This is a genomic window from Rhodococcus sp. WWJCD1, from assembly GCF_002258735.1.
Taxonomy (GTDB): Bacteria; Actinomycetota; Actinomycetes; order Mycobacteriales; family Mycobacteriaceae; genus Rhodococcoides.
This window is the reverse complement of the sequence record NZ_NOXY01000015.1, coordinates 1-57,671: the sequence shown is the minus strand read 5'-3', so window position 1 is coordinate 57,671 and position 57,671 is coordinate 1. Positions and strand designations below refer to the sequence as shown.

General features: G+C 64.3%; 48 protein-coding genes (1 of these 48 running past the window's edge). 19 read left to right on the top strand and 29 right to left on the bottom strand.

Annotated features, from left to right (window positions below; translation table 11 throughout):
- From CH286_RS10690 to styD, 3 genes are all read right to left on the bottom strand, one after another.
- Window positions 1–1,581: the 5' portion of a primary-amine oxidase gene (locus CH286_RS10690; protein ID WP_094609205.1), read on the bottom strand. The gene continues 366 nt to the left of window position 1, outside the view; only the first 1,581 of its 1,947 coding nucleotides appear in the window; its start codon is at window positions 1,579–1,581; its stop codon lies off the left edge, out of view.
- A gap of 87 nt (window positions 1,582–1,668) precedes the next feature.
- Window positions 1,669–2,238, bottom strand: a complete 570-nt coding sequence (locus tag CH286_RS10685; RefSeq protein ID WP_094609256.1) for a TetR/AcrR family transcriptional regulator — start codon at window positions 2,236–2,238, stop codon at window positions 1,669–1,671.
- 239 nt (window positions 2,239–2,477) lie between these two features.
- The gene (gene styD / locus CH286_RS10680) at window positions 2,478–3,962 is read right to left on the bottom strand and encodes a phenylacetaldehyde dehydrogenase StyD (protein ID WP_094609204.1); all 1,485 of its coding nucleotides are present in this window, start codon (window positions 3,960–3,962) and stop codon (window positions 2,478–2,480) included.
- Window positions 3,963–4,255: 293 nt separating this feature from the next.
- Here styD and CH286_RS10675 point away from each other — a divergent pair, with 293 nt between their 5' ends.
- The 4 genes from CH286_RS10675 to CH286_RS10660 all read left to right on the top strand — a co-directional run bounded on the left by CH286_RS10675 (window position 4,256) and on the right by CH286_RS10660 (window position 8,132).
- A complete protein-coding gene (locus CH286_RS10675; RefSeq protein WP_094609203.1) occupies window positions 4,256–5,305 on the top strand; it encodes a carbon-nitrogen hydrolase family protein in 1,050 nt (349 codons plus the stop codon).
- Window positions 5,298–6,299, top strand: coding sequence for a phenylacetaldoxime dehydratase family protein (locus tag CH286_RS10670; protein ID WP_094609202.1), 1,002 nt, complete (start codon window positions 5,298–5,300; stop codon window positions 6,297–6,299). Before CH286_RS10675 ends, CH286_RS10670 begins: the two co-directional genes overlap by 8 nt.
- Window positions 6,300–6,319: 20 nt before the next feature.
- Complete coding sequence (locus tag CH286_RS10665; protein ID WP_032379873.1) at window positions 6,320–7,270, top strand: helix-turn-helix domain-containing protein; 951 nt, start codon at window positions 6,320–6,322, stop codon at window positions 7,268–7,270.
- A gap of 130 nt (window positions 7,271–7,400) precedes the next feature.
- Window positions 7,401–8,132 (top strand): SDR family oxidoreductase, encoded by a 732-nt coding sequence (locus CH286_RS10660; protein ID WP_032404437.1) that lies wholly within the window; start codon window positions 7,401–7,403, stop codon window positions 8,130–8,132.
- Window positions 8,133–8,146: 14 nt separating this feature from the next.
- Here CH286_RS10660 and CH286_RS10655 read toward each other — a convergent pair whose 3' ends face one another.
- The gene (locus CH286_RS10655; RefSeq protein WP_094609201.1) at window positions 8,147–9,124 is read right to left on the bottom strand and encodes an alpha/beta hydrolase; all 978 of its coding nucleotides are present in this window, start codon (window positions 9,122–9,124) and stop codon (window positions 8,147–8,149) included.
- A gap of 242 nt (window positions 9,125–9,366) precedes the next feature.
- Here CH286_RS10655 and CH286_RS10650 point away from each other — a divergent pair, with 242 nt between their 5' ends.
- Together CH286_RS10650 and CH286_RS10645 are read left to right on the top strand one after the other, a co-directional pair.
- Window positions 9,367–9,819 (top strand): MarR family winged helix-turn-helix transcriptional regulator, encoded by a 453-nt coding sequence (locus tag CH286_RS10650; protein WP_094609200.1) that lies wholly within the window; start codon window positions 9,367–9,369, stop codon window positions 9,817–9,819.
- A complete protein-coding gene (locus CH286_RS10645; protein ID WP_032404434.1) occupies window positions 9,816–10,196 on the top strand; it encodes a DUF5313 family protein in 381 nt (126 codons plus the stop codon). Before CH286_RS10650 ends, CH286_RS10645 begins: the two co-directional genes overlap by 4 nt.
- On the opposite strand, the gene CH286_RS10640 is transcribed toward CH286_RS10645, so the two are convergent.
- A complete protein-coding gene (locus CH286_RS10640; protein WP_037154864.1) occupies window positions 10,190–12,571 on the bottom strand; it encodes an ATP-binding protein in 2,382 nt (793 codons plus the stop codon). The genes CH286_RS10645 and CH286_RS10640 overlap by 7 nt on opposite strands.
- 123 nt (window positions 12,572–12,694) lie before the next feature.
- Between CH286_RS10640 and glgX the strand changes: the two genes are divergently transcribed.
- Window positions 12,695–14,737, top strand: coding sequence for a glycogen debranching protein GlgX (gene glgX / locus CH286_RS10635; RefSeq protein ID WP_094609199.1), 2,043 nt, complete (start codon window positions 12,695–12,697; stop codon window positions 14,735–14,737).
- Here glgX and CH286_RS10630 read toward each other — a convergent pair.
- A complete protein-coding gene (locus CH286_RS10630) occupies window positions 14,668–16,134 on the bottom strand; it encodes an FAD-dependent oxidoreductase (RefSeq protein WP_094609255.1) in 1,467 nt (488 codons plus the stop codon). The two genes, glgX and CH286_RS10630, sit on opposite strands and share 70 nt — an antisense overlap.
- 121 nt (window positions 16,135–16,255) lie before the next feature.
- Between CH286_RS10630 and CH286_RS10625 the strand changes: the two genes are divergently transcribed.
- Window positions 16,256–16,819, top strand: a complete 564-nt coding sequence (locus tag CH286_RS10625; RefSeq protein ID WP_094609198.1) for a TetR/AcrR family transcriptional regulator — start codon at window positions 16,256–16,258, stop codon at window positions 16,817–16,819.
- A gap of 2 nt (window positions 16,820–16,821) precedes the next feature.
- Here CH286_RS10625 and CH286_RS10620 read toward each other — a convergent pair whose 3' ends face one another.
- The 3 genes from CH286_RS10620 to CH286_RS10610 are packed head-to-tail and all read right to left on the bottom strand — an operon-like array spanning window position 16,822 to window position 20,893.
- The gene (locus tag CH286_RS10620; RefSeq protein WP_094609197.1) at window positions 16,822–18,528 is read right to left on the bottom strand and encodes a glycerol-3-phosphate dehydrogenase/oxidase; all 1,707 of its coding nucleotides are present in this window, start codon (window positions 18,526–18,528) and stop codon (window positions 16,822–16,824) included.
- Entirely contained in the window at window positions 18,525–20,042 is a 1,518-nt protein-coding gene (gene glpK, locus CH286_RS10615; RefSeq protein WP_032379866.1) for a glycerol kinase GlpK, read from the bottom strand. Before glpK ends, CH286_RS10620 begins: the two co-directional genes overlap by 4 nt.
- Window positions 20,039–20,893 carry an MIP/aquaporin family protein gene (locus CH286_RS10610; protein ID WP_032379865.1) on the bottom strand — a complete coding sequence of 285 codons (855 nt, stop codon included), beginning with the start codon at window positions 20,891–20,893 and terminating at the stop codon, window positions 20,039–20,041. The genes glpK and CH286_RS10610 overlap by 4 nt, the downstream gene beginning before the upstream one ends.
- Before the next feature lie 122 nt (window positions 20,894–21,015).
- Between CH286_RS10610 and CH286_RS10605 the strand changes: the two genes are divergently transcribed.
- Window positions 21,016–22,002 (top strand): sugar-binding transcriptional regulator, encoded by a 987-nt coding sequence (locus CH286_RS10605; RefSeq protein ID WP_094609254.1) that lies wholly within the window; start codon window positions 21,016–21,018, stop codon window positions 22,000–22,002.
- On the opposite strand, the gene CH286_RS10600 is transcribed toward CH286_RS10605, so the two are convergent.
- From CH286_RS10600 to CH286_RS10575, 6 genes are all read right to left on the bottom strand, one after another.
- Entirely contained in the window at window positions 21,962–23,530 is a 1,569-nt protein-coding gene (locus CH286_RS10600) for a flavin-containing monooxygenase (protein WP_094609196.1), read from the bottom strand. The two genes, CH286_RS10605 and CH286_RS10600, sit on opposite strands and share 41 nt — an antisense overlap.
- Window positions 23,506–24,387: a methyltransferase family protein gene (locus CH286_RS10595; RefSeq protein WP_094609195.1), complete on the bottom strand. Its 882-nt coding sequence runs from the start codon at window positions 24,385–24,387 to the stop codon at window positions 23,506–23,508. The genes CH286_RS10600 and CH286_RS10595 overlap by 25 nt, the downstream gene beginning before the upstream one ends.
- On the bottom strand, window positions 24,378–25,388 hold the full coding sequence (locus tag CH286_RS10590; protein WP_094609194.1) for a fatty acid desaturase family protein: 1,011 nt from the start codon (window positions 25,386–25,388) through the stop codon (window positions 24,378–24,380). The genes CH286_RS10595 and CH286_RS10590 overlap by 10 nt, the downstream gene beginning before the upstream one ends.
- Window positions 25,385–26,677 (bottom strand): hypothetical protein, encoded by a 1,293-nt coding sequence (locus CH286_RS10585; protein ID WP_094609193.1) that lies wholly within the window; start codon window positions 26,675–26,677, stop codon window positions 25,385–25,387. The genes CH286_RS10590 and CH286_RS10585 overlap by 4 nt, the downstream gene beginning before the upstream one ends.
- Window positions 26,674–27,690 (bottom strand): polyprenyl synthetase family protein, encoded by a 1,017-nt coding sequence (locus CH286_RS10580; RefSeq protein WP_094609253.1) that lies wholly within the window; start codon window positions 27,688–27,690, stop codon window positions 26,674–26,676. The genes CH286_RS10585 and CH286_RS10580 overlap by 4 nt, the downstream gene beginning before the upstream one ends.
- Window positions 27,691–27,916: 226 nt before the next feature.
- Complete coding sequence (locus CH286_RS10575) at window positions 27,917–28,819, bottom strand: LysR family transcriptional regulator (RefSeq protein WP_176458211.1); 903 nt, start codon at window positions 28,817–28,819, stop codon at window positions 27,917–27,919.
- A gap of 85 nt (window positions 28,820–28,904) precedes the next feature.
- Between CH286_RS10575 and CH286_RS10570 the strand changes: the two genes are divergently transcribed.
- From CH286_RS10570 to CH286_RS10560, 3 genes are all read left to right on the top strand, one after another.
- The gene (locus tag CH286_RS10570) at window positions 28,905–29,795 is read left to right on the top strand and encodes a LysR family transcriptional regulator (RefSeq protein ID WP_032404428.1); all 891 of its coding nucleotides are present in this window, start codon (window positions 28,905–28,907) and stop codon (window positions 29,793–29,795) included.
- Between the two features lie 121 nt (window positions 29,796–29,916).
- The gene (locus CH286_RS10565) at window positions 29,917–31,248 is read left to right on the top strand and encodes an MCE family protein (protein WP_094609252.1); all 1,332 of its coding nucleotides are present in this window, start codon (window positions 29,917–29,919) and stop codon (window positions 31,246–31,248) included.
- Between the two features lie 66 nt (window positions 31,249–31,314).
- Window positions 31,315–31,671: an STAS domain-containing protein gene (locus CH286_RS10560; protein WP_094609191.1), complete on the top strand. Its 357-nt coding sequence runs from the start codon at window positions 31,315–31,317 to the stop codon at window positions 31,669–31,671.
- Here CH286_RS10560 and CH286_RS10555 read toward each other — a convergent pair.
- Together CH286_RS10555 and CH286_RS10550 are read right to left on the bottom strand one after the other, a co-directional pair.
- Window positions 31,648–32,724, bottom strand: a complete 1,077-nt coding sequence (locus CH286_RS10555) for a PP2C family protein-serine/threonine phosphatase (RefSeq protein WP_255182634.1) — start codon at window positions 32,722–32,724, stop codon at window positions 31,648–31,650. The two genes, CH286_RS10560 and CH286_RS10555, sit on opposite strands and share 24 nt — an antisense overlap.
- Before the next feature lie 68 nt (window positions 32,725–32,792).
- Window positions 32,793–33,593: an alpha/beta fold hydrolase gene (locus tag CH286_RS10550; RefSeq protein ID WP_037154883.1), complete on the bottom strand. Its 801-nt coding sequence runs from the start codon at window positions 33,591–33,593 to the stop codon at window positions 32,793–32,795.
- Window positions 33,594–33,680: 87 nt separating this feature from the next.
- Here CH286_RS10550 and CH286_RS10545 point away from each other — a divergent pair, with 87 nt between their 5' ends.
- Window positions 33,681–34,733 (top strand): NAD(P)H-binding protein, encoded by a 1,053-nt coding sequence (locus CH286_RS10545; RefSeq protein ID WP_094609189.1) that lies wholly within the window; start codon window positions 33,681–33,683, stop codon window positions 34,731–34,733.
- Here the strand turns inward: CH286_RS10545 and CH286_RS10540 are convergent.
- The 9 genes from CH286_RS10540 to CH286_RS10500 form a co-directional block, all read right to left on the bottom strand.
- Complete coding sequence (locus CH286_RS10540; RefSeq protein ID WP_094609251.1) at window positions 34,730–36,214, bottom strand: amidase; 1,485 nt, start codon at window positions 36,212–36,214, stop codon at window positions 34,730–34,732. The two genes, CH286_RS10545 and CH286_RS10540, sit on opposite strands and share 4 nt — an antisense overlap.
- Window positions 36,215–36,257: 43 nt before the next feature.
- Entirely contained in the window at window positions 36,258–37,460 is a 1,203-nt protein-coding gene (locus CH286_RS10535; protein WP_094609188.1) for an MFS transporter, read from the bottom strand.
- A gap of 139 nt (window positions 37,461–37,599) precedes the next feature.
- Window positions 37,600–39,063 carry a benzaldehyde dehydrogenase gene (locus CH286_RS10530; protein ID WP_094609187.1) on the bottom strand — a complete coding sequence of 488 codons (1,464 nt, stop codon included), beginning with the start codon at window positions 39,061–39,063 and terminating at the stop codon, window positions 37,600–37,602.
- A 51-nt stretch (window positions 39,064–39,114) separates the two neighbouring features.
- Window positions 39,115–40,623, bottom strand: coding sequence for a GMC family oxidoreductase (locus CH286_RS10525; RefSeq protein WP_094609186.1), 1,509 nt, complete (start codon window positions 40,621–40,623; stop codon window positions 39,115–39,117).
- A 159-nt stretch (window positions 40,624–40,782) separates the two neighbouring features.
- Window positions 40,783–41,712: a helix-turn-helix domain-containing protein gene (locus CH286_RS10520; RefSeq protein ID WP_037154895.1), complete on the bottom strand. Its 930-nt coding sequence runs from the start codon at window positions 41,710–41,712 to the stop codon at window positions 40,783–40,785.
- 1 nt (window position 41,713) lies between these two features.
- A complete protein-coding gene (catC, locus tag CH286_RS10515; protein WP_037154910.1) occupies window positions 41,714–41,998 on the bottom strand; it encodes a muconolactone Delta-isomerase in 285 nt (94 codons plus the stop codon).
- Window positions 41,999–42,003: 5 nt separating this feature from the next.
- Window positions 42,004–42,870: a catechol 1,2-dioxygenase gene (gene catA, locus CH286_RS10510; RefSeq protein ID WP_052058768.1), complete on the bottom strand. Its 867-nt coding sequence runs from the start codon at window positions 42,868–42,870 to the stop codon at window positions 42,004–42,006.
- Window positions 42,871–42,910: 40 nt separating this feature from the next.
- Window positions 42,911–44,014: a mandelate racemase/muconate lactonizing enzyme family protein gene (locus tag CH286_RS10505; RefSeq protein WP_037154912.1), complete on the bottom strand. Its 1,104-nt coding sequence runs from the start codon at window positions 44,012–44,014 to the stop codon at window positions 42,911–42,913.
- Window positions 44,011–44,940 carry a LysR family transcriptional regulator gene (locus tag CH286_RS10500; protein WP_037154915.1) on the bottom strand — a complete coding sequence of 310 codons (930 nt, stop codon included), beginning with the start codon at window positions 44,938–44,940 and terminating at the stop codon, window positions 44,011–44,013. The genes CH286_RS10505 and CH286_RS10500 overlap by 4 nt, the downstream gene beginning before the upstream one ends.
- Window positions 44,941–45,147: 207 nt before the next feature.
- Between CH286_RS10500 and benA the strand changes: the two genes are divergently transcribed.
- From benA to CH286_RS10470, 6 genes are all read left to right on the top strand, one after another.
- Window positions 45,148–46,533 carry a benzoate 1,2-dioxygenase large subunit gene (gene benA, locus CH286_RS10495; RefSeq protein WP_094609185.1) on the top strand — a complete coding sequence of 462 codons (1,386 nt, stop codon included), beginning with the start codon at window positions 45,148–45,150 and terminating at the stop codon, window positions 46,531–46,533.
- 1 nt (window position 46,534) lies between these two features.
- Window positions 46,535–47,074: a benzoate 1,2-dioxygenase small subunit gene (benB, locus tag CH286_RS10490; RefSeq protein ID WP_037154920.1), complete on the top strand. Its 540-nt coding sequence runs from the start codon at window positions 46,535–46,537 to the stop codon at window positions 47,072–47,074.
- A gap of 31 nt (window positions 47,075–47,105) precedes the next feature.
- On the top strand, window positions 47,106–49,829 hold the full coding sequence (gene benC, locus CH286_RS10485; protein WP_094609184.1) for a benzoate 1,2-dioxygenase electron transfer component BenC: 2,724 nt from the start codon (window positions 47,106–47,108) through the stop codon (window positions 49,827–49,829).
- A gap of 60 nt (window positions 49,830–49,889) precedes the next feature.
- Window positions 49,890–52,592 (top strand): LuxR family transcriptional regulator, encoded by a 2,703-nt coding sequence (locus tag CH286_RS10480; protein ID WP_094609250.1) that lies wholly within the window; start codon window positions 49,890–49,892, stop codon window positions 52,590–52,592.
- Between the two features lie 152 nt (window positions 52,593–52,744).
- Window positions 52,745–54,109 carry an MFS transporter gene (locus CH286_RS10475; protein ID WP_094609183.1) on the top strand — a complete coding sequence of 455 codons (1,365 nt, stop codon included), beginning with the start codon at window positions 52,745–52,747 and terminating at the stop codon, window positions 54,107–54,109.
- A complete protein-coding gene (locus tag CH286_RS10470) occupies window positions 54,106–55,353 on the top strand; it encodes a benzoate/H(+) symporter BenE family transporter (RefSeq protein WP_094609182.1) in 1,248 nt (415 codons plus the stop codon). The genes CH286_RS10475 and CH286_RS10470 overlap by 4 nt, the downstream gene beginning before the upstream one ends.
- A gap of 12 nt (window positions 55,354–55,365) precedes the next feature.
- On the opposite strand, the gene CH286_RS10465 is transcribed toward CH286_RS10470, so the two are convergent.
- The 3 genes from CH286_RS10465 to CH286_RS10455 form a co-directional block, all read right to left on the bottom strand.
- Window positions 55,366–56,541: a 4-hydroxybenzoate 3-monooxygenase gene (locus CH286_RS10465; RefSeq protein ID WP_094609181.1), complete on the bottom strand. Its 1,176-nt coding sequence runs from the start codon at window positions 56,539–56,541 to the stop codon at window positions 55,366–55,368.
- 64 nt (window positions 56,542–56,605) lie between these two features.
- Entirely contained in the window at window positions 56,606–57,358 is a 753-nt protein-coding gene (locus tag CH286_RS10460) for an IclR family transcriptional regulator (RefSeq protein ID WP_094609249.1), read from the bottom strand.
- A gap of 36 nt (window positions 57,359–57,394) precedes the next feature.
- The coding region (locus CH286_RS10455; protein WP_303396147.1) for a citrate/2-methylcitrate synthase at window positions 57,395–57,671 on the bottom strand (277 nt) is incomplete at its 5' end.

The window sequence follows — 57,671 nt, the reverse complement described above, 5'->3', positions numbered from 1 at the left end:
GGCCAGCAGCAGCGGCTGCCCCTCGGGGTGCAGCGTGTATCCGACGGGCTTTCCGAGCCGGCTCAGCGAGGTGGGATTGGTGACGTGCCAGACGCGGCCGACCGTGCCGTCGGCGACGCGTTGGGCCTCGGATTCGGTCGCAAGCAGTGTGTGTTGCAGGGCAAAGGCGTTGCCGTGCAGGTTGTCCGGCCCCATCGACACCCGGCGGGTCTCGACCTCCTCGACGGAGTTGCCGATGCCGTCGACCATCATGTCGAGTCGCGCGCTGAACAGGTGCTGGTGACACGGCGCTCCGAGTCCAGGGGCGATCTCTGTTGCGTAGGGGTAGTCACCACCGGGATGCCCGGAGGTGAAGACGATTCCGGTTGCCTTGACCTCGAATTCGATGGTGCCGTCGAGGTACAGGTACCAGAAGAAGCCGTAGTCGTAGTTGCCGATGGTGGTGAAGAAGGAGATCACGAGTCGGCGCTGGCGGCGGGTCTCGTGCGAACCCGACCACAGATCGGTGTGCTTCCACAGCACCCCGAAGTCCTCCTCGTGCATGCACACGGCATTGGTCAGCGTCTTCGGATTGCCGAATTCGTCCGCGATCACAGCATCGAAATACGTGATGTCCCCGACGCAGTCGCAGCCGAGTTCGAGGGAGTTCGCATACCGTCCCACCAGGTACTCCCCGGTGTCGAAGTAATTCTGCCACGACCGCACCGGCGATGGATCACCATAGGGCACAACCATTTCGGCAATCGATGCGCGATGGATGATCGGGCGAACGGTACCACCGTCCTCGAAGCCGATCTGGTGCAATACCAAACCTTCGCGGACGTCGAACCCGACGCGGAACGACCACTTCTCCCAGTCGACGCGATTGCCGCGAACCGTAAAACTCGGCCCCTCGGGTTGGGTGATCTCGATCGGCTTCTGAGTCGTGCGGAGCGGACCGGTGACGGACAGATCATCGAAGTTTCCCGATTCCTCGGGGATGGGGACCGCGCCGAGATCGACGACCTTGTCGACCGTCCGGTTCATCACGTCGACGAACGCGACCAACCCGTCGATCGGATGCGCCCACGCGTGATCCGCGGGGTGGTCCTGGCGAAAGGCCAAGCCGCGCAGTATGCGTCGGCCATGCTCCCCCGGGTAGTCGAACACCCCGGCAGACAGGGGTGCCACTCGCACATCGGCTACGTCCAGTCCGCGGGCGGCCAGCGCAGCGAGCCAGGCGGGATCGGTGGACAGCACGCTCTCGACGAGCTCGAATTCCTCGTCGAGTACCGGCATCTGACCGTCGCGGATCGCGTCGAGCCGGGTGGAGCCGATCACCTGACGGTCGTCGAGGGAGACGAGAAGGTCGACGGCATCGGGTGTCGAGATGTCGTGCAGCAGCACTCGATAGGTGCGTCGGGTAGTCGGTTCGGTGACGTACAGCTCGGACTTGTCCGGTTCGTCGAGTCCGACGTAGACGAACCGGGTTGCGGCCGTGACGAATCCGGCGGCATCGACGATGTCTCGAACCTGTGCGATCTCGTCTTCGGTGGGCAACGACAAGGCGTGGTCGATTGCGTGGGGCGTAAGGGTTGGCATGGGTGTTCCTCGAGGTCGGATGTTGGTTCTACAGATGTTGAATAACGAAGGCATGCGGCAAGGCGCGAGTCCCCGCACACAGGGTGGTTACAGCTGAGCTATGAACCGATCGAGCATCTGGAACTGCCGATCGGCGGTGGTGTCATCAGGGGTGAGCACGCCGAGAATCTGCATACCCATCATCATGTTGAGCAACGTTTCGACGGCGAGATCGACATCGAAGTCGCCGGCATCGCCTTCCGCGCGAGCCTGCTCGAGAAACTCTGCCATCCGCGTCCGCCACGACACCAGGGACCGACGGTTGGTCTCGTCCATGTGCTCGTCGTACATCGCGCGCTGCCACAGCGAGACTGCAATTCTCGCCTCGAGCAGAGTCTCATCGGTCGTCGGCATCACTTCTCGGCAGAAGATGCGAAGGGCATCGAATCCCGTTGCGTCGCCGAGGGCTTCGTCGATACGGCGGTTGGTCGCCTCGAAGACGTGCTCGAATGCGGTTCGGAGAATCTCGTCCTTGCCCGCAAAGTAGTGGCTCAGCGCGCCGTTCGTGTATCCCGCCTCGGTCGCGATATCCCGCATGTTCGCGGCATCGATCCCCTTGGCAGCGATCAAACGCCAGGTTGCCGCGGTGATCGCGCGGCGGCGTTCGTCGTGATCCACGAGCTTCGGCACAGCCCTACGGTAGCGGCTCCCCGCGCGGACCTAGGGTTCGGGCATCGTCATCATCGCCTTCCGATCCGTTCGGACTTTGTTCTACGTCCGTTGAACTAAATCTTGCGACCTGCTCGTTACGAATCGAGTTTCCTTCGGTAAACACCGCGTTACCCCAGGTGAGCGGAACCTCGACCCCTGCTACGAAGTTCCGTTCACCTGCGTCAGCTCTCCTCACCTGCGTAGCTCTAGAGAACTATCGTGACGACTTTCTCCTCGGTGTTGGCCTCGATACCGGCCCACCCGAGTTCGCGGCCCGTGCCACTGGACTTCATGCCGCCCCACGGGAGCGCGGGATCGATTGCTGCCCAACCGTTCACCCACACGGCGCCGGAACGAACCTGCGCGGCCAGGGTGTGCGCCCTCGACACGTCGCGGGTCCAGATCGAGGCGGCCAACCCGTACACGGTGTCGTTGGCGATGGCGATCGCCTCGTCGGCCGTATCGAAGGGAATCACCGTGCCGACGGGTCCGAAGATCTCCTCCTGGGCGATCTTCATGCCATTGTCGGCATCGGCGAAGATCGTCGGCTCCACGAAATAACCTGCCCCGTCGGGTCGACTGCCACCGGCCGCCACTCGAGCTCCGCCGTCGCGTCCGGCCTGGATGTACCCCAGAACCGTGTCTCGCTGCGTGGCGTTGACCAGCGCCCCCATCGTCGTCGACGGATCGAACGGATCGCCCAGAACCTGAGCCGATGCCGCGGCGGCCAGGCCGTCGACCACCTGCGAGTACAGCGAGCGATGAACCAGCACTCGGGTTCCGGCAGCACACACCTGGCCCTGGTTGAAGAACAGTCCCATCGCGGTTCCGTTGATCGCCGCCTCGAGATCCGCGTCCTCGAGGATGATCTGCGGCGACTTACCGCCGAGCTCGAGTGTGGTCCGCTTGAACGTGTCGGCGGCTTTCTTGGCAATGAGCTTGCCGACCCGCGGGCTACCGGTGAAGCTGATCTTGTCGACGTCCGGATGGCCGACCAGCGCGTCGCCCGTCACTTCACCCAGTCCCGGAACAACATTGACCACTCCGACAGGTACGCCCGCCTCGTCGATCAGACGAGCCAGATGCAGGATGGACAGCGGTGCATCCTCCGGCGGCTTGATCACCACGGTGTTTCCCGCCGCCAGCGCAGGCGCGAGCTTCCACCCGGCGATCATCAACGGGGTGTTCCACGGGACGATCATGCCGATCACGCCGACGGGCTCGCGAACGGTGTAGGAGTGCGTCGGCTGCCCGAAGTAGCCTGCAGTGGGGATGGAACTTCCGGTGATCTTGTCGGCCCAGCCGGCAAAATGCCGGAAAGTGGCTGCAGCATTGGGAATGTCGAGCATGGCCGGCTGACCCACCGGCTTTCCGACATCGAGAGCCTCGAGCCGCGCCAGCAGATCCCCGTCCCGCTCGATGAGGTCGGCGATCCGGTTGAGCAACTTCCCCCGAGTCGCACCGGGGGTTGCTCCCCACTCGCCACCCAGTTGTGCGCGGGCCGCACGCACCGCGGCATCGACGTCCGACGCGGTGGCCGCAGCAACCTCGGATAGAGGCTGCTCCGTGGTGGGGTTGATATCGGTGAAGGTGCCTCCGTCGGATGCACCGCGCCACTGCCCTGCGATGTAGAGCTCGGTGGCGGTGCCGGTCGGCAACGACGGTGCGGCCGATTCCTGTACTGCGGTCATATGTCAAAGCTCCTTCTCGGGTGCCGATCGCGGCACCTGTGGCGTGTCCGTTCCCAGATTGCGCCCGCGGCGGCACGAAGGTCTTGTGTGATCGCGCACACATTGTGCGGTAGATGCGCACCGCCGATCGACCTCCGCGCGTGACGATCGCGTGTCGAGACACCGGGACCCGGTTACCACCGTGTTTCGCCGCCCGGGCATGCGACGGAGAGTCAATTTTTCCGACACGACGAGGCCATCGAACGGTCTTTCAGCAGGCAAAACTGGGGCACTCCCCAACGAAAGGCCCTTCCATGAACCACCATCAGTTCCGCGCCGCAGCAGTCCAAGCCGCGCCGATCTTTCTCGATCTCGACGCCTCGATCGACAAGGCGATCGGCCTGATCGAGGACGCAGCTCGCGCCGGAGCCGAGCTCGTCGCGTTTCCCGAGACCTACCTGCCCGGCTACCCCTGGTACATCTGGCTCGACGCACCGGCATGGGGATTCCAGTTCACGCAGCGCTATTTCGACAACTCACTCGAGTACGGGACACCGCAGGCAGCTCGAATTGCGCAGGCCGCCAAGGACAACCACATCATGGTCGTGATGGGTCTGAGCGAGCGGTACAAGGCCAGCCTCTACATCGCCCAGTGGGTCATCGACGCGGAAGGCAAGACCGTCGCGATGCGTCGCAAGCTCAAGCCGACTCACGTCGAGCGCACCGTCTACGGCGAGGGCGACGGATCCGATCTGTCGGTGTACGAGACCGACCTCGGACGCGTCGGCGCACTGTGCTGCTGGGAGCACCTGCAGCCGCTGTCGAAGTACGCGATGTACGCCCAGAACGAGCAGGTTCACATCGGAGCGTGGCCCAGCTTCTCGCTGTACACCGGGGCGGCCTATGCCCTCGGGCCCGAGGTCAACACGGCCGCCAGCCGCATCTACGCCGTCGAAGGCGGCTGTTTCGTCATCAGCCCGTGCGCGACGGTCTCGCCCGAGATGATCGACATCATGTGCACCGACGACGCCAAGCGCGCGATGCTCACCGCAGGCGGCGGTCATGCCCGCATCTTCGCTCCCGACGGCCAATTGATGCACGACCCGCTTGCACACGATGAGGAGGGCATCGTCTACGCCGACATCGACACCAGTCTGATCTCGATCGCCAAGGCCGCCGCCGACCCGGCCGGCCACTATTCGCGTCCGGATGTGACGAGACTGTGGCTCGACAAGACTCCCGGCGACCGCGTCGTGTCGGGTGCGCAGCCTGCCGCGAACGCGCGGTACGACTTCACCGAGGACGTCGCCGCCGAGGTACGTCTCGAGCACCTCGCTCTCGACGAGGACGCTGCCCGTGTCTGAGCTCGAATCCGCGATACCCGACCATCTCGTCGTTCCACGGTCGTGTCCGCGCAGAACACCGGAGAACTACCAGCCGCCCTTCCCGTCGTACGTCGCCCGCTTTCCGGTGTCCACCGAGCGAGTCGTGATGGGCTACTTCGGAATACAGGGCATGCCCGACGCCTCCCCGTGGGGTGACGAAGGCCCATCCCGGACGGACCGGGCGCGCTACACCGACGAGGAGGGTATCGACACGACGGTGTTCATCGGCTACTGGGACGACGTGGCAACGTTCGACCGGTGGTTCGACACCGTCGGCCACCACTGGACGAGCGTCCGAGGTCGCTTCGTCGAAATCATCAGACCGACCGTCGACCGGTACGAGACACTGTTCTCCTCCACCGGACGGATGGAAGGTGTTGCCACACTGACTGATTCACTCAGTGGGACCATCGAGGAGCATGCCTACTGGGGCGGGGTTCGCGATCGAATCCCGTTGTCGCAGAATGACTCACTCGCTCCCATCGGGGAGCCTCGGGTCGTACGCGACGGCGACAGAGTCAGGATCGTGCCGCAGGAGAACCTCTGCCTCATCCGATCCGGGCAGGATTGGGCCGATACCGCCGGGTCAGAGCGGGAGATGTACCTGCGAGACGTCGAACCGGTGTTGCGTGCCGGCATGGACTTTCTCCGCGACGACGGACTGGCCATCGGCTGTTTCGCCAACCGGTACATGACCGTCGTGACCGACGACGGCACCGATACCGACAAGTCGTTCGGCATGAGTTGGTGGCGCAGCCTGAGCGACCTGGAAGCATGGGCCGAGTCGCATCCGACGCACGTGGCGATCTTCGGTGCTGCGCTGAAGTATCTGTCGACGATGGGGCCCGCGGCGTCGCTGAGGCTCTATCACGAGGTAACCGTGGCAGCGGCGGACGAGCAGTACTTCGAGTACTTCGGCTGCCACGACCGCACGGGTCTACTGCGTACCGCTGCGGAGCGTTCTACTCTGTGAGGAGACGGGAGGTACCTGACATGGCCGATCCGCTGCGCACCGACTCCGTCGACCGAGCCGACAGCGTCGATTTCTGGACCGCTGCGGTGAGTAGGACGTACGTCGATCTCGAGTGCACGATTCCCGAGGACGCGTCTGCGATCACCGGGCATATCGAGTCCACCGGACTTGCGACTCTCGGATTGTCGCGAGTGTCTGCGACGGCTCAGAGCGTGCTGCGGACGCCTGCAGGTATCTCCCGAACCAGTGACGACTACTTCCTGGTCAGTGTCCAGACGTCGGGCACCGGTTTCGTCGTCCAGGACGAGCGAACGGCAGTCCTGCAACCGGGAGACTTCGCGCTCTACGACACCACCCGGCCATACAGTCTTCGCTTCGACGACCCGTTCGCCCAGTACGTCCTGATGCTCCCCGGAGCAACGCTGAGGACGCTCGTCCGGGATACGGGTTCACTGACCGCGCGGGCGGTGTCCGGACGACACGGCGCGGGAAAACTGCTCGTCAGCATGATCTCGTCGATCATGGACGACGCCGACATGAGTGCCGCGTCGGCCGAGGCAGTGTCGCAGAGCGTCGAGTACATCCTGGTCGCAGGTCTGGTCGGCCTCACCGGGGTCGAGAAACCGGCACCGTATGCGGCGTCCGAGAGACTCGGTGAGATCAAACGCGCGATGACCGCACGGCTGCGAGATCCTGATCTGACCGTGACGGAAGTGGCTGCTTCCCTGCACTTGTCGCTGAGCACGGTGCACCGCGCCTTTGCCGGTGAGCCGTGTACCGCCAGCGAGTGGATCTGGATGCAGCGACTCGACGGCGTCAAACGTGCTCTGTGCGAACCGCAGAATGCCCGCACGACCATCGGAGCCCTGGCTGCATCATGGGGGTTCACCGACCCGGCCCACTTCAGCCGCGCCTTCCGGGCGCGCTTCGGCTGCACCCCCAAAGACTTTCGCGACAGCAACCGCGGGTGAGCCCGGATCCCCAATGACCCTGCCGGCGTGGGCCGCCCACCCAGTACGGCCACGAAATAACTCCCGTGCTTCAAAGAAACTCTCTGTGATCGCACACACATTGTGCGGCGGACGCGCACCGAGTGAAGCAATGCTGGACGGCGTGAACACCACCGCGAATCGCACCTACGTTTTGATCGGCGGAGGAACCGGAATCGGCTATGCCGTCGCCGAGAAGCTGATCGGGCTCGGGGCCCGCGTGGTCCTGGGCGGCCGTACCAGCACTACCCTGGAACTGGCTGCCTCCCGGCTGGGAGGACACACGAGATGGGCGACTGTCGATACCTCCGAAGACGAGTCTGTCCAACAGTTCTTTCGCTCGGTGGACACCGTCGACGGGATCTTCACGACAGCAGCCGGCTACCGCACCGGGTCGATGCGGGAGCTCAGCATCACCGATGCAAGCACCCCGTTCGAGTCGAAGTTCTGGGGTCAGTACCGCGTGGTCAAGGCCGCCCTCGAACTGCTGACCGCTGATGCGTCCATCGTGCTGATGTCGGGGGCTGCCAGTGTTCGCCCGCCCGCTCCGGCTCCCGCGTACGTCGCAGCAAATGCAGCGATCGAGGGGCTCGCCCGCGGATTGGCCGTCGAACTGGCTCCGATTCGCGTCAATGCGGTTGCCCCGGGAACCATCGACGGTCACTTGTGGTTGCAGCGCGAAGAGAGCATTCGTACAGCAGCTTTCGAGCAGTACAGCCGCGATGCCCTGTTACGTCGCCCCGGCCACGAGCACGAAATTGCCGATTCTGTCGTCTACCTACTGACTTCGACGTACACCACCGGATCCACCCTGTACCCGGACGGCGGTTACGCGTTGCGCTGAGCAACCCTGCGACATCAGATCTCCAGCGACCCTGCCAGCGTCGGCCAACTCTTGGGCAGCTGGTCCACCCAGTACGGCCACGAGTGAGTTCCGGTCTCGGTGAAGTCGAATGTCGCCGGGATGTTCAACTGGCCGAGTCGGTCCGCAAGTCGGTGGGTGCAGTAGTTCGCGCCCACCTCGATGAGACCGCCGACCACCACGACATCCAATGCTGCTGCGCTGTCGAAACTTTCGTGCGGGCCCGGCGCTCCGGTTCCCACCGACACGTATACGTCGGTGCCGCGCAGACTCTCTGCATTGACGACCGAATCGTGCTCCGCCCAGGCAGGATCGAGGGGCCCGCCCCACATGTTGTCGGCATTTCCACCGAAGGCTCCGACGATCGCCCGAATACTCGCCTGGCCCAGCGGCTCCGAGGACGCGAAGCAACCGCTGTACGACGCCACCCCGGAGTAGACATCCGGGTTACGTGCGGCCAGCATCATGGCCGACTGAGCACCCATCGACAGCCCCGCGATCGCGTTGCGTCCGTTGCCGTCCACGGCTGCGTCGATCAACGGCGGAAGTTCCTTCGTCAGGAACGTCTCCCATTGGTACCGGCCGAGCTTCGGATCGTCGCGCTGCCAGTCCGTGTAGAAGCTGCCGGGGCCTGCCAGCGGCAGGACCACGTTGACATTCTTGTCTGCGAAGAATTCGGCGGCTCCACCTTTGCGCAGCCACATACTGTTGTGCGGATCCTCTTCACCGATGCCGCTGAGCATGTACAGCGTCGGGCGCGATCCGGTCTTCACGGCCGGAGTCAACACCTGCACCTCGACGATTCCGCCCATGGCAGGCGAGTCCACGCTCAGCGTGCGCAGGGTGTCAGACGCAATCGCGGTGTCGACGATGCGAGCAGCGGAGTCGGCCGGAGCGGCGACAGCCACGCCGATCGAGGACAACGACATCGCTGCAACGACGATGAACGGGGTGAAGATGCGTCGACGACGCATGGCGATCCTCCGGGAAATCTCGAGGGAAACAGCGAATCGACACGGAGCATCGCACAAGTTCGGACGGGATAGTACGTCGAGGACGAAGTTGGTCGAACGGGACCGACCGAGACTCTGTCACCGGTCATCTATCAAAGCACTTTCCCTGTTTTGCAGCGTTTTTCGGACACACAACTCGATTCGAGCGAACTTATTAGTGCACGAACAATTAGTGCACTAACTGATCTGCTAGCCTGGTCGTTGTGACCACCACCGACGATCCACTCGCACTCGATCGGCAAGTCTGTTTTGCGCTCGCCGTCGCCAACCGCGCTGTGCTGTCGGTGTATCGGCCACTGCTCGAGCCGATGGGGCTGACGCATCCCCAATATCTGGTGATGCTGGCACTGTGGGGCGAGTCGCCGATGTCGGTCAAAGCCATCGGATCGGCGTTGCAGCTCGACTCGCCCACGCTTTCACCGCTACTCAAGCGTCTGGAATCGATGGGGCTGCTGTCCCGCAAGCGCAGCCCCGAGGACGAACGCGTCCTGCTGGTCGCGCTCACCCCGGCTGGGACCGCACTGAGAACGAGAGCAGAGAAGATCCCGCCCGCCGTCGTACAGAAGCTAGGCGCGTCACTGGCCGAACTGGACGATCTTCGACGCGTCCTCACCCGTGTCAACGACGCGGCCATCGCAGCAGGAGCACTGTCATGAACACGAACCGGAACCGACCGTCCTTCGGCCAATGGCTGGGCTACGCCGTCCTCGGCCGCAAACTACCCGACTCCCTGCAGGATTGGGTTCGACGCGACCTCGTCGGGCCGGGTGCGACGCCGCGTCACATCCTGCGGTCGATGATTCCGTTCCTGCCGATCTTCCTCGGATTCTTCGTCTTCTTCCCCGGAGCGATCTGGCTACGCGGGTCGATGGTGTTGCTCAGTCTGCTGCTCGCACTGTTCTACACCGCCGCCTACATGGACCAGAACCGCGCCCGTCGCCTCGAAATCCATGGGCTACCGGCAGATTTGAAGAGTGAGAAGAAAATGGCCGAAATGCAACGCGAGCGCGAGAACTACCGCCGCAATCACTGACCCTCGCGGCTGAGCCCAGCGGTGAAGTCGTCGGCGATCATGGTTGCCAGGTCACGGGTTTTGCGGTTGGTGTTCTGCGACAGTTCGGTCAGTTGCGCGAAGGCCGCGTCGGCGTCGATGCGGTACACCGACATCAGGATTCCGACGGCACGGCCGATGGCCGCGCGGGTGTCGAGGGCGCTGCGTAGTGTCGCGGCCTGGTTGTCGCTTTCTTCGAGCAATTGCTCGCGCATGCGGGACAGTTCGAGGTGCACCCGAACTCGGGCCACGAGCTCGCGGTCGTGGAACGGTTTGACGACGTAGTCGTCGGCACCGCGCCCGAGGCCGCCGAGCACGAAGTCGGTTCCCGCCCGTGCAGTCAGCAGGATCACCGGTACTCGCCGCAGGGCGTCGTCGCGGCGGATGTCGTCCACCAGATCCAGTCCGCTGCGTCCGGGCAGCATGACGTCGGTGAGCACCAGTCCCGGTGTCGTCGAACGCGCGCGATCGAGCGCGGTCTCGACATCACCTGCGGTGGTGATGGTCCATCCTTCGTCGGTGAGCAGCCGGACGAGATAGTTGCGCATGTCGATGTTGTCTTCGACGAGCAGAACGTCTGCACGGTCGGTGGTGACCGTTGCCGGTTCGTGCGGTGCGAAGATCGCGGACACCGAATCCACGGCCAGGATCGGTCTCTCGACGCCCGCGATCGACTCGACGGGCAGTCGAGGTACCACCACGGTGAAGGTACTACCGACGCCCACCCGGCTGTCGACGTCGATCCGTCCGTCCAGGACCGTGACCAGATCCGACACGAGCGCGAGTCCGATCCCGGACCCCTCGATGCTGTGAGCACCGGACCGTTCGACACGGTGGAACCGATCGAATATTCGGGGCAGATCGTCTTCGGGAATGCCGAGGCCGGTGTCTGCGACCACCAAGCGAATCGCGTCCGGGTCGGCACCGAGGCGAACGGAGATGCGGCCGGACGGGGTGTACTTGACGGCGTTGGCGACCAGGTTGAAGACGACCTTCGCCCACATCTCTCCGTCGGTGAGAACAACCACGTCCTCGGCCGCGTCGACCACGAGCTCGAGGCCCTGCTTCGACACGACCGCCGCGAACATCGACGCACAGTCACGCGTCACCGCGGCCAGGTCGGTGGGCTCGAGACGGGCGCGCAGCCGGCCGGCGTCGGCGCTGACGACGTCCAGCAGATCGTCGACGAGACGGCGGAGCCGAGTCGACGCACGGTGGACGACGTCGAGGGAGTCGCGGTCGGAGTCGGTCAGGATCGACGTGGTGCTCTCGCGCACGGCGTCCAGCGGGCCGGCCAAGAGCGTGAGCGGAGTCCTGAACTCGTGTCCCACGTTCTCGAGCAGTCGAGTCTTGGCCTCGTCGGCCTCGGCCAGCGCCGCGACGCGACGCCGTTCCATCTCGAAAGCGTGCGAAGCGGTCAAAGCCGTGGACACGCGCTCGGCCACTGCGACGAAGAACGAGGTTGCAGAATCGTCGCGGGCCCGAAATGCATCGACTCCGACCAGCAAAGCACCGATGGGTCGAGCGTGTCCGGCCAGCGTCAGCGGAACGATCACCGCATTCTCGACCGTTCCGTCCACGTCGACGGTCGCGCGGGTGACCCGCCCGTCCGAGACCTCGACGACGTCGGCGAGGTCCCAGGTAGCGGCCTCGCATCCGAGTGCACCCGCGGTCGCGATGTGCTCGAGTTCTCCGTCGTCGGCAAGATCGCGACGCAGGTACGCCGCCACCAGAGGGAACTCACGTGCTTCGTTACCCAGCGCCTCGACTGCGGCGCGGCAGATACCGACGGGGCCACCGGTATCGTCGCCGGTCAGCGACCCGAGGGCGAGGAGCGCATGCATGCGCCGCTCGCCGAGCACCTGCATCGTCACCTCCGTCGTGGCAACGAACACACCCAGCACCGTGCCGCCCGGTCCGAAGATCGGGCTGTACGAGAAGGTCCAGTACGTCTCTTCGGGGTAGCCGTACCGCTCCATGACGAACAGCTGGCGAACACCGTGCACGGGCTCGCGGCCGTCCACCACCTGCGCACACAGTCCCCCGACGTAGTCCCACATCTCGGACCAGCTTTCGCTGGCCCGCTGACCTGCGGCCTGCGGAAACTTGTCGCCGAGAAAGTTCGTGTAGGAGTGGTTGAAGATCTGCACCAGGTGGGGACCCCACCAGATCAGCATCGGAATCGTCGACGGCAGGACGGTGCGCACGGCCGTCACCAACTCCTGCGGCCAACTCTCCACCGGCCCCAGATCGGTCGCCGTCCAATCCAGCTCACGAAAACGCGCGTCGGTGGCGTTGTCACCCGGGAACAGCTCCTCCAGCTGGGCCGGACTGCCATCGGGTTGTGGGGAATTCATCGCCTCGTCCTTCGTAACCTGCGTTCCGCTGGAACCCGGCGGGCGCAATCTCGGCATCTATAGTAGCCGAACGACCGGTATGCAGGCGTTTCGCGCACCCGCCGCGGGGGTACTGGGCCGTGCATGCCCTCCTCATCAAGTCTCCCGTACCCCTTGGGCGTCTCGCGTCTGTCGAACGACGGTGCCAACCTTGCCGTCTACTCCGAAACCGCGGACTCGGTGTCCGTGGTCGTCCTGAACGACGACGGAACAGAGCGCAGTACAACGCCGTTGACGCTTCGCACCGGTCATGTCTTCCACGACCTCGTTCCCGATGTGACGCCGGGGGCCCGCTACGGACTGAGGGTCGACGGCCCGTGGGATCCCGCCTCGGGCCTGCGGCACAATGCGGCGAAGCTGCTGCTCGATCCGTATGCCACCGCTATCACCGGTCAGGTCGACTGGAACGAATCGGTGTTCAGCCACCTGCACGCCGAGCCGGAGACCCGCAACGACGAGGACTCGGCTCCGTACATGCCGTATTCCGTTGCGGTGCAGTCGAATTTCGATTGGTCCGGTGACGAGTCGCCGCGCACACCGTTGGACAAGACGGTGGTCTACGAGGTACACGTCAAGGGTTTCACCGCAACCAATCCAGATGTGCCCGAGGATATTCGGGGCACCTACGCCGGTTTGGCCCACCCCGCCGCTATTGCGCACTTGAAGCGTATCGGGGTCACGGCAGTGGAGCTGCTGCCGATTCACCAGTTCGTCCAGGATTCGCATCTGCTCGAAGAGGGGCGACGCAACTACTGGGGATACAACTCCATCGGCTTCTTCGCACCGCACAACGAGTACAGCAGCAGCGGCGACACCGGCGGCCAGGTGGACGAGTTCAAGGCACTGGTCAAAGCCATGCACGACAACGACATCGAGGTCATTCTCGACGTCGTCTACAACCACACCGCAGAGGGCAACCATCTCGGACCGACCCTCTCGCTCAAGGGAATCGACAACGGCTCGCACTACCGATTGGTCGACGACGACCGGAGTGCTTACTACGACACCACCGGCACCGGCAACAGCCTCAACGTCGGTCACCCCGCTGCGCTGGCGCTGATCCTGGACTCGCTGCGGTACTGGGTGACGGAAATGCACGTCGACGGCTTCCGGTTCGACCTTGCGAGCACACTGACCCGTCAGGACTCGGATCTGGACGTGCACAGCGCTTTCCTGAGCCTCGTGCATCAGGACCCGACGCTCGCTCCGGTCAAACTCATCGCCGAGCCGTGGGACACCCAGGGCTACCAGGTCGGCGGCTTCCCGGCTCGCTGGTCGGAGTGGAACGGCAAGTTCCGTGACGACGTTCGAGACTTCTGGCGCGGTGAAAGCGGCGCGCTCCCGGCACTGGCGCAACGCGTCACCGGCAGCCCCGACGTCTACGAGAGCACCCGGCGCCCCACGTTGGCGAGCGTCAACTTCATCACCGCACACGACGGCTTCACGTTGGCGGACCTGAACTCCTACGACGACAAGCACAACGAGGAGAACGGCGAGGACAGTCAGGACGGCGAGTCCGACAACCGCTCGTGGGGTTGCGGTGCCGAGGGACCCACCGACGACGAGGGTGTCAATGCACTGCGCGCTCGTCAGCAGCGCAACCACTTGGCGACGCTGCTGCTGTCGGCCGGAGTGCCGATGATCCTCGGTGGCGACGAGCTGGGCCGGACGCAGAACGGCAACAACAATGCCTACTGCCAGGACAACGAGGTCTCCTGGTTCGACTGGAGCGCAGCCGATCAGGAGCTCATCGACTTCACGACGCATCTGATCGCGCTACGTGACGAGCACCCGGCTCTGCGTCCCACGTGGTTCCGTCACGACAGCGATTCCGACGAGGAGGGGGCCGGACCCGACACCGTCGACTTCTACCGCGCGGACGGCGAAAAGCTCTCCGACGACGACTGGACCGACGGCAACGCGCACAGCATTCTGGTTCTCATGCGCGGCGGCGAGGGAGATGCGTCGTTCGCCTGGATGGTGAATGCTTCTCCGTCACCCGTCGAATTCACTCTGCCGGAAGGGAAGTGGGCTCAGTCGACCTCGAGCGACCCCGATCAGGCGTACGAGGCGGGCGGTCCGTCGATCCTGATTCGTGAGCACTCGTTCACGTTGCTGCAGGGCTGACCGGTCCATCGTTCGAGAACCTGTTGCCACTCCTCCGATTCCGAGCGTCCGGCCCACGCGATGTAGCCGTCGGGCCGGACGAGGACGGCTGGGCCCCCATCGGTGCGACGAGCGATACCTGCTCTCCTGCAGTCGCTCTCACCGATCAGCAGAAAGTCGTGCGCACGAAGCCGGTCGGTGACCGTGCCCTGGTTCAGCGGGATCCGTACGGCTCGGGTCCCCACCAGGGCATGTTCACCTCGGGTGCGCGCGTACGAAATCCCCACCCCCGAGAACATCCCCGCGATCTTGCCGACCGCACGTTGCCTACGAAGCACCCGTGCGGACACGATGTTGCGTAGCTTCTGCGCCACCACCGAGCGCAGCAGCAACATGCGGATCGTCGCGCCGCTACTGCGCAGCACCAGCTTTCCCACGGGATGCCGCTCGTCGTGATAGGTGTTTAGGATCTTCTGGTCGGCACCTCCGAGGACGGCAGCCAGCTTCCAGCCGAGGTTCATCGCGTCCTGGATTCCGGTGTTCATGCCCTGTCCCCCGGCAGGCGAATGTACGTGCGCAGCATCGCCGGCCAGGAATACCCGGCCCACTCGGTAGCTCCGGACTTGCCTCTCGTCGCAGGAGAAGCGCGAACTCCATCGCACGTCGGTCCAGCCGTAGTCGGTTCCGATCGCACGGCGCACCACGTCGCGAAGCCGCGTCTCGTCGACCGATGCAGCTACATCTGCCGTGTCGGTACGGTCGCAGGCGATCACTCGGAACCACCCGTCGCCGAAGGGCGCCACGAACGCAAAGCAGTCCTTGCCTGCGCCGATGTTGATCAGACCGTTGGGCGGATCGGTCAACCGGACATCCGCGAGCATGATCGACCGCAGCAATTCCTTGCCCGGGAAGTCGAGACCTATCGACGTGCGGACGATACTGTGCACCCCGTCGGTGCCGGCCGCATACGACGCCGTCCATTCCTGCGCGCTGCCGTCGGCCGCCCTCCCACGCACCACGACTCCGTCGGCGTCCTGTTCGAGGCCGGTGACCGTCACCCCGCGCAGAATCCGCGCACCGGATGCCCGCGCGTACTCCTCGAGTCGAGAGTCCACGTTGGTCTGTGGCGTGACCAGCAGATACGGAAACTGCGACGGTAGTACGCCGAGGTCGAGGGACAGCCCGTTCCAGAGTTTCAGTCCCGACGCGTGCGCTCCGGTGGAGAGCAGGTCCTCGGCCAGACCACGACTGTCGAGAACCTCCAGCGTGCGGGCGTGCACTCCGAAAGCTCGCGACAGCGGTGACGGTGCATCGTGTTTCTCGAGCACCGTCACAGAGCGGCCGGCACGCGCGAGTTCCCCCGCCAGCATGCAGCCCGCCGGACCTGCACCGACGACGATCACGTCCGAATGGTTCATGACGTACTCCACTGTGGTCAGCGAATTCCTGGGTCAGCGAATTCTCGGTCAACGCTTGTTGACTTCCGACGATAGACCCGTCGAGCGCAGTGGTCAACGGTCGTTGACTTAGGCTACGGAGATGACCGAACGACGACCTCGATCCGCGACCGCCACCCGGGCTCGCATTCTCGACGCAGCCCGCGCACAATTCGCGGCCGACGGCTACGACCGCACCACCATGCGGTCCGTCGCCGGCACTGCAGGCGTCGACGCGGCCATGGTCGTCCGGTATTTCGGAACCAAGGAAGCGCTGTTCGCCGAAGCCGCCACATTCGTACTCGACATTCCGGATCTGACCGACATCGCACCCGAGAGAATTGCAGAAGTGTTGATGCCCAGGTTCTTTCAGATCTGGGAGGAGGACGGCACATTCCTTGCCTTGATGCGCGCGGCCGCCACCAACGCCGCCGCCGCCGCGGCCATGCAACAGGTGTTCGCCACGCAGGTAGCGCCTGCCCTGGCCGCCGTCACGGTCGACCGGCACGCAGAACGCGCTGCGCTCGTCGGAACCCAGGTACTCGGCCTGGTATTCGCTCGCTACATCCTCCAGGTGTCGCCACTGGCAGGGATGAGCCACGAGCAGTTGGTCCGGTGGGTAGGGCCGACGCTGCGGCGCTACCTCACCGAACCACTCGACCGATAAGGTCAGCTCACCCCGGCGCGCACGTCCGGTGCCCCGAGTCGGGCTGCATCGGCAGTGTCGTCATCGGGCTGCTGCTGCGAATCCCGTTCTGCCAGAACACGAAGCCGATAGTGCTCGATCTCCTCGGCGACGTGCTGATCGTCCCATCCCAGGATGGGTGCCACCAGCCGGGCCACCTCGTCGGCGGCCGCTTCACCACGATCGGGAACCTCGATGGAGATGCGAGTACGACGCGTCAGAATATCTTCGAGGTGCCGCGCGCCTTCATGACTCGCGGCATAGACGGCCTCGACCTTGAGGTACTCCGGCGCACTTTCGAGAGGCTTGCCGAGCTCGGGATCGGCGTCGATGAGATCCAACAACTCACCCATCAGAGTGCCGTACCGACCCAGCAGATGCTCGACGCGTGAGACGCGCATCCCGGTGCGTTCGGCCGTGAGAGCACGAGAGTTGAACGCCCCGAGGTAGCCGTCGGCACCGACCAACGGGATGTCCTCGGTGACGCACTTCGGCACTGTGCGCTCGAGTCCGTGTACCGCGGAATCGACTGCATCCTTGGCCATCACTCGATAGGTGGTGTACTTGCCACCCGCGATGACCGTCAGCCCGCGTACCGGACTGGACACCGCGTGTTCCCGGGAAAGGGTGCTGGTGGAATCGGATTCGCCGAACAGCAACGGACGCAGTCCCGCGTAGACCCCGACGACGTCGGTCCGGTCCAGCGGATCCGCCAGCAACTTGTTCACATGGCCGAGGATGTAGTCGATGTCGCTCTGGCTCGCGGCCGGGTGAGCCAGATCGAGCTTCCAGTCGGTATCGGTTGTCCCGATGATCCAGTGACTGCCCCACGGGATGACGAACAGCAGACTCTTCTCGGTTCGCGTGATGATGCCGGTGGCACTGTTGATGCGATTGCGCGGCACCACCAGGTGCACACCCTTGGATGCGCGAACCTGGAATTGTCCACGCCCACCGACCATCTGCTGCACCTCGTCGGTCCAGACACCCGCCGCGTTGATGACCTGCTTGGCCCGTACCTCGAAGGAGCGGCCCGTTTCGAGGTCGCTGGCCACGACGCCGACAACCTTGTCGTCCTCCCGAAGGAAGCCGGTGACGCGAGTGCTGTTGGCGCACAACGCGCCGTAGGCCGCTGCGGTACGGGCAAGCATCATCGTGTGCCGCGCGTCGTCGACCTGGCCCTCGTAGAACTTCACCGCACCGCGGATAGCCGAACGCTTACCGGACGGGAAGGACTCGAGCGTCTTCTTCTTGCCGAGGTGCTTGTGATGACTCGGCACGCCGCGTCCGGCACCCATGACGTCGTAGACGCCGATGCCGAGCCCGACGTACGGACGGTCGATCACCTTCTCCAGCGGATAGATGAACGGAACCGGGCGGGCGAGGTGCGGGCAGAGCTTGTTCAGTACCAGCGAACGCTCCTTCAGCGCCTCGAACACCAACGCGAAGTTGAACTGCTCGAGGTAGCGCAGACCGCCGTGGAACAGCTTGCTGGAGCGGCTGGACGTGCCGGCCGCGTAGTCCCGCGCTTCGAGCAGGCCCACCTTCAATCCGCGGGTCACCGCGTCCAATGCTGTTCCCGCGCCGACGACGCCGCCGCCGATCACCAGGATGTCGAGCTCTTCCGACTCCATCCTCGCCAGCGCATCCGTGCGCGACTGCGGACTCAAAGCCGTTGTGGTGGAACTCATTCTTCATCAACCCAATCGAGAGTACGTGTTACTGCCTTCTTCCAGCCGGCGTACAACTTCGCCCGCTGGTCTTCGTCCATGGACGGGGTCCATGTCTTGTCCTCGGCCCAGTTCTGGCGGATGTCGTCTTCGCTCTCCCAGTACCCGACGGCGAGGCCGGCCGCGTATGCCGCTCCGAGAGCAGTGGTTTCGGCCACGACGGGACGCACCACATCCACGTTCAAGATGTCGGACTGGAACTGCATCAGCAGTTCGTTGACGACCATTCCGCCGTCGACCTTGAGTACCTCGAGATCGACACCGGAGTCGGCGTTCATCGCCTCGATCACCTCACGTGTCTGATATGCGGTGGCTTCGAGTACGGCGCGGGCCAGATGCCCCTTGTTGACGAACCGCGTCAATCCCACGATGGCACCGCGGGCATCCGCGCGCCAGTGCGGAGCGAAGAGTCCGGAGAACGCGGGCACGAAGTACGCGCCGCCGTTGTCGTCCACCGAGCGTGCATCGGTCTCGATGTCCGCGGCGGAGGAGATCATGCCGAGGTTGTCACGCAGCCACTGCACGAGCGAGCCCGTCACGGCGATGGAACCTTCGAGCGCGTACACCGTCGGCTGGTCGCCGATCTTGTAGCAGACCGTGGTCAGCAGTCCGTTCTTGCTCATGACCTTTTCGGTACCGGTGTTGAGCAGCACGAAATTTCCTGTGCCGTAAGTGTTCTTGGCCTCACCGGGAGACAGGCAGGCCTGCCCGAACGTCGCCGCCTGCTGATCGCCCAGAATGCCTGCGATCGGCACTCCACGGAACGGTCCGCGCTCGCGGCCGGTGCCGTACACCTCGGAGCTCGAGCGGATCTCGGGCATCATCGACATCGGGATGTCCATGTCCGCGCAGATGCTCTCGTCCCACTGCAGGGTGTCGAGATCCATCAGCAGGGTGCGTGAGGCGTTGGTCGGATCGGTGTAGTGCAATCCGCCGTCGGTGCCACCGGTCATGTTCCACAGCACCCAGGTGTCCATGTTGCCGAAACACAGTTCTCCCGCTTCGGCTTTCGCCCGTGCACCGTCGACGTTGTCGAGGATCCACTTGATCTTCGGGCCGGAGAAGTAGGTGGCCAAGGGCAGTCCGGTCTTGGCGGTGTACTTGTTGGCGTCGCCGCCGCCGAGCGCGGTGGCGATGCGATCGGTGCGGGTGTCCTGCCAGACGATGGCGTTGTAGATCGGCTTGCCCGTCTCGCGTTCCCACACCAGCGCCGTCTCACGCTGGTTGGTGATGCCGACTGCGGCGATGTCCTCGCGCGTCAGGTCCGCTGCGGCCATGGCACCGGCCGCGACGGCGCGCACGTTGTCCCAAATTTCCGACGCATCGTGCTCGACCCAGCCGGCCTGAGGAAAGATCTGCTTGTGTTCCTTCTGATCGACGGCGACGACGGTGCCCGCGTGATCGAAGATCATGCAGCGTGAGGACGTGGTTCCCTGATCGATCGCGGCGACGTACTTTCCTGCGAACTCGCTCATGGCTTTTCTCCTGTGGTCTGGGTGTCGGCTGGGAGTCGTGATGGCGGCTCGGGCGTCGAACCTTCTTGCTTGCGTAGGTTCTTTCCGATCAGCAGGTCGTACAGGAACACTCCTATCGGTCCGCCTACGAGAGGTCCGACGATCGGGACCCAGAAGTACAGGCCGCCGTATTGATCACGCCACGCTCCACCGTATCCGGTGATGTACGACGCCAGGCGAGGTCCGAAATCTCGGGCCGGATTGATCGCGTATCCAGCGTTGGTGGCCCAGGCGAAGCCGATGGCGACGACGATGAGACCGACGATCAGTGGAGCCATGTTGGCCATGGGTGCGGTGCCGAGCGAATCTGTCACGGCCACGATGAGGAACAGCAGGATCGCGGTGCCGATGATCTGATCGATCAGCGCCGAGGACACGCTGACCGGCAGAGTGCCGTTACCGGGGAGGGTCGAGAAGATCGTCTGGGTGGCCGTGGTGTGTCCCGGGTCCACCGCATTGATCATGTCGTTGTAGTTCCAGCGCACCAGCAGCGCGGCCACGAAGGCGCCTGCGGTCTGCGCGAGGATGTACGGCGCAACCATCTTCCAGCTGAATCCGCGGAAGAGTGCGAAGGTGATCGTCACCGCAGGGTTGAGGTGCGCGCCGGTGATGCGACCCGCAACGTAGATGCCGAACATCACGCCCAGCCCCCACGCCCAGGCAATCGAGTCGTGGTCTCCGAGACTTCCCGATTCACCCCCCGAGACGACCTGCGCGACGACGCCGACGCCGAACAGAATGAGAATCATGGTTCCGGCGAACTCGGCAGCCATGTGCGCCGGCAGTCCCCATTCCGGTTCCTTACGAGCCATTGTGTAGCCTCCGCAAAGTTGGTGATGCACGCCACATTGCGTGCTGTTTGCCACGGTAGACGCCCTGCACTGCGTTGCACAGCTGATGCACATATGTGCAATTCGGTCGTACACTGGTGCCGGTGACGGACCCCGGCATCACTCCCGAATCAGACCTGCGGACCGGCCACGCCACCCAGGCCGCCCGGCTGTACTACTTCCAGGACATGACGATGGCGGCAATCGGCCGTGAGCTGGGAGTCTCTCGTTCGACAGTCTCACGACTGATCACCTTCGCGCGGGCGTCCGGACTGGTGGAAATCAAGATCTCCACACCGCTCGGGCAGGCACCGCGGATCGAGCGCGCATTCGCCGATCTGTACGACATCCGTGCACACGTCGTCCCCGTCTCGGAGACGGTGGACGAACTGCAGCGCCTCGATCGCGTCGCGACGTTCGCCGGTCGATTGCTGACATCGTTCTTCGAGTCCGACATGGTGATGGGCGTTGCCTGGGGAACCACCGTCAGCGCCGTCAGCCGCAAGCTGGCACCCAAGAGAACCCACAACTCGACCGTCGTGCAGCTCAACGGAGCGGCCAACACCCGCACCACCGGAGTCTCCTACGCAACCGACATCATCAGAACTTTTGCCGACGCCTACGGCGCTGTGGCACAGGGTTTTCCGGTCCCGGCATTCTTCGATTACCCCGAGACCCGCCGACATCTGTGGCGTGAACGCAGCATCAAGCGAGTACTCGAGCTGCAGGATCGGATGAACCTGGCAGTGTTCAGCATCGGCGTCATGAGCGGAGCCGTGCCGAGCCACGTGTACAGCGCCGGCTACCTCGAACCCGAGGACGGTGCCGAACTCCGACGTGACGGCGTGGTCGGAGACATCGCCACCGTGTTCCTACGCTCCGACGGCAGTTACGACCGTATCGCGTTGAACGACAGATCCAGCGGGCCGAGCCTCGACCGACTCAAAGCCGTTCCGCGGCGGGTCGCGATCGTGGCCGGGGAATCCAAACTCGACGCCCTGACCGCGGCCCTGCGCGGTGGTCTGATCACCGATCTGGTGATCGACGACATCAGCGCAGCGAACCTGGTGTTGCGCTCACGCCGGCCGTGAGTGATTCGGCGTGCTGTACGACGTCGTACGACTCGATATCGAATGTGCGTAGCTGCCTTCGGAATCGAAAGCTGAAATCGGGCCACAGCGCCACGTTTCGCCCGGTGCTGTCCAGGAACCAACTTCGACATCCACCGGTCACCCAGACGCTTTTGCTCATCTTTCGCTGGAGATCGCTGTTGTAGCGTTCCTGCACCTCCGGACGCACCTCGACGCTGGCAATCTGCTGATCCTGCACAGCGGCTACCGCGTCGACTATGTACTCGATCTGCGACTCGATCATGTAGATGGCCGAGGAGTAGCCCAGCCCGGAATTCGGCCCGAGGATGACGAACATGTTCGGGAACCCGGCTACGGCGGTGCCCTTGTACGCCGAAACTCCCCGTTCCGCATACAACTCGGCCAACGTTCGACCGGCCCGGCCCCGAAAGAGATCGAACGCCGGCGAGTCGGTGATGCGAAAGCCGGTGGCGACCACGATCGCATCGGCCAGACGCACAGTGCCGTCGGCCGTCACGATCGAATCCTTCTGCACGCCGGCAATTCCGGAGGTGACGACATCGACGTTCTCGCGACCGAGGGCCGGATAATATTCGTTCGAGGACAACATCCGCTGGCATCCGACGCGATATTCGGGAGTGACCCGAGCTCGCAGGGCGCGGTCTCGAACCTCGATCCTCATCTTGACCGCCGCGATCAGTCCGAGGCCGACGGTCGCCGGGGGAAACTTGATGAGTACGATCGCGTAGATCTCTCGCAGCAGATAGAGAATCGACCGAAAGGCACTGGTGAGACCGGGAACTCGACGAAAGGCAAACCTCTCGACCGTGCTGTACTTTCGGAGCAGCCTCGGGAAGATCCACGGTGCCGTCCGCTGAAATACGTCGAGATGAGCGACCGTGCTCGCAATTGCGGGAACGATCTGAATGGCCGACGCTCCGGTACCGATCACCGCCACCCGCTTCTGTGCGAGGTCGATGGTGTGGTCCCACTGCGCCGAGTGGAAGACGGGGCCGTCGAAACGGTCGAGCCCCTCGATGTCGGGCATGTTCGGCTCGCACAGTGCACCCATGGCCGAGACGACTACCTTCGCACTGATCGGTCCGCGGGTTGTGGCCAGCATCCAGCGCGACGTCGATTCGTCCCAATCGGCTGCGATCAGTTCGTGATCGAAGGAGAACTTCTCTCGAATGTCGTGCCGCTCGGCGACGCCGAGAATGTAGTCCTGGATCTCCGGCTGTGTCGAGAACGATTGCGACCAGTCCGGGTTGTGATCGAACGAGAACGAATACAGATGCGAGGGAACATCGCACGCGGCACCCGGATACGTGTTGTCGCGCCAGGTTCCACCGAAGTCGTTGCCGCGCTCGAGCACGACGAAGTCCTCGATACCGCGCCTGCGCAGTGCCACTGCGAGCCCGATCCCGCCCACACCTCCGCCGATCACCGCAACCTCGACCTCTCGCACAGGGGTCGGCGCAGAATCGGACAGGTGCGGACCAGTTACTGCGGTGTCGTGGACGACCATGGTGTGGAGTCACTTTCGGTAGTGCGTCGAATGGTGTCTTCGGATCGCCCGGTCGCGGCACGTGGTGCCGTTCGGCGTAGCGCGCGCATCGGAGACGGAAAGAACGCCGGTACCCGAGCGGCGTAGGCACGGTACGAACTGCCGAACCTCGCCAGCAAGTCCCGTTCCTCGAGCGCAGTCCCCAGCAGGATGTAGCCGGTGAGACCAGCGGCCCACAGCAAATGGCCGGCCGTCATCTCGCTCGCAGCCCAGAAGGTCAGCAGCAGTCCGGTCATCAACGGGTGACGCACCAACCGATACGGCCCGTGGACCTGCAATCGATCCGCGGTGGCGTCGGGAATTCGGATCACGTACTCGCGGTACGCCTGTCGCAGGCCCAGCAGGTGAAAGTGGTCGAGCAACAGGGTTGCCGCGTAGACCAGACACACGCCCAGCCAGAAGGCGGAGTCGAGAACACGACCGGCAGTACCGTCGACCGACCAGATCCGGTACGGGATGGGCTGCCAGGCCAGGACGAGAACCCAGACCACCGCGCTCACCATGAAGATGTAGACGGTGCGTTCGAGCGCCTCGGGTACCCGCCGGGTGAGCCACGCCTTGAACGACGGTCGGGCCATCCCCGAGTGCTGCAGGCCGAACAGCGCGATGAGCGCCAGATCGATGGGGATTGCAACCCACGGCGACAGATGCGGTCCGTCGTCGACCGTTTTGGGTAGCAGCCGACCGCCGGAGAAGAGCAACAGCAACGGAACCGTGATTCCGGCGATCACGTACCCGGTCAGGGCAACGAGGAAGGGCAGCAGCCGAGCTCGATCGCTCAGCGTCGCGCGGACCTGCTGCCCGGTAGTCAGATCCATGCAAACCAGCGCAGAACTCGCGGCCGTACGGTCCCTGCTTCTATCCTGCTCTCCAGCTTGGCTTTCCAACGCTCACCGTACTTCGCATCGAGGAACGCGCCCGGGATTGCCAGTCGCCATGCGGACTGGATCGTCATCCAGTACGGAACGATGACTTCCGGCTCCACGTCGCGCATGAACACGAGCTTGTCCGGAATGACACTCCAGTGCACACCGGGATAGCGATGGTGCACACTGTGATACCCCTGATTGAAGATGAAGAAGTTGAGCCAGTTCCCGGCCGTGTTCAGCGACTTGCTCGGGTCGTCCTCGAAGCCTCGGGCAGGGGCATGGGTGAGCCACGCGAAGTACCCGGAATTGACCTGCGTGATCAGGAACGGGATCCAGTAGAACACCACGAACGGACCCGTCCCGGCGAGGTACCAGGTACCGACGATGAAGGTCAGTGCAACAGCGCAATCGAACACGAACTGACGCCGTCGTTTACGTCTGCCGTCCGACACCCCGGTGGCGAACAACTCACGGACCGTGTGCATCTTGACGATCGAGCCGTACCGGATCCAGTATCCGACGGCACCCAGACCGTGCTCCCGACCCTCGGTGGACGTCACGTCTCCCGGGCCGTCGTTGTATCGGTGATGATTGAGCACGTGCACCTCGCGCATCTCGGCCGCCGTCAAGGAGGCAGGGAGGGAACACAGGATGTCCACCACTCGATTGGCCCGGCGCGAGACGAACAGCGGGCGGTGGGTGTGCATGTGCATCACCCCGATGGTCAAGGAGAAGCTCAGCAGGGTCAGGACGAGCACGAGAGGCATCGCGATGTACCAGCGCTGGGCGATCGGCGCGAACAGCCCGAAGGCAAGAAGCCCGAGCCACAGCGCGATGTGGAAGAGCGGGCCCACATTCGCCGGATTCTCCAGACGGAAGATGCGTCTGCTGATCGGATCTTTCGGCTCGCCGGTCGTACCGGTCTCGTTCCGGGGTGTCACCGCAGTCATGGTTGCCTTTCAGAATCGAGTGGGAGATGCGGTGCGATCCGGGACATCGCAGCCGTCTGAAACCGAGTGCCGAGAAGGTGCATGGCGTTGCTGTCGCCGGGGTGCATTCGCTCCAGCGATCCGAACGCGAGGTGGTCGGCGATCATCATCCGGCGGATCTGATCGTCAGGCAGCTCGCCGCGCATCGCTCCGGTCGGCAGCCCGTCGACGAGCGCCATTGCCGAGTCCACGACGATCGCCCCCATCGAGGTGCCATGGGAGTGCGCATCGACGCGCGGAAACAGGTTGTCCGGCGACTCTCGACTTCCGTGGGGCGACGAGTCGAGCAGGAACTCGACCGTTGTGTCCACCGACTCCCGCAAGCGATCGAGCATGGCCTCCCATCGGCCGGTACCGGTGGCCGCGACCAGGGCGCCGACCAGACGCAGCCTCCTGGAATACGGACTTCGCACTCCCACCGCGCCGCAGAAGAAGGCGGTCGTGGTGATCGACATATAGGCGACGGCCGCCCGAGCACCCTTGCTCCGGATTCGCCGACCGAGATGCGACAACAGAGCGAACGCCCCGAGTGCCGGTGTCAGCAAACGCAATACGATCTCGTGCGTCAACTCGGCACCGGTACCCACTCGGTAGAGCTCGAGTTCCTGATCGCGGAGATCGTTCGCCAGTTGCGCCGCGGCTCCCACACAGTGGGCCAGCTCGGCAACGTCCTCGTTGCCGACGTCCTGATCGTTCTCGCAGATCACCGCGCACGCATGGACCACGACACGTCCGAGCACTCTCTCGCCGTACGTCACCCGCGACATCGGCACGTCGAGATTGTCTGCCATCGCAGTGGCAACGTCGATCAGCAACTCCCGCACCCGCGTACGTCCGGCGGCCGGTAGCCGACCGACCAACGCCCGCACGTCGGTGATCCGTTCGGCGAGAATCGAATCCACCGCGTCGCTCGCACGCAGGATCCGTGCGCGCAACGGGGGTGGCGGAACCGGGTTCTCGCCCACCAGATAGCGGGCCGCCCAGAGCACCGTCGTCGCCGCGCCCTCGGAACCGGAGTAGAGATCCTCGTAGGCGTCGAGTACTCGGCAGGCCAGCACGGCCGCAGTCGATTCGGCGCGCTGCAGCTCCGGCAACAGGTTGATTGCCACGGCCAGATTTCGGGCGGCGGGTATCAAGGCCGATTCGGCGAGTTCTTCCGGCGAACCTGCGCGCACGAGCGCGGCCGGATCGACTGCACGTCGAAGATCCCGAACACCGCGGGCCAGTATCAGCAGACGGCTGGCCTTCACCGGAGCACGACTCGTCGGGCCAGTGCGCGCAAGTGCTCTCGCGCAGGCGAATCGACGAAACACTCGGTCGCGATGCAGGCCTGCCGCGTCGCGGAATCGGCGAACTCACGGGCACTGGCCATCGCTCCGCTGTGCGTCAATGCGGCCTGCAGGTCACGGCTGGACACCGATTCGTCGAGCCACATCGTCCGCGCTTCGGCATCGGTGCACAGCCATTCGATCACGGGCCAGGTGGGCACTCTGCGTTCGAGATCTCCGCAGGCATCCTTACCCAGGTTCGGCCCGCCCTCGATGTCGCGGACGTCGTCCATGATCTGGAATGCCAATGCCAGATGATCTGCGTAGTTCATCAGACTGCGCAGTCCGTCGTCGTCGACTCCGCCTGCTGTACCGCCATAGGCGCAGGCGACTCTGAACAGCGTCCCGGTCTTGGCTCCCGCGACCGAGCGGTAGTGCCTCCTGAGCGCATCGTCGTCGAGATCCGGCGGCAAGGTCTCGATCAACTGACCGTACGAGAGCTCCGACAGCTCATCGAGATACGTCACACCGACGGCGTGCCCGATTCGGGCGAACACCGAAGGGTTGGCGTCGAGCACTCTCGCGACTTCCCGCAGCGCGGTTCCGGCCAGATGGAAGCCCGCGTACGCCGCCACTCGAACACCGAATGCGGCTGCAATGGAATCGTTGTCGCGGCGAAGTACCGACCCGTCACAGATGTCGTCGTGTATCAGAGAGGATTCGTGCAGCATCTCGACCGCCGCCGCGATGTCGACGGCGTCGTGCAGCGGCACCGCATGAGCGCCCGGCGCGAGCTGCGCACACGCAAGTACCATCCCGGCACGCACACGCTTTCCCGGTATCGAGAGAACATGATCATAGATCGAGCGAAACGTGCTGTGTGGCTGGAGAATACGGTTCATCGCGGTGTCGACGTCGCGCAGTTGCGCCGAGATGACGATGACATCCGACTTGGCCGGAGACGCCCATTCCAGACCCATGGCATCAGCAACCATCGACAACACCACTCGAACGTAGAGCGTTGTCAGGCAACATTTTCGATAGAGATATCAGACGTGTGTACGTATCGAAACACACCTGTCTCCGGAATTTTCCGTCCATGAATACTCCCCCGCCGATCGCCCCCTGATCCTGCTGCGCGCCACATTAAGTGACACAGGGCACCGACAGCCAGCCGAGGCAACCGAATGACGCAAAGCCATAGCCAAAACGCACAAACGGTCACGAATGGTTCGTTTTTGTACCTACCGACTGGCCACGATCAAGTTGATCGATTGACGAATTAATAAGCGGTGCTACCCAATTGGGAGAATAGACAATCCTCGTGCGCTCCGACGGCGGCACCGGCCAGGGGACGACCGAACCGCCCGCGGCAGCTACCGGACGCGCCATCGACTCACTCATGACCGCCGCGCCGATACCGTGGGCGACGAGTCCCGGCAGTGCCTGCTGCGGCACCCCGCTCAGCACCACTGTCGCCACGATGCCGAACCCTGCCAGAGCGTCGACGACCCCCACGCCTACACGATGCGTCGGCGCGAGCACCGCCAACGGAACCGCCGCGTCGAGTTGGTCGAGGGTGCCGACATGTCCTGATCCGGGCGGAAGTGCAAGCACGAGAACGTCATCGGGCAAGTATTCGTTAACGAGGTCGCTGGGCGCGTCGGAATCGGGAACCACCGCGCAGTCGATCTGCCCCGTCCGAACCTGCGCCAGCGCTTCTGCAGGATCGGCGACCGTCACGACGTCGATTCTCGATCCGGGTCGTGCAGCGACGAATGCCGCGATCAGTTCCGGCGTCGTCGAACGGTCCGACAGTGCGATGCGTACAGTCGGTGCCGCGCCGCCAGGATTCGTCGTCCGGAGTTCGTCGACCACTCGCTCGGCCGCTCGATGGTCGAGTACAGTTCGACGCGCAAGCGGTAGTAGGGCAGCACCTTCGGGGCTCAGAACCAACGTATTGGCCTCACGGCGAAACAACTCGACACCCAGTTCGGTCTCGAGACTTCGCACGGTGCCGGACACCGTCGGTTGGCTTACCCCGAGTGCACGAGCCGCGTTACCGAGTCCATGCTCGTCGACGATGGCCACGAAGCACTCGAGCATCGAAGTGGTGACGTTCACGGCATCAGTGTGAACACTTCGGTGGAGCTGCAGCATCACGGGGGTACGTCGGGTTCCTTCCGGTGTCATCGATCGACGGGACGCGATGGAACTTTCTTCACGACAACTGCGGCAGTGCGTTGCGGTCGCAGACGCTGGTTCGATGAGCGGTGCGGCAATCGAACTCGGACTCAGTCCGTCCACTGTCTCGCGCGCTCTCGCCCGATTCGAGGAGCAGACCCACGTAACCGTTTTCGAGCGGCGCGGTATGCGACTCGTGCCGACCGATGCGGGACGGGAAATCGTGCGCGCTGCCCGGCGCGTGGTCGATGATCTGGACCTGTTCTCCGCCCTTGCCGTCGACGCCGCCCTCGGTCGAGTGGGGGCAGTAGTGGTGGCGACTCCTGCCGACGACACCGGGCCCGTTCTGCCGACCATGATCGCGTCGGTGACGCGAGGGCGACCGCGTCTGAATGTGCACATCGCACGCGTCGAGACCGCCACGGCAGCAATGGAATCTCTGCGATCCGGTGCTGCCGAGCTGGCGTTGATTCCGCGTCTTCCCACTCCGCCCGATCTGCTCGGCATCCACGTCGGACGCCAGGAGTTGACACTGATCGTCCCTGCGGCGTGGACGCAGTCGAATGCCCGGATCACCGATCGGCACGGACTCGACTGGCTGGGCGAGTTCCCCTTCATCGCCGGTGTCGTCGAGACCACCAGTGCACATGCGCTGGAACGACTTCGACGCTCGGGCGCTCGACCACACACGGTGCTGACCGGTACGCCGGTTCTGACGATACCGAGCCTGGTGGATGCCGGCGTGGGTGCTGCACTCGTACCGAGTTCGATGCCACTCGACACGTTTGCCCATCTGCGGCCGATCGATCTGACGCCGCCGCTGACGTACTCCATCACCTTGATGCACAGGACCGGCGAGCAATCCCCCGCAACCCGCCAGTTCATCGATTGGGCTCGGTCCGCCACCGGAGAGTGAGCTGCATCTCATATTCCCGACGGTGATATGTGCATCTCACAAGCAGTCGTGCAGTAGTAAGTGTGACGTCATGTACCACTAATGTTCGCGGCATGGTTGACGCTCTCGATCCGTGCTTCCCGTGACCGGCACCCCCTCGCCGCTGCAGAACCGGCTTCTCGGAATTGCCCTCGTGGTACTCATCGTGGTGTTCGTCGGGTGGAGCGTCACGTCGTACAACAAGACATTCGAGGACGTCGTGACCGTCTCCCTCGAGACCGACAGCGTCGGCAACGCGCTCCCCCGCAATGCCGATGTCAAGGTGCGCGGCATGATCGTCGGCGAAGTCCGATCGGCGACGACGACCGATGGCGTCGTGACCTCCGAGTTGGCGATCCAGCCGGACATGGCCGAGATGATTCCGTCGAACGCCACCGCACGGCTTCTCCCGAAGACGCTGTTCGGCGAACGCTACGTATCGCTGATACTCCCGGACGGCGCACCGGCCTCGCCGATCGGTGAGGGCACTGTCCTGAAGCAGGATCGCAGCGGCAATGCCATCGAGGTGGGACAGCTGCTCGACGGCCTGTTGCCGTTGCTCCAAGCCGTGCCGCCGCAGGACCTGTCGAACACGCTCGGGGCGTTGGCGCAGGGTCTGAGCGGTCGCGGCGAGGAACTCGGCCTCACCATCGACCGCCTGGAGAACATCTTCGCCGGGCTCAACACCGAACTTCCCGCGATCCAGCAGGACCTGCGTGGCCTGGCGGACTTCTCGCAGACCTACTCCGATGCGGCTCCCGAGTTGATCAATGCTCTGGACAATCTGCGGACCACCGGCAACACCGTCGTCGAGAAGCGCCCGGCCCTCGAGACGCTCTACGCCTCGGTCACCTCGGCCGCGGGCACGACCGCAGATTTCCTCGACGCCAACTCCGCCGACGTCATCGGACTGGCCGCGAATTCGCGCGAGGCGCTCGAGGTGTTCGCCGAGTTCTCACCTGCTCTCGGCTGCACCGTTTCACAGTTCGCCGAAGGCGCCAGGCGCGGCAAGGTCCTGCTCGGCGACGGTGACGAGTATCCCGGCATCAACGTTTCGATGCCCTTGGTCAATCCGAAGGGGCGTTACCTGCCCAACCAGGACGAACCGAGGCTGTTCGAGCAGACCCGAGGCCCGAGCTGCTATTCGTCCCTCGATCGCTATGCCGGCGAGTACTTCCCCCAGTATCCGGGCGGTTCACCGAACGACGGCTCGTACCAGGTGCCGACGAGGAACCCCGGGGAACAGAACGTTCCCGTCCTCCCGGCACCACAGCTCTCCCCCGTACCCGCCTCGTACGCCGGCTCGGTCACCGAGCAGCAGACCTTGGCGGTCATCTACGGCGGGGCCACCGGAATCGAGCCCGACGCAGTGCCGTCCTGGACGACGACGGTCGGAGCTCCCGCCCTCAGAGGAACGCAGGTCACCTTCCAGTAGTCCCTACTGATTGAATGGTGCGCAACCCCGTCGACGAGCGCGGCGGGTAACGATTCAGGAGTACATATGTCTGCCGATACGAACGCCGGGTTCTCGATTCAGTCCAGCAACGATGGCCGAGTAGCCGTCATTGCGGTGTCCGGCGAACTCGATATCACCACCGCACCGGCTCTCTCGACCGCCATCCAAGCGCAGATCGAGTCCACGCCCTCGGCCTTGATCATCGATCTGTCCGCCGTCTCGTTCCTGGCCTCGGCCGCGATGACCGTGCTGGCAACAACGCAGAAAGATCACGGAGACGCGGTGGCATTCTCGGTCGTCGCCGACGGACCGACCACCAGCCGTCCGATCAAGCTGATGGGCCTGGACCAGGAATTCGCACTGCATGCCGACCTGGCGTCAGCGCGCGCTGCTCTCGACTGACGAGACTCCCAATGCCATGACGGCCGCGTCGTCGACCAGACCGTCGCCGAAGCTGTTCAGCAGTTTCCGCAAATGGTCGATCAGGACGGCCGGCGCTGCGGGAGCATGCTCGGTTGCGAAATCCAGCAGTGCGCCGTCGTCGTCGTAACGGCCTGTGCCCACCCGAGCCTCGGTGAGGCCGTCCGTGTAGAGCATCAGGGTGTCGCCGGCATCCAGCGTCACCGTGGCCGAGACGAACCGTGCGTTGCGCAGTATTCCCACCAGCTGCCCGCCGGTCATGAGTACGTAGTGCGCGCTGCCATCGGCCCGAATCACGAGCGGCGGCGGATGGCCACCACTGGCCATGCACACCTCGAATCCGTCTGCCGAACGGCTGAGAACACCGAACACAGCCGTACAGAACTGCGCGTTGTTCTCGCGAAATTCTTGACGCAGAACCGAATCGAGGTTGTGCAGAACTGCCACCGGATCGTGGTCGTATACCGCGGCCGCGCGCAACGTGTACCGCGTCAGCGATGTGACGGCTGCGGCCGACGCGCCTTTTCCGCACACGTCGCCGAGGAAGAATCCCCACCGGTCGTCGGAGAGCGGAAACAGATCGTAGAAATCGCCGCCCACCTCGTCGCTCGATGCCGCGTGGTAATGAGCAGCCGCGGTCATTCCCGACGGCGGTAGCAGACTCGGCGGCAACAGTGACCGCTGCAGTGTTTTCGCGAGCAGCTCTGCTCGCGTCCGGGACTCGAGCAGTTCACGCTCGTAGGTACGCCGATCCCGGGCATCGAGCGCAGTGATTCGGATCAGCACTGGCGTGCCGGCCTCGTCGGTCTTGACGTTCGCGGTCATGAACACCGGTAGACGTCGACGATCGGCGGTCACCAAATCGAGCGCGATACCGTCGAGCTTGCCGGTCATCCGCAGAATGGGGCCGAAGTGCGTCTCGTAGTGAATGCGTCCACCAGCGGTGAGCAGCTCGGTGAAATCCTTGCCGATCAACGCATCGATCTCGAAGCCGAGCCAACCCGCCAACGTAGCGTTCAGCCTCCCGATTCGCATGTCGGGATAAACGGAGAGGTAGCCGCACGGGGCGTTTTCGTAGAGATCCTCAATGTCGAGGTCGTTGATCACGACGATCTCACGAAGGTCGCAATCGCCTCGGCGGTCTGCTCCGGCACGGTGACGTGGGGGCAGTGCCCGCTGGCGTCGAGCGTCGTCAGGGTGCTGCCGGCAATGTGTTCGTTGACGTACCTACCGACCTGAGGCGGGGCCAGCGAATCCCGCGCGCAGTCGACGATCAGCGTGGGAACGGTCACCGTCGCCAGATCGGCGCGATTGTCGGACAGGAAGGTGGTGCGGGCGAACAGCCGGACGCGAGCCGGATCGGTCCGGCAGAAACTATCGATCCATTCCGCTTCGAGTTCGGGCCTATCCGGCGCATTGACGACGACCGGTGCCATCGACGCGGACCAGCCGAGGTAGTTGCTGTCCAGGGAGTCGAGCAATTCGTCGATGTCCTCGCGGCTGAATCCGCCGCGGTAGTCCCCGTCGTCGATGTACCGAGGAGACGGCACCAGCATCACCAACTTGGAAAAGCGTTCGGGGGCTGCATCGGCCGCAAGCACACCCATCATCGCCGACACGGAGTGACCGACGAACGTGATGTCGTCGAGTTCGAGTTCGTCGGCAATGGCGGCGATATCGCGAGCATAGGCGTCGAGTGTGGAGTAGTCATCGGCATTCCAGGCCGACGGATCCGAAGCACCGGCCCCGACATGGTCGAAGAGCACGATACGGAAGTCTGCGGCCAGAATTGTCGTCAAAGAGCGCCACAGTGTCTGGTCGCAACCGACACCGTGCGCCAGCATCAGCACGGGACCGTCGGGGGCTCCGACGACTCTGACGTTGTTCCTGGTACGTGCGTTCACCCGCACAGTCTGTCATCTGTCGCCGACAGCGGGGAGTGAGACTGCTCCGACCGGGTATCGCATGTACCTACAGAAACGAGATTCATCATGCGAGTACTGGTCACCGGCGCAACCGGATACATCGGGTCTCGGCTGATCCCCGTGCTTCTCGAGCAGGGCCACGAGGTCCACGCAGCGATGCGTGACCCCGCGAAGAAGTCGCGCTTCGCATGGGGTGCCCAGGTCACCGCCGTGCATTTCGACCTCGACGAGCACGAGACCTTCGACACCGCGACGTCAGATGTCGACGCTGTCGTCTACCTCGTGCACTCGATGGACGAGGGAGACTTCGTCGAGAAAGATCGCCACGCGGCACAGTCCATGGCCGCCGCAGCCGAACGCAACGGCCTACAACGGATCGTCTACCTCTCCGGTCTCATCCCCGACGACGACACGCCGTTGTCGGATCATCTGCGCTCACGACTACAGGTCGAGGAAACGTTCCTCGACAGCTCCGTCGATGCCACCGTGCTGCGCGCAGCCATCATCCTCGGCTCCGGATCGACGTCCTTCGAGTTGGTTCGACGTATGACCGAGCGGCTGCCGCTCACTCCGATACCGACGTGGATGCGCAGGCAGGTCCAGCCCATTGCCGTCGGCGATGTGGTTGCCATCATCGCTCGCGCCCTCGGCGACACCGCCCGTCCCGGTTCCTTCGACATCGGGGGCACCGAAACGATGAGCTACCCGGAACTGCTGCAGGCGTACGGCAGCGTCGCCGGCCTGCGTCGCGCCCAGATTCCGGTTCCGTTGCTGCCGACCGGATTGGTGGGCCGCGCCGTCGCGATCATCACCGGCATGCCCCCGGGCACGGTGATCTCGTTGGTGGACAGCCTCACTCACGACATGGTGGTACGTCGGGGCAACGCCGCTACGGAGGTGTTCGCCGATCCGGATACGACGCCGATGAAAGTCCGAGAAGCCTTGCAGCGTTCCATCACCGTGGTGGCCGACGAGGGTACCGACGCTCACGCCGATCCCCAGGCTGCCGCCGACACCGATCCCGATTGGGCCGGTGGCGTCGTCGACATCGTCGATGGGCAGGTGCGGCAACGGCCGTCGGGAATTTTGGGCAAGGCCCAATTGGGAGCGACCCGCTAGTCGAGGGCCTCGTAACGATGCGCCCAGGGTGCTGCTCGTTCGATCTGGCCGGCGAGTTGGACGAGCAGCGCTTCTCCACCCAGAGGTGCGGTGAAGTGTGCGCCCATCGGGAGACCGTCCGGTGTCCAGTGCACGGGAAGCGACAGCGCCGGACGTCCGGTGACGTTCGCCAACTGGGTGTACGGAATCCACGAGATGTTGTCGTCGATCATCTGATCGACGATGCCCGTGTATCGCAGGACCCCAGCAGTTCTGCTGCGCAACAACAACTCCGACGCCAGCTGCAGCGGCTTCGCGAGCTCGAACGCGCCGATCTTCGGGGGTAGCTCGGCAAGGGTGGGCGTCAGCAACAGATCGTACGTATCGAAGTACGTTGCCAGCGCGCGCACGTGCTTGTGCCGGCCTTCCACCGCCTCGAGGTAGTCGACACCGCTGGCGGATCTGCCCAGCGCAGCCATGATTCGGGTATCACGCTCGAATTTGTCGTCGCCGCAACCGGTTCTGCGCTTGACTTCGTCCATCTCCCAGGCCATGTAGGTGAACCAGGCCAGCAGAAATTCGCGGTTGAGGCTCGTGTCGTCGTACGGCGAGGCATCGAGAAGTTCGACGGTGTGGCCGAGGTCGGTCAGAATCTTCGCCGCCTGTTCCATCGCGGCGACAGCCTGCGCGTCCGGCGCTGGATTCACCGACGTGGCCGCATACATTCCGATGCGTAAAGGCTTGGGGTCCTTGACCGTTCGAGACAGAAACGTGCCATCCGGCCGGGCAGGCGAGTAGCCGGACGTCGCCTCGCCGCCCGCCAGTACGTCGAGCATCGCTGCCGTGTCTCGTACCGACCGCGAGACCACACCCTGTACTGCTGCCCCGTGCATCGCCTCACCGAACGTGGGGCCCGACGGCACCAGTCCGCGGCCCGGCTTGAGTCCGACCAGTCCGCAGCACGCCGCAGGAATGCGAATCGAACCGCCGCCGTCGTTCGCTCCCGCCACCGGGACGATCCCCGCCGCGACCGCCGCAGCGGATCCACCCGAGGAACCACCGGGAGTTCTGCTGTGGTCCCACGGGTTCCGAGTGGGGCCGAACACCGTCGGCTCGGTGATCCCCTTGGCACCGAATTCCGGGGTGTTCGTCTTTCCGAAGATGACGAGGCCGGCATCGAGCCAGCGCTGCACCACCGTGGAATGCTCGGGCATCGGCAGGTCCGTCAACGAACGGGAACCACTCGCAGTAGGTAACCCGGCGTAGTCCTGCGAGAGATCCTTGATCAGAAACGGCACTCCTGCGAACGGGCCTTCGAGCGTTCCGGTCAGCTGCTCGTCGGCTTGCTTCCGCATCGGACGTACGATCGCGTTGAGAGCCGGGTTCACCGACTTCGCTTGCGCCGATGCACAATCGAGTAGCTCACGGGGCGTGACCTCGCCGTTGGCCACCAGCTCTGCCAGCCCGAGCCCGTCGTACTTCCGATACTCGTCGATACGCATAACGGCCACAGTAACCGAGAACACCTGCTCCACGACCGCGAATTCAGTGTCGGGAATTCGACCCCGGAAGTGGTCGCAGCGCTCCCATCACGAGCAGCGAACATGCGAGAAGACCCGCAACGACGAGCAACGCGTGGAGGACATCACCATGACCGCCGAGGAAACCGATCAGGGGCGGGCCGCCCAGGAAGGCGAAGTATCCGATGGAGGCCACCACACTCACGCGCGCGGCTGCGGCAGCGGGCTCGTCGGCGGCTGCGCTCATGGCAACGGGGAACCCGAGCGAGACGCCCGATCCCCACAGGAATGCGCCCAGAAACGCCAGCGGCACAACCGGACTGAGCACGAACAACAGCACTCCGACCACCGAGACGGCTGCCAATCCTCGGAGTACGACGACTCGACCGTAGCGATCGAGCAGTCCGTTACCGAACCACCGCACAGCGGTCATGGCAACCAGAAACGTGGTGAACGCGAGGGTTCCAGCCACGGCCGACGCATCGTAGCCGTCGATCAATGCGATGTTGAGCCAATCGTTTCCGCTGCCCTCGGCAAACGCGAACGACAACGCAACGACGCCGATCAGCAGGGTGCGTGGCTCCTTCCACCGCGCGAGGGCGTGCGGCCGCGAGGCGTCGGCCGCCGGCTGTTCGGGTTCGCCATCGGATTCGTTCAGGAAGCTGCGCACTCCCCACGGAATGGTGCAGGCGATCACGGCTGCGACCGTCAGCAGATGCACCGTGACCGAGATGTTCAGCGCCACCATCGCAGTGCCGATCAAGGCTCCCACCACAGTGCCGGCGCTGAAACCCGCGTGGAACCGCGGCATGATCGAGCGCCCGAGCCGACGTTCGGCCACCGCACCGTGGACGTTCATGGCGACATCCCATGCACCGTTGGCGAATCCGAGCACGAACAGTCCGATCAGCAACGGCACTACACCCACGAGATAGCCGGTGGCGATGATCGTCAGACCGGCCGCGAGAACGAGGGACATCACGGTGACCGTGAGCCGAGACCCGAAGCGGTTGATGATGATTCCGGACATCGGCAGCGCGAGCAGGGATCCGACTGCGATGGCGAGCAACACGATTCCGAGTTGAGATGAGGTGAGTTCGAGGCGATCGCGCACCTGCGGGATCCGAGAAGCCCAACTGGCGAAGGCGAAGCCGGCTCCGATGAACGCGATATAGGTCGCCCGCACCGCCACGGCCGTGCGCGCCGAGGCGACGTCGATATCAGACACTGTGAATTACCCTGTTCTCTCGCTGTCCTTCAAGGGTAACGAACGACAGGGTCGATGCCGCGGTGGCCGCCGAACTCGAAGTTATGGATGGATTCCAAGCAGATTCCGTCCATAACTTCGAGTTCGTCAGGTCAGGGGGTCAGAACGGGAACGGATGAGCGTGGTCGCGGACGGTGAGCCACTGCCACTGCGTGAACTCGTCCCAACTGCTCTGAGTTCCGAATCGAGCGCCGTTGCCCGAGGCCCCGGTTCCTCCGAAGGGCGCGTACGCGTCGTTGTTGAGCGTCTGATCGTTGACGTGGACGATTCCTGTGGTCAGGCGGTCGGCCAGATGCCTGCCCCGATCAGCCGATCCGGTCTGGATCGCGGCAACGAGACCGTACTCGGTGTCGTTGGCGACGGCAACAGCCTCGTCCTCGTCGCGCACGACGACGACGGGTGCCACCGGCCCGAAGATCTCTTCCCGGAAAGCCGCCATCGACGACGTCACTCCCGCGAGAACGGTGGGCTCGTAGAACAATTCGCGATGGTTGCCACCGGCGCGAACCTCGGCTCCGGCGGCCACGGTTTCGGAGACGATGCGGTCGACGTTCTTCAGCTGCGTCTCGTTGATCAGCGGTCCGAGTGCTACCTGCTCGGTGAACGGGTTACCCACCGGAAGGTTCTTCGCCCGAGCGGCAAGGCGATCGAGATACTCGTCTGCGACGGACTCGAGCACGATATGTCGGCCTGCCGTCATGCACACCTGCCCCTGGTGCAGGAACGAACCCCACGCGCCTGCGGAACTGGCCGCCTCCAGATCGGCGTCGTCCAGGACGATCAGTGCGTTGTTGCCGCCGAGTTCGAGGGAGACGCGCTTGAGCGTGCGTCCTGCTGCCTCACCGACTTTCCGGCCGACAGCCGTGGATCCGGTGAACGAGACCATGCCGATGCCCGGATGCTCGGCCACCGCGGCCCCGGGCTCGGCGTCACCCGGCAGCACGTGGAACAGGCCGTCCGGAACTCCGGCCTCCTCGAAGAGCCGCGCGAACAAGACCCCACCGGACACCGCGGTCTGCACGTCCGGCTTGAGGACGACAGCATTGCCGAGGGCCAGAGCAGGAGCAACGGCGCGAATCGACAGAATCTGCGGAAAATTCCACGGACTGATGACTCCGACGACGCCGATCGGCACCCGACGGCCGATGCTGGACCGTCCGGCTTCACTGGTGGGCAGCAGATGGCCGTAGGGCTGAGTGGGCAGCGCCGCCGCTTCCCACAGCTCACTCAGCACGAGACCGACCTCGAACGAAGCCTTTCCCGGTACCGATCCGCCTTCCCGGATGAGCCATTCCTCGAACTCGCCGCGATGGGCCTCGAGCACCTTCGCGATCTCTCGGATCACGGCCGCACGCTCGTGTCCCGGTGTTGCCGCCCACGCCGGCTGCGCGGCGCGAGCCCTGCCGACGGCGTCGTCGACGTCTCCGGCGTTCGCCAGACCGATCTCACCCAAGCTCGTACCGGTGGCCGGTTCGACGGTGCTCGTGGTGCCGCCACCACCATTACGCCAACCGCCACTGTAGATCCGGCCGTGCCAGTCGGTTCCCAACAGAGTGTTGCTCACGCTTGTTCTCTCTTCTCGCTGGTAGTTCAAGGTCTCGACATTGTTTGTGGCTCAACCGATGAGATCGGCAGCCTTCTCCGCGACCATCACAGTCGCGGCATTGGTGTTGACGCAGACGACCCTCGGGATGACGGACGCATCCACGACGCGAAGGCCGTCGATGCCGTGCACTCGAAGATCCGGCCCGACGACGGAATCGGGCCCGGTTCCCATCGCACAAGTCCCCACCGGGTGGTAGTAGGTTCCCGTACCGCGAGCAACGTAATCCCGCAGTGCTGCAGTGGAATCCGCCTCTGTCCCCGGAAGAACCTCGGTCAGGCCCCATGCTGCGAAAGCGTCCGTCGCAGCGATGGTGCGTGCCACCGCAATGGCGTCGACCAGTCGGTCCACGTCCGAGGTTGCGGTCAGATAGGCCGGATCGATCAGGGGTGGATCGTCCGGATCCGCCGTCGCCAGGCGAACGCTACCGCGACTGTCGGGCACGGTGGTGACGCCGAACGTGATGCTGTTCTGAGGCGCGACCAGTGTCGGCTGATGGAACGGCACGTGAATGAACATCAACTGCATGTCCGGACCGTCGAGCTCGTCGTCGCTGCGCCACAGCATCGACACTTCGGCATGATTGTCGACGGCGGGTGGAATCGGTTGCGCTGCTTCGTAGACCACGCTGCACAGGGGATGATCGTGCAGGTTGCGTCCCACGCCGGGAAGATCGTGGACTACCGGGATGCCGAGCTCTCGCAGTTCCTCGGCCGGGCCGATTCCGGACAGCAGCAGCAGGCGTGGCGAGTCCACGGCACCGGCGCTCAGAATCACTTCGTGCCGAGCGGACACCGACACCGGTTGCCCGTTGCGTCGATACCTCACTGCAACGCAGCGGCCGTTCTCGACCACCACGGACTGCACCCGTGAACCGGTCGACACCGTCAGGTTGGATCGATGTGCCTCGACTGGAGCGAGATAGGCCGACGCCACGCTGAGGCGGGCACCGTCGGAAATGGCCAGATCGTGCCAGCCTGCACCTTCCTGCTCGGTACCGTTGAAGTCGTCCGTGATCGGATGTCCGGCCTCCGCTGCCGCATCGAGAAAGGTCTGCGATACCGGATTCGGCGAGGACGACGGGGCCGGCCGCAACGGACCCTTGTCGCCGCGGACCTTCGCGTCCTTGCCGACCACAGTCTCGGACTTCATGAAGTACGGCAGTACCGCGTCGTACGACCACGATTCGCCCGCAACCTCTGCCCAGGTGTCGAAGTCGTTTCGGTGTCCTCGCAGGTGGACCATCGCATTGATCGAGCTGCTGCCGCCGAGGGTATGGCCCCGCGGCCAATTGTGGGCACCGCCGCCTGCCGCTTTCTGCGGAACCGTGTTGTACGCGTAGTCGACGTTGCTACCCCAGAGCGACGGCCAGGCCGGAGGTACAGCCAGGTCCGGGTGATCGTCACGACCACCGCTCTCCAGCAGCAACACAGTGACATCGGGGTTCTCGCTCAGTCGTGATGCGAGTACACAGCCGGCGGATCCGCCACCTACGATCACGTAGTCGAATGCTTCGTCCATCGTCTTCAATCCCTTCGAAGTGACCGGCCCCACACCGGTAGGACTTCAGTGTGCGCAGCGAGCCGGCGTCGCGATTGACGATTTCCGACGCAGTTCTTGCCGATTTCCGCCGAGTATTGCCGGAACCGTTGTTGGACAGATGTGTTCGCAGAGCCGAGGTCAGCGCAGTGCGGCACGTTCCGCCGACGGACTGCTTCCGAACCTGCTCTTGTACAGCCGACTGAAGTGCGCCGCGTCGGAGAAGCACCAACGCCCGGCAACAGCGCCGACAGTGGACCTCACCCCTCGGGCTGCGAGCAGATCGCGTCGGGCACCGTCGAGCCTCATCTCGCGAATAGTGGCTGTCACAGTGGATGTTTCGTCACCGAACAACCTGTCGAGACTGCGTACGGACATGCCGAATGCAGCCGCTACGGAGTGGTGACACAGATCGGGGTCGAGGAGGTGCCGACCGATATAGGTGAGGACGGCCAGCTTCCTCGCCTGCTCCCCTGGTTCGTCGAGATCGATGTGTGAGTCCGCGGTGAGGGCACTGCTGATGAGGCTGAGACCGGCATCGGCGAAGCGCAGAGCCGAGCCGGTATCGACCGGGTCGGCCGTCTGCGCCAGCGCTGCCCGTACGAAGGATTCGAGCACAGCACCGGGACCGGAGCCGATATCGTGCGCACGCTGCATGGTGGCCTCGATCAACTTCTGCGGCAGCCGAAGGGCGTTGGGCGGAAACACCATCACCGCACAACGCCAGTCACCCTCCAGCCGCAGATCGTAGGCTCGCCGAGTGTCGTAGATTCCGAGCTGGCCCGGATGTATGACCAGCTCGTGATCACCCTGCCGCACGACGGCCCGACCCTGCAGTTGCACACAGACTTTCACTGCATCAGTGGGTCTCCTGCGCACAGCCGAGCGGGTCCGTCGTACCGTCTGCGGCGAGCCGGCGACCTGAAATGCGCCCAGTTCACCGACGGTGGTGCCCTCTATCCATCCGGTCAACGGACGATCGTCGCCACCCTCCGGCACCAACCCCGCGAACGCCTCGCCGAGCTCGTCACGCCAGTGTTCGTCTCGCCACTGCTCGATCTCCCGGGTCATCTCACACCGCAGAAATGTCCGACGGGTGCTGGGCCAGCGGGCTCACGTCGATGCTCATGTACGGGAACAGCGGTAGATTCCACAGGATCTCGTGGAGCCGCTCGTTGTCGCGCACGTCGAAGATGCTGAGGTTGGAGTACTGGCCGACGATGCGCCAGATACTCACCCATTCACCGTCGCGCTGCAGCTGCTGCGAGTACGCCTTCTCTCGTGCGAGAGTGTCGGTTCGTACGTCCGCGTCGAGATCCTGCGGCAGCGCGACATCCATCTTCACGGCAAAGAGCATGCGTCTCAGGCCTTGTCGAGGACGAAGTCGTACGTCACTTCTTGGCCACCGTCGACGTCCTTCGGGTCCAGGATCAGCTCCGGCTTGACGGCGTTGGCAACGTCGTCGTCGTTGTGCGCATCTCCGGGGAAGTAGAGCTGAGTGGTGACCTGTTGGTAGCCGTCGGCTGCAATCTTGAGGTGCAGGTGCGCCGGACGCCACGGGTGCCAGCCGGCGGCGGAGATGAGATTGCCGCATGCCCCGTCGGTCGGGATCTGATACGGCGCAGGCTTCATGGTGTGAATCCAGAACTGGCCCTGATCGTCGGTGGTCACCGTGCCGCGCAGATTCCACTCCGGAATTCCGGGCGCGAACTGGGAGTAGAAGCCGTCGGAGTCGGCGTGCCAGATCTCGATGACGGCGTGCGGTAGAGGGGTGCCGTCCACAGCTTTCACCTGGCCCTGGAACAGCAGCGGGGTGCCCTGCTCGCCGTCTCGCGTCGGTACGATCGCAGCCGATCCGAGCTCGGGGGCATCGGGGACATAGAAGGGGCCTTCGATGGTGCCCTTGCTGCCCTCGCGGGATTCGCCGGCGACTTCTTCGACGACGTGCTCCACCCAGACGTCGAGGAACAGCGGCCACTCGCCGGTCTGTCCCACGTTGATGAGCCAGGCCTTGAGGGCGTTGTACTCGTCGTAGGTGACCTTGTGCTCACGGATGGTGTCGTGGACAGCAGACAGCACCTGGCGGGCGAGCAGACTGACTCGCTCGGGCGGGGTGTTCGCCGCCGCCTGCTTGTCGGAGGTGAAACGCTCGGTAGCGTTCGCGCCGGTCGCGGCAGCTGTTGCCACCTCGCCCGACAGGTGGTTCGTCTCTACGTGGTCGACACTCATGTCTACTCCTTGCGGTGAAGTTGGATTACTGAACTGAAAATCATTGGTCGGTGCGGTATTTCGCGAGCTTGTCCGGATCGATGCGAACACCGAGTCCCGAGCCGGGCAGGACGCTGAGCGTGCCGTCCCGAATCTCGAGCTTTTCGGTCAGCAGGTCGTCGCTCATGTCGAGGAAGTTGGACAGCTCACCTGCGCGACGCGACGTCAGGTCGAACGCCGCGCCGAAGGCAACGGTGCAGGCCGTGCCGAGCTGTCCGTCGATCTGGTTCCCCATCACCACGTCGATGCCGAGGCCCTCACACAGATGGTGGGTCCGCTGCGACGTCGTGAACCCGGTGCGCGCAGTCTTGATGCTCACCGCAGTCGCGGAACCACCGAGAATCTCACGGGTGACCTCGGCCGGGGTGGTCGCGGATTCGTCTGCCACGAAGGGGATGTCGAGTTGCCGAACCAGCCAGCGGCGGCCGAGGACGTCGTCGGCCGGGCACAGTTCCTCGGCGAGAGTAAGACCCAGATCCGACATCTCTTTCATGGCACGCGCAGATTCGGCGGCGGTCCAGCCTCGATTGCCGTCCACGTAGAGTTCGACGCCCTCGCCCAGTCCTTCTCGGAGAGCGCGTACGACAGCCGTGTCGAGGTCGACGGGCCGACGGCCCACCTTGACCTTGAAGACCTCGATTCCGTACGTCTCCCGCATCCTGGTGGCTTCGTCGACCATCGCAGCCGGGGTGTCGAACCCGAGCATGTGGCTCACACGCATCCGGTCGGTGTATCCGCCGAGCAATTCGGTGACGGGAAGGTCGAGGGTCTGACCGAGGGCATCCCAGATCGCCATGTCCACTGCCGACTTGGCCACCGGATTGCCCACGGTACGAGCCAGTTTCGCATGTACCACCTCGCGCTCGACGAGGGTGAGGCCGACGATCGCCGGAGCGAAGATGGTCTCGATCACCGCAGCCACTCCCCGCTGCGTCTCGCCGTAGGTGAACGGCCGGGGAGGAGCGTCGGCGATACCGACGACGCCGTCGTCGGTATGTACCCGAACGAGTACGTGCTCGGCCGCAGAGACCTCACCGCTGGCGAACTTCAGCGGCTTGCGGTACGGGATCGAGTACGGGATCGCCTCGACTGCAACGATTTTCATGACATGCCCTTCGGCTGTGCAGACGGTACGGATGATTCGAGTCGAGGGAGCACTCCCGCGTCCTCCAGAGCGCCGACAAGGGCATCGACGAGGGCCGACGGCCGGTCTCGGCACCAGGCCAACGCCAGATCGATGGTGCTCGCGCCGGCGATGTCGCGGAACACGACGCCGTTCAACTGCAGCGCTCGGACGGATTCGGGAACCAACGCAACGCCCAACCCGGCTGCGACGAGCGCGAGCAACACCGAGGTGTCCGGAGCCTCGTGTTCGCGCCTGGGGCTGAAGCCCGCGGCGCGACAGCTCGTCACGACGGCTTCGTTGACCACCGAATGCGTGTCGGCGTACATGACGAAGTCCTCGTACGCGAGATCGGCGACGTCGAGCGCCGGTTCGGTGGAGAAACGATGATCGACGGGCAATGCGAGCACCAACGATTCCGTGGTGATCGTCCGCAACACCAGATCGTCACCGGCAACAGGGGGCCGCAGCACCGCAACGTCCAGATGTTCCGAGCGCAGACCGTCCACCTGGGCAGGGGTGAGCAGGTCCCCGTGGATCTCCAACGCGATACCGGGCAGACGCTGCTTGATCGCACGCGCGATCGGCGGCAGTTGATCGAAGGCCGCAGTACCGGTGAAGCCGATGCGTACCAGTCCGTATCGGCCGTCGGCGATCCTTCGTACTCCCCGCGCACTCTGCTCGAGGTTGTCCAGATTGCGCAGCGTCTCTCGATAGAAGAACTCCCCCGCCGGAGTCAGGCTCACCTGACGGGTCGTCCTGGCCAGCAGCGTCACACCCAGCTCGGCCTCCAACTGGCGAACCGATTGCGACAACGCCGGCTGAGCCAGGTGCAGCCGCGTAGCGGCCTGCCCGAAGTGCCGAGTCTCGGCCACGGCCACGAAGTGGTAGAGGTGCCGAAGTTCCATGAACGAGCCTCTCTGTACGTGGTGGGGTGACCCTGACCACAGTAGGGAAGTAATCCATCGTTGACAAAGACCTATTTTGCGTCGATTGATAAGTGTCAGCGATCAATGTCCACCCAGGTCGGGCCTAGGCAAAGCCCTGGTGTGACGGCGGCCACTCCCTGACACAGTCGCTTGTAATCGAACTCGAAGCGCCTGGAGGAACCCGATATGACCGACATGCTGGATCACGTACAGAACACGATCGACGGAGCGGTGATCGACGATGTCGCGGCGGGCATCTACCGCGCCAACCGCAGCATCTTCACCGACGAGGAGGTCTTCGAGCTCGAGATGAAGCACATCTTCGAGGGCAATTGGATCTATCTCGCCCACGAAAGTCAGCTCCCGAACAACGGCGATTACTTCACGGTGCACATGGGTCGGCAGCCCGTTGTCATCACCCGCGACAAGGACGGCGAGCTGCATTGCCTCATCAACGCGTGCGCGCACCGCGGTGCGATGCTGTGCCGACGCAAGACGGACAACCGCACCACGCTCACCTGCCCCTTCCACGGCTGGACGTTCCGTAACGACGGCACGCTGCTCAAGGTCAAAGATCCCGACGGCGCCGGCTACCCCGACACATTCGACGTCGACGGATCGCACAACCTCACCAAGGTCCCCCGATTCGAGAGCTACCGCGGTTTCCTCTTCGCGAGCCTGAACGACGACGTCTCGACCCTCGCCGAGCATCTCGGTGACACGACGAAGGTCATCGACATGCTCGTCGACCAGTCTCCCAAGGGCCTCGAAGTTCTACGCGGATCCTCGTCGTACACCTTCGACGGAAACTGGAAAGTGCAGGCGGAGAACGGGGCCGACGGCTATCACGTCAGCGCCGTGCACTGGAACTACGCCGCGACCACCTCACGCCGCAACAACGGCGAATCCAAGAACACCACCAAGGCGCTCGACGCCGGCGGCTGGGGCAAGTCCGGCGGCGGCTACTGGTCCTACCCCAACGGCCATCTCTGCCTGTGGACCTGGGCGGCCAACCCCCAGGATCGCCCACTGTGGGACCAGATGGACTCGCTGAAGGAGAAGTTCGGCGACGCCAAGGGCGAATTCATGGTGAAGGGTTCACGCAACCTGTGCCTGTACCCGAACGTCTACCTGATGGATCAGTTCAGCACGCAGATCCGGCACTTCCGGCCGATCGCGCCCAACAAGACCGAGGTCACCATCTACTGCATCGCACCCAAGGGCGAGAGCAAAGAGGCTCGCGCACATAGGATCCGGCAGTACGAGGACTTCTTCAACGCCTCCGGCATGGCGACACCCGACGACCTGGAGGAGTTCCGCTCGTGCCAGCTGACGTTCCAGGCGACCAATGCGCCGTGGAACGACATGAGCCGCGGCGCGGAGCACTGGCTCACCGGACCGGATCCGGTGGCCGAGGCACTCGACATGCCCGGTGTCATCTCGGCGGGTGTCAAGAACGAAGACGAGGGCCTGTTCCCCGTCCAACACGGCTACTGGCGCAAGACACTGCTCGCTGCCCTCGACAAGCAGCGCGCAGCCGACTCCGTACCCGCTGCAGCACAGGAGGTCTGACATGACTGCCACCGTCGACAATACCGATAGCCGGCAGACCGCCCCGTCGCGCCTGATCACCCAGTCATCCATCGAGCAGTTCCTCTACCGCGAAGCGCGCTACCTCGACGATCGCGAGTTCGAGAAGTGGCTCACGTGCTACGCGGACGACGTCGAGTACTGGATGCCCTGCTGGGACGACAACGACCTGCTCACCGAGGATCCCCAGACCGATATCTCACTGATCTACTACGAGAACAAGGGTGGGCTCGAGGATCGTGTGTTCCGCATCAGGACCGAACGGTCCAGTGCCACGTCGATACCCGAACCGCGGACCAGTCACAACATCAGCAACGTCGAGGTCATCGAACGTCGGGGAGATATCGTCGACGTCCGATTCAACTGGCACACCATGTATTTCCGGTACAAGACCATCGATCCGTATTACGGAACCTCGTTCTACACGATCGACTTCTCCGGCGACTCGCCACTCATCCGGCGTAAGACCGTGGTGCTGAAGAACGACTACATCCACCACGTCGTCGACATCTATCACTTCTGATCGACCTGCCGTCATCCCGAGGAGTTCCATCGTGAGCCATTCCGTCGCACTGTCCTTCGAGGACGGCGTCACCCGCTTCATCACCTGCGAGGACGACCAGACCGTCGCCGACGCCGCGTACCGCTCGCGGATCAACATCCCTCTCGATTGCCGAGACGGCGCGTGCGGAACCTGCAAGGCTCTGTGCGAATCGGGTGAGTACGACGGCGGTACCTACCTCGACGACGCTCTGTCGCAGTCGGAATCGGACGAGGGCTACTGTCTGCCCTGCAGCATGAAGCCCACCTCCGATCTGGTGCTGCAGATCGCGAGCACGTCGGCGGTCGCGAAAACCCAAGCGGCGAAACACGACACGGTCGTGACTGCCGTGGAGAAACTCTCCCCCACCACGGTCAGGCTCGCCGTCGAGGCACCGGCGGGTGGCACGCTCGCCTTTCTCCCCGGCCAGTACGTCAACATCACTGTCCCCGGCTCCGACGAAACCCGGTCGTACTCCTTCAGCTGCGTCTCCGGATCTGACGAGTTGGAATTCCTGGTCAAGCTCACCCCGGGCGGGTTGATGTCCACCTACCTGAGCGACACGGCGGCCGTGGGCGACAAGATCTCGTTCACCGGCCCACATGGCAGTTTCTTTCTGCGCGAGGCTCAGCGACCTGCGCTACTACTGGCGGGCGGAACCGGATTGGCTCCGATCCTCTCGATCCTGCGCACCATGGCCGGCGAATCCAGCACTCGTCCCGTGCATCTCGTGTACGGCGCCAGTACCGACGACGACGTCGTCCAGCTGGACGAGCTCGCCGGCCTGGCCTCGACATTGGATGGATTCACGTGGGATCACTGTGTTTCGGACCCCTCGACCACCGCTGCGAACAAGGGGTACGTCACTGCCCTGTTGACCGACGCACATCTCAACGGCGGCGATGTCGCGGTCTACCTGTGTGGTCCGCCTCCCATGGTGGAGGCCGTCCGAACGCATTTCAGCGAGGCCGGCATCGAACCGACGGGCTTCTACTACGAGAAGTTCGCGCCGTCCTCGGCAGCTGCGAAGGAAAGCATCGGCGACGAAAACGATTCGGTTGCAGCGGCTCCGGTGGACGACGAGCCGACGCCGGTCGACGAACAGGCGGAAGCGACGATCGAAGCAGCTGACGCACCCGCGAAGAACCCCACAGACGATGACGTCGAGCCCGCCCTGGACGGCAGGAACATCTTCGGTCGAGCCGTGTTCGGCAGTCGTGTTGCGGAGCCTCTGTACTCGCACGGCATGAGCTTCTCGGACTCCGAGGAAGCAGACACCATGCGCGCGATCGCGGGTCAGCGCGTTACTGTCGCCGGCTCGGCCGCCGACCGGACCGGGTTGGACGACAGCTCCGATCTGCTCCTCACTCCGGAGGCACAATCCGTTGCAGCACAACATATCTGGCCTTCGCGGGATATCCAGCCGCTCGTCACGCGCAGTCCCGAACCTGCCCCGGCCTCGAGTTCGGGGTACGAGATCGGCGAGGAGCATCCATCGGTACACGAGTCGGACGCCGTGTTCGAGGCCAGGCGCGCCCTCGAACTCGGTGCCCTCGAACTCGTGATCGGCCGGCTGTCCTCTCAGCAGATCTCCGGATACCGACTGTTGGCCGAGACCACCACTCGCTACGTCGCCGGCGACCGATTCGTCGATGCCGCCGCGTACACCGAGACCAATGCCGCTTTTCACGACTACCTCTTCACCCAAACAGGCAACGAGCATCTGCTGCAGGCCTATCGGGCTCTCGGCGTCAAGGCCGCAATGGAGGACGTGCTGCGCAACGCGACGTGGTGCGATCCGCTCTGCGCCCAGGATCACCTCGACATAGTCGACGCGTTCGAGGCCGGAGACCGTGAGCGCGCACGGGCATTGATCGCCGATCACGCCGACCGTTCGAAGGCGACGATGAAACGCGCCATGAACGAATCCCGGGCGAACAAAACGCCCAAGTTCGTCAGCCCAGGTCGATTCGCAGGCAAGGTCGTGCTGATCACCGGCGCGGCCCAGGGCATCGGAGAATTCGTGGCCCGGCGGATCGGTGCCGAAGGCGGAGCACTGATTCTGGCCGACCGGTCCGAGTTGGTCGAATCCCTCACCGAGGAATTTCGGCAAGACGGTGTCGAGGCCACCCCTGTGATCGCCGACCTCGAAACCTGGAAGGGCGCTTCATCGGTGGTGGACGCCGCACTCACTGCACACGGACGCGTCGACGTGTCCATTCACGTCGTCGGCGGCACCATCTGGGCCAAGCCGTACGCCGAGTACCCGCCCGAGCAGATCGAGAAGGAAATCTCCCGGTCGCTGTTCCCGACGCTGTGGTCCTGCCGCGCCGTGATCCCGCACATGATCGAACGCGGCGGCGGCACCATCGTCAACGTCTCCTCGGTCGCAACCCGCGGCATCCACCGGGTTCCCTACGCAGCTGCGAAGGGGGGCGTCAACGCCATCACGGCAACTCTGGCCCTCGAGGCAGCACCGCACGGCGTTCGGGTGGTTGCCACGGCCCCCGGCGGTACCGACGCACCACCGCGACGCGTCGCTCGTGGACCCGCACCCTCGACTGAGCAGGAGAAGAACTGGTACCAGGCCATCGTCGACCAGACCGTGGACTCCTCGTTGCTCAAACGCTACGGAACACTCGACGAGCAAGCCGCGGCGATCTGCTTCCTCGCCTCCGACGAGGCGTCGTACATCACCGGTACCGTGCTCCCGGTCGCCGGCGGCGACCCGGGCTGAGTCATGACCGTGTTGGTTCGATCGCCGGACGCACTCGTACGCCGCGGATACGGTGACGTCATGTCCCCTTCACCGTTGATCGGCCGCGGTGAACTGCTGGACGTCCTGATTCGGGCGCTCGACGGCTCCGCGACGACGTCGACCTTTGTGGTGCTGACCGGCCCGGCGGGCATCGGCGCATCGTCGATTCTGCGTGAAGTCGAACGGACGGTCGGGAGCGAGGGGCAGAGCACGGTGGTGCGCCGCGCAGGTGCGGTGCCGTGGGAAACGCACGTGCCGTTCGGACTCGTCACGCAACTCGTCCCGGGCGTCGGGATCGAAGGGACGGACCCGGTCGAATGGGGACACCGCATCGCCGACGCGTTGGCGGCGGACGCCGTGACGATCCTGCTGATCGACGACGCGCACGACTGCGACGCGGACTCGCTCCGTGCACTCGCCTCCGCCGTCAGGCACCACCGATCCGCGAGACTCGCGGTCGTCTGTACTCGAAAGCCGTTGCCCGACGGCTTCATCGAGTCGCACCGGGTTCTCGATCGCGCAGCCGACCTGTCCGTGGCAGTACCTGCGCTGACGGTGTCGGCCGTTGCCGAAATCGCTGCCCTGCAGGGGATCATCCTGTCACCGTCCTCGGCTGCTCACCTGACGCGTCACACCGGTGGGCGTCCTCGACACGCCTTGGCGCTGCTGGACGAGGTGCCACGCGAGACCTGGAAGGGTGTTCGCCCCGACCTGCCTGCGCCCGCCTTCGTGGAGGCAGACGTTCGGACCACTCTCGCGCTGTGCACGGACGACGCTCGGCGTCTGGTCTCGGCCGTCACCGTTCTCGAGGATGGCCGACCGTTGACCACGGTATGCGAGGTCGCCGGCATCGACGATCCCTGGCCTGCTGTCGATCTCGCAGAACGATTCGCACTGGTGACCGTCCGACGCAGCTCCGCGGCGACCATCCTCGAGATCCACGATCCCACGGTCCGCGCCGCGGTGCTCGCGACGATGAGCAGAGTCGAGCGCGCGCAGGTGCATCGAGCCGCTGCCGCAGCCGAGGCCGACCCGGCCGATCAGCTCGCGCACCTGGTCCACGCGTCGCCACTGCCCGATCCACTGGTCTCGGACCGCCTGGACGCGCTCGCAGCGACACGTGCAGGAATCGGCGAATGGGCCACGGCAGCACGGCTGTACCTTCTGTCGAGCCGGTCGACCCAGGAACCGCATGCCCGCGAGGATCGGCTCGTCCGCGCGGTGGACGCCCTCATCGGTGCCGGTGACATGCGGACGGCCTCGGACTACATCGCCGAGATCGAAAGTCTCCGTGAAACCCCTACGCGTAATGCCGTACTCGGCTATCTGGCCATCCTGCGCGGCCGCCCCAACGAAGCCGAAGCTCGACTCACCCGGGCGTGGCAGCTCGTACGGACGCGGCACGACCCCGAGGTCGCCGCTGTGATCTGTCATCGGCAGGTACTGCACAATCTGGCGCGCTGCGACGGTGCCAACCTCGTGTTGTGGGCCGATCGCGCAGTCGAACTCGTCGGAGCCGACCACGCAACCGCGGTCGAGGCGCAGTCCATTCGAGGCCTCGGGCTGGCGGGCACAGGGCGTGTCGCAGAAGCACTGAGCAGCTACCGAGACCTGTGGGGTCACGCCAGTACCGGGGCCGTCGGACAACGGGTGCAGATGGGTGCGGGCTGGCTCCACTTCGCATCGGACCACATCGATCTCGCGCGCTCGGAACTCGAAGCCGCAGCACCGACCGACTTCCTCGGCGGTTCGACGCGAATCTCGTTGTGGGCTCACGGTTGGCTGGCGCGCACCTATTTCGTCACCGGCGAGTGGGATGCGGCGCTTCGGCTGGTCGGAGCTGGCTCCGACTTGGCCGACCGTTCCGGTGCCGCATTGATCGTTCCACTGCTCCAGTGGACCGCGACGCAGATCCACGCACTACGCGGAGACTGGGTGGCCGCCGCAACCAGCGCACACCGCGGTGATTCCGGCGCCCGCGACTACGAGATCATGAGGGTGCCAGCGGCTCTCGGTCGTGCGGCCATCGCGGAGGCACAAGCGGACTATGCCGGGGTCCTCCGCGCTCTTGCCCCCTTGACCGAGCAGTGGGCTCACGCCGACGTATCCGAACCCGGCTTCTGGGCGTGGCCGGATGTGTACGCCAATGCATTGATAGTCGAGGGCCGACTCGACGAGGCAGACGAGTTTCTGATTCCACACGAGGCCAGGGTGCGCGATCGTGGTCACCGCTCCGCACACGCACGCCTTGCCTGCGCTCGTGGCCGACTGCACGGCGCAATGGGCGATCTCGACTCTGCCCGAGCATCATTCGAGGACGCCCTCGCTTCGTTGGCACCGCTGCCCCTCACGTACGACCGCGCCCGAGTCAACTACGCCTACGGGCAGACCCTGCGCAGAGCCGGGAAGCGGCGCGAGGCCGATGCCGTCGTCAGCGCGGCACGCGAAGGCTATCTGGCACTGGGGGCAACCACGTACGTCCGACGGTGCGACCGTGAACTCAAAGCCGGTGGTGTGCACGCCGTTCTGAAGGACAGAGCTCACGATGCACTGACCCCGCAAGAGGACGCCGTCTCGAGCCTGGTCGCCACAGGAATGACCAATCGCGAGGTCGCGGCCGAATTGTTCTTGTCGGTCAAGACAGTTCAGTTTCACCTCACCAGGGTGTACGCCAAGATGGGCATTCGCTCGAGAGCGGAGCTGGCGGCTGCGCGGTCCACCGACGACGGCTCGACGACATGATCGCAGCGCACCCACTTTCGCAATGCCGAGGTAAGCACTAGGCAAAGCCCTGGTGTGACTCAGCCCACGATTTGGGACAGTGATGCAACCCGCTCGGCCGTCAGCGCCGATTCAGCCTTCAAGCGGTACTCCCTGACCGAAAAGGATCCCCGATGACTGCACCGGACTCCCTGAAAACCGGCACATCAGCCAGCACTGCCTGGGCCAGCGATCGGCACCGCCGCAGCGTGTTGTGGATCGTCGCACTGTCTACGGCAGCAATCGTTTTCGACGGCTACGATCTCGTCGTCTACGGCACCGTCCTGCCGACGCTGCTTGCCGATTCTGCCCAGCTGGGCGCGCTGGATCCGAAAACTGCGGGCGCGCTGGGTTCCTACGCGCTGATCGGGGTCATGGTCGGCGCTCTGACCGCCGGGGCCTTCGGTGATCGGATCGGCCGTCGCAGAACGATGTTGACATGCATCGTCTGGTTCTCGGTGGGAATGGGGGCCACTGCACTCGCACAGAACGTCACGATGTTCGGCGCACTTCGGTTCCTGACCGGTATCGGAGTCGGCGGCCTCGTCGCCACGGTCGGTGCCATGATTGCCGAATTCGCACCACCCGGACGTCGAAACTTGTTCAACGCCATCGTCTACAGCGGCATTCCGGCCGGTGGCGTCCTGGCGTCGTTGGCCGCGATCACCCTGCAGGATTCGATCGGCTGGCGCGGACTGTTCTGGATCGGCGCACTCCCACTGTTCGTACTGCTACCGCTGGCCCTGCTGCGGATGCCGGAATCCCCGCGGTGGCTGTTGGCACACGGCCGCGTCGCCGATGCACAGGAGATCTGCGCACGGACCGGCATTCCGATGCCCGACGCAGAGCCGGTCGTCGCCGGCGATCGCGTCGGATTCGCAGCACTGGCCCGCAAGCCACTACTGCGCCCGACGGCTCTCCTCGGGCTGATGAGCTTCTCCGGCCTACTGCTGACCTACGGCCTCAACACCTGGCTGCCACAGATCATGTCCGAGGCCGGTTACAACGCCAAGGGTTCACTGTCGTTTCTGTTGGTGCTCAACGGTGGTGCCATCATCGGTGGCCTGATCGCGTCTCGCGTCGCCGACCGCACCGGACCACAGCGCGTCATCGCGGTCACCTTCTGCCTCGCCGCGCTGTCGTTGGTTCTGCTGACGCTGAACTTCCCGCTCGGAGTCCTGCTCGTCGCCGTGGCCGGTGCAGGCATCGGTGCCATAGGCACTCAGGTGCTGATCTACGGATTCGTCTCGAACTACTACCCCACCACCGCCCGTGCAGCAGGAGTTGCGTGGTGCGCCGGATTCGGCCGGCTCGGCGGCATACTCGGACCGCTGCTCGGCGGAATCCTGCTCGGAGCCGGCATCGCGTCGTCCACCGCGTTCTACATCTTTGCCGTCGTAGCGCTGCTCGGCGCACTGGTCACCACCGCTGTTCCCGCGGTTCGAGCCCTGCGCCGATCCGATCCAGTACCCATCGAGCCGGTGAAAGTGGCTGAATGACAGATATTTTCGAGCGTCTCGCCTCGGGCGAACTACCGGAGCGTCGCCCGCCGAGTCTGCGTGCTCTACGCGCCGACTTCGGCGGGCAGTACGTCGGTGCAGGGGCAACCGGCGTGCTGTTCAGCGCAACCGGGCCGGTTGCGGTCATCATGGGTGCCGCCGCAGCGGGCTCGCTCACCGCCGCACAGACAGCGTCGTGGGTCTTCGGAGTATTCGTACTCAACGGCATCCTCACCGTGGTGGCGAGCTGGGTGTATCGGATGCCGCTGAGCTTCTTCTGGACCATTCCGGGCACTGTTCTGGTCGGACAATCGTTGGCGTCGCTGACCTGGCCCGAGGTCGTCGGGGCCTACCTTGCTACCGGGGTCCTCATCATCGTGCTCGGAGCCACCGGGGTGGTGACGAAACTGATGGATTTTCTGCCGCACAGCGTGGTGATGGCGATGGTGGCCGGTGCATTTCTGTCGTTCGGAACCGGACTGGTGCAGTCTGTTTCGTCCAATGTGATCGTCGCCGGCGCCATGGTCGTGGCGTGGTTGGCGCTGACCCGATCCGCTACGTGGTCGAAGCGGGTACCGCCGGTGCTCGCTGCATTGGTCACGGGTCTCGCTGCTCTCGCAGTTACAGGCGGATTCACACGGATGACGGGGCCTGCGGCAGAGCTCCCCCTGATCGGCTTACCGGAGCTCGTTGCGCCGGCGTTCAGTGGTGCGGCACTGGCGCAGTTGGTGATACCGCTTGCCATCACCGTGGTCGCGGTTCAGAACGGTCAGGGTGCCGCAGTGTTGAACTCTGCGGGCCATCGACCACCGATGACCGTCGTCACCATCGCGTGCGGCATCTGGTCACTTCTCGTCGCGCCACTGGGTGCGGTATCGACGTGTCTGGCCGGTCCGACCAACGCGTTGCTCGTTGCCGTCGGTGCACGGTCACGGCAGTACATCGCCGGAATGACCTGCGGCGCACTCGCTATCGTGGTGGGTGTGTCGGCACCACTGCTGGTGCGCGGCCTGTCCGTGGTGCCCGCAACGTTCATCGCGGCTCTCGCCGGTCTGGCGATGCTCGAGGCACTGCGCGGTGCATTCACCGCCGCGTTCTCCGAGTCGTCCGGCCGCCCGATGCTCGCGCCCCTGATCACCCTGCTGGTCACCATCTCCGGCACCGACGTCGGAGGCCTCGGCGCTCCGTTCTGGGGATTGGTCGCCGGTGTTGCAGTTACTTACCTGCTCGATCGCCGACGGTAGTTCCCAAGGGGGTCAGAATCCGATCGGTAAACCGGCGTAGTTCTCGGCCAGTCCCATGGCACCCGCTTCGCTGGAAGCCACCCACTTCAGCTGCGAGAGCTGCAACTGCGCATCGAACGGGTCGTCGCCCGTGTGCAGCATCGTCGTCATCCACCACGAGAAGTGCGTGCAACGCCAGACGCGTCGAAGTGCCGTATCGCTGTACGTGTCAGCACTGTGTGTCCCCTTCCCCTGCAGCAACTGCGCCAGTGCAGGTGCGAGTAGAGCCACATCGGCAACCGCAAGGTTGAGACCCTTTGCGCCCGTGGGAGGCACAATGTGCGCTGCGTCGCCTGCCAGAAACAGATTGCCGTGTCGCATCGGTGTCTGCACGTAACTGCGCATCGGCAGCACGCTCTTCTCGGTGATCGGTCCCGGGTTCAGCGTCCACCCGTTCTGACCGTGTCCGAGCCTGTCTGCCAACGCATCCCAGATTCGATCGTCGGACCAGGTGTCGATATCGGTGCCGTTCGGCACCTGCAGATACAACCGACTGACCGTCGACGATCGCATCGAGTGCATGGCGAAGCCGTCCTGATGCCAGGCGTAGATCAACTCGTCCGTCGACGGCGCAACGTCGGCGAGAACTCCGAGCCAGGAGTACGGATACACCCGTTCCCACGTGTTGCGGACAGCATCGGGCATGGCAGCACGACTCGGCCCGAAGGAGCCGTCGCATCCGGCGATGACGTCGGCGTCGATCCGCATCGCGTTGCCCGACGCGTCCGTGAAAGTGACGTAGGGGTCGTCGGATTCGACGTCGTGCAGCGCGGTATGGGAGACGTCGTAGTAGATCTGCTGGCCGGCCTTCTCGCGTGCCGCCACGAGATCCTTCGTGACCTCGGTCTGCCCGTAGACCCACACGCTTCGGTCCACCAGATCACGAAAGTCGATGTGGTGCCGCTCTTCCGGCCACTGCAGATAGATACCGCGATGCTCGTGGCCCTCGCGGTGCAGGCGCTCCCCGAGTCCATGTTCGTCGAGCAACTGGACCGTCGAATGCTCGAGAATTCCGGCGCGGATCCGGGCGAGCACGTAGTCCTGGGTACGCGACTCGATCAGAATGGAGTCGATCCCCTGCTCGCCGAGCAGGTGGGACAGCAGCAGACCCGCGGGCCCTGCACCGACGATGGCAACCTGTGTACGCATGAGTCGAGTACACCGCGGTGATCCACGTCTCTACAAGCCAGAGCTTCCACTGAGTGGAATAAGGCTATCCAGTTCTCAGGCTGCGACCGATTCCCTGGGCCGCAACCTGTAGCGCCGCAACCAGTCTGACGCGATCACGCCCGATACTCGGAACCACGAGTCCCAAGGATGCGACCACGTTCTCGCCGTCGCGAATCGGAACGGCCACAGAACAGGCCCCGAGGGTCATCTCCTCGACCGTCTGGGCGTATCCCTCGCGGTGCACCCGGCGTAGTTCGTTCTCCAACTGCGCCGGTCGAGTCACCGTGAACGGGGTGATGCGAGTCAGGTTTCGAAGTACGCGATCGTGCACCTCCCTCGGCGCGTACGCCAACAGCACCTTGCCCACCCCGGTCGAGTACAACGGCAATCGCGCACCCACCCGACTGATTGCAGGCACGGACGCATGGCCTGCCAGCCTGTCGAGGTACAACACCTCGTCTCCGTCGCGAATGGCCAGGTGCACCGTCGCGAGAGTCGCACCGTAGATGTCGTGCAGAAACGGCGACGCGATCTCGCGCAGATCGGACTGATCCGGTGCCAACAGTCCGAGTTTCCACAGTCGACGCCCCACTACGTACCGACCGTCGTCCGAGCGCACGAGCGCTCCCCAGTCGACCAGTTCACGTACCAGGCGGTGGGCCGTGGCAATGGGAAGGTTTGCGCCATCGGCCAATTCGGTCAACGTCAACGCAGGGGCATGTTCGTCGAACACCGACAGCACAGCCAGCAGCCGCGAGGCCACCGAGGCCCCGGGATCCCGTACGTTCCCAGCCATCAGCACGACGATAGCGCCAATCGACGACCTTCCCGCTCAGGATGGCGTTCGCGCCGCCCAGCCGTCGACGGACTCGGGCTTGCGGGGTTCGGGGCCGGTGTACAGGGCGGCGGGGCGGACGAGTTTGCCGAGGCGTTTCTGTTCGAGGATGTGGGCGCACCAGCCTGCGGTGCGTCCGCAGGTGAACATGGCGGGCATCATGTGGGCGGGTACTTCGGCGAAGTCGAGGATCACTGCGGCCCAGAATTCGACGTTGGTTTCGATGGCGCGGTCGGGGCGGCGTTCACGTAGTTCGGTCAACGCGGCTTGTTCG

Coding starts and splice junctions, on each gene's coding strand:
- styD (WP_094609204.1), bottom strand. CDS start 3,962: ATGACCGCAGTACAGGAATCGGCCGCACCGTCGTTGCCGACCGGCACC.
- CH286_RS10675 (WP_094609203.1), top strand. CDS start 4,256: ATGAACCACCATCAGTTCCGCGCCGCAGCAGTCCAAGCCGCGCCGATC.
- CH286_RS10665 (WP_032379873.1), top strand. CDS start 6,320: ATGGCCGATCCGCTGCGCACCGACTCCGTCGACCGAGCCGACAGCGTC.
- CH286_RS10660 (WP_032404437.1), top strand. CDS start 7,401: ATGCTGGACGGCGTGAACACCACCGCGAATCGCACCTACGTTTTGATC.
- CH286_RS10655 (WP_094609201.1), bottom strand. CDS start 9,124: ATGCGTCGTCGACGCATCTTCACCCCGTTCATCGTCGTTGCAGCGATG.
- CH286_RS10645 (WP_032404434.1), top strand. CDS start 9,816: ATGAACACGAACCGGAACCGACCGTCCTTCGGCCAATGGCTGGGCTAC.
- CH286_RS10640 (WP_037154864.1), bottom strand. CDS start 12,571: ATGAATTCCCCACAACCCGATGGCAGTCCGGCCCAGCTGGAGGAGCTG.
- glgX (WP_094609199.1), top strand. CDS start 12,695: ATGCCCTCCTCATCAAGTCTCCCGTACCCCTTGGGCGTCTCGCGTCTG.
- CH286_RS10630 (WP_094609255.1), bottom strand. CDS start 16,134: ATGAACCATTCGGACGTGATCGTCGTCGGTGCAGGTCCGGCGGGCTGC.
- CH286_RS10625 (WP_094609198.1), top strand. CDS start 16,256: ATGACCGAACGACGACCTCGATCCGCGACCGCCACCCGGGCTCGCATT.
- CH286_RS10620 (WP_094609197.1), bottom strand. CDS start 18,528: ATGAGTTCCACCACAACGGCTTTGAGTCCGCAGTCGCGCACGGATGCG.
- glpK (WP_032379866.1), bottom strand. CDS start 20,042: ATGAGCGAGTTCGCAGGAAAGTACGTCGCCGCGATCGATCAGGGAACC.
- CH286_RS10610 (WP_032379865.1), bottom strand. CDS start 20,893: ATGGCTCGTAAGGAACCGGAATGGGGACTGCCGGCGCACATGGCTGCC.
- CH286_RS10600 (WP_094609196.1), bottom strand. CDS start 23,530: ATGGTCGTCCACGACACCGCAGTAACTGGTCCGCACCTGTCCGATTCT.
- CH286_RS10595 (WP_094609195.1), bottom strand. CDS start 24,387: ATGGATCTGACTACCGGGCAGCAGGTCCGCGCGACGCTGAGCGATCGA.
- CH286_RS10590 (WP_094609194.1), bottom strand. CDS start 25,388: ATGACTGCGGTGACACCCCGGAACGAGACCGGTACGACCGGCGAGCCG.
- CH286_RS10580 (WP_094609253.1), bottom strand. CDS start 27,690: ATGGTTGCTGATGCCATGGGTCTGGAATGGGCGTCTCCGGCCAAGTCG.
- CH286_RS10570 (WP_032404428.1), top strand. CDS start 28,905: ATGGAACTTTCTTCACGACAACTGCGGCAGTGCGTTGCGGTCGCAGAC.
- CH286_RS10560 (WP_094609191.1), top strand. CDS start 31,315: ATGTCTGCCGATACGAACGCCGGGTTCTCGATTCAGTCCAGCAACGAT.
- CH286_RS10555 (WP_255182634.1), bottom strand. CDS start 32,724: ATGCGAATCGGGAGGCTGAACGCTACGTTGGCGGGTTGGCTCGGCTTC.
- CH286_RS10545 (WP_094609189.1), top strand. CDS start 33,681: ATGCGAGTACTGGTCACCGGCGCAACCGGATACATCGGGTCTCGGCTG.
- CH286_RS10540 (WP_094609251.1), bottom strand. CDS start 36,214: ATGCGTATCGACGAGTATCGGAAGTACGACGGGCTCGGGCTGGCAGAG.
- CH286_RS10525 (WP_094609186.1), bottom strand. CDS start 40,623: ATGGACGAAGCATTCGACTACGTGATCGTAGGTGGCGGATCCGCCGGC.
- CH286_RS10520 (WP_037154895.1), bottom strand. CDS start 41,712: ATGACCCGGGAGATCGAGCAGTGGCGAGACGAACACTGGCGTGACGAG.
- catC (WP_037154910.1), bottom strand. CDS start 41,998: ATGCTCTTTGCCGTGAAGATGGATGTCGCGCTGCCGCAGGATCTCGAC.
- catA (WP_052058768.1), bottom strand. CDS start 42,870: ATGAGTGTCGACCACGTAGAGACGAACCACCTGTCGGGCGAGGTGGCA.
- CH286_RS10505 (WP_037154912.1), bottom strand. CDS start 44,014: ATGAAAATCGTTGCAGTCGAGGCGATCCCGTACTCGATCCCGTACCGC.
- CH286_RS10500 (WP_037154915.1), bottom strand. CDS start 44,940: ATGGAACTTCGGCACCTCTACCACTTCGTGGCCGTGGCCGAGACTCGG.
- benA (WP_094609185.1), top strand. CDS start 45,148: ATGACCGACATGCTGGATCACGTACAGAACACGATCGACGGAGCGGTG.
- benB (WP_037154920.1), top strand. CDS start 46,535: ATGACTGCCACCGTCGACAATACCGATAGCCGGCAGACCGCCCCGTCG.
- CH286_RS10480 (WP_094609250.1), top strand. CDS start 49,890: ATGTCCCCTTCACCGTTGATCGGCCGCGGTGAACTGCTGGACGTCCTG.
- CH286_RS10475 (WP_094609183.1), top strand. CDS start 52,745: ATGACTGCACCGGACTCCCTGAAAACCGGCACATCAGCCAGCACTGCC.
- CH286_RS10470 (WP_094609182.1), top strand. CDS start 54,106: ATGACAGATATTTTCGAGCGTCTCGCCTCGGGCGAACTACCGGAGCGT.
- CH286_RS10465 (WP_094609181.1), bottom strand. CDS start 56,541: ATGCGTACACAGGTTGCCATCGTCGGTGCAGGGCCCGCGGGTCTGCTG.
- CH286_RS10460 (WP_094609249.1), bottom strand. CDS start 57,358: ATGGCTGGGAACGTACGGGATCCCGGGGCCTCGGTGGCCTCGCGGCTG.